Genomic DNA, 57,671 nt, shown 5'->3' with positions numbered 1-57,671 from the left:
TTGTTCTAAAATTAACAATGCAAGCTCTCATACAATACTTCTCATCAATAATAGCATTAGATAAAAACAACTCACCTCCCGCTTGTAGTCCATTCACTAAAGCTTCATTTAATGTATTTAAATATTCGGCTCGTTTTTCACCCTTTACTTCAAGATTTTGAGGAATGTATCTTAAGGTTGCAATACTTAGATTATGTGTCACAGGTTCTAATTCTGAATGCTGTTCTGCTAATTCAGCAAAATATTTTGATAAGGATATATCTTCTCTAATTAACTTCACATAACCATCACGGCCTATTTGTTGCAAGGCCAACCAAACTTTTAAAGCTCTAAATCCTCTTGAATTTTGAAGTCCATATTCAAAGAAATTCAAAGCACCTCCTTCTTCTGTTAAACTAAAATTGTAATATTCGGGATGCGAACTATAGGTATCAATTAAGTGTTTTGGATTTTTAACCAACGTACAACCGGCTTCTAAAGGGCTGTATAACCATTTATGAGGATCGAGTGCTATGGAATCTGCTTCCTCTACTCCATTAAATAAATCTTTTAACTCAGGAATAACTGCGGCTGGAATACCATAAGCTCCATCAATATGAAACCATAAATCATGAGTTTTACAAACAGCTGCAACAGCTTTAAGGTTATCTACAACACCTGTGCTTACATCACCAGCGGTCCCAACAACCATAAAGGGCTGATGACCTTGTGTAATATCTTCTTTAATGCTTTGCTCTAAAGCTTTAATATTCATTTTATTTGAAGCGTCAGTTGGAATCCAACGAATAGAATTGCTACCATGACCAAACAGAATCGCGGCTTTATCTATCCATGTATGTGTAGATTTTGAACAGTATGAAATGAGCTGTTTAGAAGTATTTGAAAGTCCGTTTTCTTTTATACTTTTTGGTGCCTTAGCTGTTCTTGCTGCTAAAAACGCTGTAAAATTAGCCATATTACCTCCGCTAACTAAAACGCCTCCATAACTTGGAGACACTCCTATAAATTCGGCTAACCACGTAATGGTTTGTTTTTCTATTTCGGTGGCTATCGGACTTAGAATTTGCCCACCAACATTAGGATTAACCGAAGCGGCTAGCAAATCGGCTAGAGCTCCAATTGGTGCAGCTGACGATGTTATAAATCCAAAAAATTTAGGATGACCGTTTAATAACGAATTATCAAATAATAATTTTGAAGTTGATATTAAAAGCTCATCTGCAGAAACACCTTTATTGGGTAAAGATGAATTACCTAATAACTGTTGTAATTCTTTTGTTGACTTAGTTGTTGTGACGGGTTGATTTGAAATATCATCGAGAAAATCAGAAATGGTATCGATGAGCTGATAACCCATTTTTCGAAATTCAGTTTTACTGATCTCTATTGAATTTTCTCGCTTATCCATATTCTGATTATTTAATTAATTTTTATTCGGAAATCACAAAACCATCCCTAAGTTCATCTTCTGAGGGTCTTTCAAACCAGGTTTCCATAAAATCGAAGTTCTCTTTTGTCACTTCAAACTCAAACGTATCTCCTTTTTCTGTATTCCGCTTCATTACGCGCTCTAATCTTGTGGCTTTAGAAACATCTAGAAAATGTAGTTTTATTTGATAGTTATTCATTTCTGCGAATTTTCTAAACTTTTCGCGATGTCCAAATTTAGACAATCCTAAATCTAAAATGGCATCTATTTTTAAACTCTCTAACTGATGAATTAACTCTAGCATCATACGTTCAGAACGTTCAATGCGTTCTAAAAACCAATGTAAACCATCTGTTTCTTTTTTGTCTGGAAGAAACAAGACATTGTTCCAAGTATCTATTGAAAACACCACACCTTTAATGTTTCTTTTGAGTTCGTTAGCGTAAGTGGTTTTTCCGGAACCTGTATTTCCGACTATGAGGTGAATCATTTTTCATTCAATTTTTATTCAACTATTTCGTAATCTATATCAAGCTTTCGTAAGGCTCTTAAGGCTGAGCCTGAATTTTTATCTGCCACCTCTATATCTACAACGTCTCCTTCTAAAAGAATCTCTGTAAGCTCATTAGATAGCAATGCATTTCCATTCGTAGACATCTCAGTAATACAGTTAGCTATGGCCCTTTTGTCTGGTCTATGAGCGTCGCATGATAATAGATTTAATTTCATAATAATGGATTCAGAATGTTGTTCAGAATAGCCTGAAGTCTTTGTTAGGAATTCATTCTAGACTTTAAGAGCCTGGATAGAATGAGCTACCTGACATTGCACGAATTTAATCATTAAAAATCTAATCGTTATGAGCATAGAAAAACAACATGTAATTCGGTACTATTCTCATAAAAGACTTTTCTCCCTTAATTAATGTGATACAGTGTTAGCACTTGCTTTTTTTATCTTATTATCCTTTTTATAAAAATAATACGTTATACAAGAAAACGCTAGTATAAATAATGCAAATAAAGATTTATAGATTTCTATATTCAACTGCAAAAGACCAAAATTTATCATTCTACTTTTACTATTCGGTTTGGATGGATAAATTAATCGTTTAATTCTGCATTAAGTTCACGATTTTCAATTCAAACCTTTACACTTAATTTCTGAATTTTCTTTCAGAGTATTGTCCTAAAAAATACGCAATCAAGATAGGAACTATTGAAAAAGCAATATATTTTTCTAGAATTCCGTATTCCGATAACAAGATCAATAGTGCAGTTGCTAATATTATAAAAACGATATCAAATGTTCTTTTTCTCATCTTAATATTTTTTTTAATTGAGTTTCACAATGAATGCCAGCGTGTTTGTTAATGTTTAGTTATTTTATTTAGCTAAAGTATATTTTATTAATTCATTTTTTTCATGGTCAACTAAAGATAAACTTCCGTTATTTCCATAAATGTATGTCCAACCAAAAGGTTCATTTTCTATCCTATAAATTTTTGATTCTTCTTTAGTTTCAATCAATTCGAGTTTTTCTATTCGTTTGTACTTTTTTATGTATAGATTATTATCTGACATTTTTACAAATGAAAATTCTCCTTTATCCTTTTGATTTTTGAACGATTGAAGATACCAACTATTTAAAACGGCAACTTCATTTAATTTACGCAATTTATTTTGATTTTGATATGACTTTAAAAGTTCATCAACAATATGGTCTCTTTTTATTTTGCTCAATTTATTTAAGAGCTCTGAATACTTTAGTTCTTGATTGATTAATGAATAGTTATAAAATGTAAGCGATACACTTTCTAGTTGATATGCGGGATATTTTCCACCAAAACTATCAATAGCACCTCCAATTTCCGCGCATTTTTCAATTATTGGCCAATATGCAATTTGGCATTGTCCTATATAATTATGAGAAAGATTAAGTACTGTTAACAAACCACTATAACCATTTGGTTTATATTCATTTAATCTATGAATATCAAACATTAAAGCCGTTTTAATCATATTTGAAATAGATATACTATCTGCGATTCTTAAATCGGTTGTATTGACCAAAACTTCTTGATCAATGTGATAAAGTTTATTCCAATATGCTTCTAATTCATTTGCCGACTTTAAATTTTCAACCTCTGTTCGGTATTCTTCAATTGGAATTTGAGAAAAACTCAACCCCACTGAAAACAATAGTATTAACAGGATCGTAATATTTTTTTTCATAATAAATGCAAATTATTTATGTCTGGTTAATGCATGGTTAAGTACCCCATTTAGCAACTACAAAGCCAATAGAAAAAGTGTTTTAAAGTTACTATTGGTTCTTGATAATTATTTGTAACGTGTTTATTAGTTGCGTGATTTTGCAACTAATGTAATAAACAAAAATGAGCACGAGAAAATTCGGATATACTAACTCGTGAATACACTAAATTCTTACATGAGAAATTATTGTATATAGGCTTCCTTTTTTTCAATTTAACATTATTCTAAATACAAGTCTTGTAAATATAAAAAAAAGCACCTACAAAACTGTAAGTGCTTTTTTTATAATATAATAGTAATCTATTAATTTACATCTGGAAGATGACTATAGATTTTTCCATATTTTAACATTTGCTCTGCGAATGTTTTTGGTTGCGTAATTTTAATCGCTGTAATTTCACCGTCTTTGTCCATTACTGGCTCTAAAACAGGGTTAACAAAACCACTGTAAGGAGGCGAAGGAAACTGCTTGTTACGCTCAATAACTTCTTTATGAATATTTTGATCTACTTTTACTCCGTAACCTTCAACTAAAGCTTCAACAGCCTCGTAATCGCCTTCAGATTTAATACGTTGAGTTTCTCTTAATAATTGTCCAAAAAGATCATGTAATTTTTCATAATCATTAATATTAAAATAGGTTTTTCCATCTCTTGTAATTTTCTCAATCACATTATCTGCTTTTCCTTTTTCGTAAGCCCAAGCAGAAACCCACTGTCTGTTTCTCATGTGTGCTTCTTCTACATCATCACCGAGATTTAAACGAATTAACTGCGTCATTAATCCATTTCTAATATAACCATCAAAGGCAGCCTTACCTACTTTTTCCCAATCGTCAACTAAACCAAGTTCTTGTAATTTAGAATCGTATAAATAGTACAAACCAACTAAATCTGCACGTCCTTCTTCTAAAGTAGATGCATATGTTTTTAGTGTTTCTTTAGTTTCACCTACACCAGGATTTAATTGTCCAGAAGCATGACCAATTACTTCGTGCAATGCCGTGTGTAATTTATCTGCTAATTGTCCGTATTCTTCTTCTAATTGAATCTCTTCTTCATCGTTTGCAAATTCTCTCAATCGTCCAGAACCACCTGCGTTATTATAGGCATGAATAATATTTCCAAGAGATACTGATTTACTTCCTACAGCAGCTCTAATCCAATTGGCATTTGGTAAATTAACTCCAATTGGAGTACTTGGCGATGCATCTCCAGCTTCACCAGCTACGTTAACAACTTTATAAGTTACACCAACAACATTATCTTTTTTATGAGCATCCATTAAAGGTGAGTTATCTTCAAACCACTGTGCATTTTCAGAAAGCACAGCCATTTTTTTAGACATATCAAAATCATTAATCTGAACAATACTCTCATAAGACCCTCTGTAACCTATTGGATCGTTATAGACTTCAATAAAACTATTGATGTAATCAATATTACCTTTAGTTGCTTTTGTCCATGCAACGTTATAATCGTCCCAAGTTTGTAAATCACCTGTCATATAATACTTTATTAATAAATCTAAAGCATGACCTTGTTCTTCATTTTCTGCAACTTCTCTTGCTTTTCCTAACCAGTTAATTATTTGAGCAATAGCAGAGCCATATAAACCATCTAAATGATACACACGCTCTTTTAAGACTCCGTCTTCCTTTACCAATTGAGAATTTAAACCATAAGATAATGGCTTATCAGGATCAGGTGATGTTTTGTCTTTGTAGAAATTAAGAACATCCGCGTTTGTAACATCTGGACCATAAAAATTTACTGCAGATGCCAATACATTATCAACGCCTTTTGCTTGATTCACTTTCTTAGCATCCTTATCGTTAAAAATGACATCAAACACGTCTTCAGCAAGCTCTGTTTTTGTTGCTTTAAACAATTCTCTTAAATCTTCTCTAGAGAAATCTGGCTTTATTTTATCGTTAGAATAGTGATGGTGAATTCCATTACTAAACCATACACGCTTTAAATAAATAGTAAAATTTTTCCATGTATCAGATGTTTTATCACCTGAATATTTGGTATAAACATTTTCTAAAGCACGTCTAATTTTAAGGTTGTGTCTGTAATTCTGATCCCACATTATATCTCTACCAGCAAGACCTGCTTCTGTTAAATAGTAAACTAACTTTTGCTCCTTTAAACTCAAGTTATCCCAACCTGGTATTTGGTAACGTAATATTTTAATATCGGCAAACTCTTCTACATTAAAACTGAAGTCTGTTTTAGCTGTTTCTACAGTTTCAGTTGGTTCTTCCTTTACATCATTCTTACATGCCACAATTAATAAGGCAAAAAGACAAATTTTAAATAGTGATTTTAAATTCATATTTGTTAGTTTTTAGTTCTACACAAATGTAACATATATATCACATATCATAAAATGACTATCTTTGAAAAACAACACCATTTAATCCCTAAAAATGAAAATCTTAAAATACATACTATTACTACTATTAATACTTATCATCGGGTTATCAATTTATGTTGCTGTACAACCAAATTCCTTTGAAGTTACACGAAGTAGAACCATAAATGCACCACAATCTGTAGTGTATGATAATGTTATTGATTTTAAAAATTGGGAATCTTGGTCTGCTTGGGTTGAAGCAAAACCTGATATTATAATTACATTAGGAGAAAAGACTAAAGGTATTGGCGGTACTTTCCAATGGAATGATGACAATGACATAGGAAACATGACTACAACTGATACAAAACCCAATACAACGATTACACAAGAAATGCAATTTGGCGAATTTCCAAAATCTGATGTTACTTGGAAATTTGAACCTAACGAAGATGGCTCAACAGAGGTAACCTGGACTATTTCTGGAAAAGATTTACCTTTTGGTTTTAAAATGTTTTCTGCATTTACAGGTGGTATGGAAAAACAAATTGGTCCTGATTATGAAAGAGGTTTAGAAAAACTAGACAGTGTAATACAGGCCGAAATGAAAGTATATAGCATAAAGGTTGAAGGCATTACACAACACAGTGGAGGTTACTATTTATATAACACAACATCTTGTAAGTTTGGTGATTTTAAAAAAAACATGACAACTATGCTACCAAAAGTTGGTGCCTATGCTATAACGCACAATATCACTATGGCTGGTCCTCCTTTTGTTTTATATCATAAATGGGATGAAGAGAATGATGCTGTTATTTTTTCTTGTGCTGTACCTACCAATTCTAAAATTGTTTCTGATGATCCTGATATTTTAACAGGAAAACTAGAATCTTTTAGAACTGTAAAAACCGTTTTAAAGGGTAATTATTCTAACCTAAAAGAAGCATGGGAAACGACCATGACTTATATTGCCGATAATAATTTAGAAATGGTTGATGGCGGATCGATGCTTGAAACCTATATCACAGATCCAATGTATGAACTAAACCCTTCAAAATGGATTACTGAAATCTATATAGAAATTAAGTAGATTGATTTAAAAATGAAAAAAAAAACTAACAACTAACGATTAAACTAAAATTTGAAACAGCTAATTCTCGTATTTCTAGGTGGTGGTTTTGGTAGCGTCCTCCGTTTTATTATTGGTAAATGGCTTAATAACTCTAATACAGGAATTCCTTATGGCACATTTGCAGCTAATATTATAGGGAGTTTATTAATAGGAATTATTCTTGGTATGGCCGCTAAAAACGAAACCTTATCTCAAAGCCAGACCTTACTTTTAGCTACTGGTTTTTGTGGTGGTTTTACAACCTTTTCTACCTTTGCATATGAAAACCATGTGTTTTTAAAATCTGGTGATTTTATGAGTTTTGCTATTTATACGGTTGCTAGTTTTGTTATAGGCTTTTTAGCTGTTTTTTTAGGACTCTTTTTAGTAAAATAAACCTCTTAAAAGTTACTGAGATTGATAGAGGTCTTTTTAGAATTACACAACCAAATATTTTAACCCCCTAAAACCATAACAATAAAAAAACGGATATTAATTTTTTCGATAAAATCCCTTTTCCTTAAAACTCTCCACTTCTTTTAATATTGAAATAAAAACAGCATCATCAATATCTTCTAGCGTTTTATAACGTAATGATTTTACAACTTTTCGCTTTTCTGTTATCAGATAAGCATCCCATTTTTTAGATAAGTGTGCAGAGTGCCAAAACCCAACATCTACATAATCTTTACTTCTATTTAGATAACACATTGGTCGTTTTTCAATGTAATAACACGGCATTCTCCATTTGTATAATAAATCTGCTTCTGGCAAAGTGTGTGCTATTAAAACCTGTAAATGCAAAAAAATAGATTTGTATGGTTCTGGTTGTTTAAGGATGTGCACTTCTGCTGGATTCATTTATTGTTAATTTAAGTTATTAATCATTATTCTATTAAAAAAGTCGCGTTCACCATCCCACTTATCTAACGTTGCTAATCCTAACAAAAATCCACCAGAAATATTGGCTATCGCTAAAAGTAATTCAATCATATTGCTTTAATATTTTAACTGATAAGTCATAAATTTAGTCAAATCTCTAAAATAAATTTGTTGAAATCGAATATTTCACTTTACTTTGTATTTCAAAGTACTTTAATTATGAGTGACAAAGATTATTTAAAAGATATCAGTGAAATTAAAAATTTGATGAATAAATCATCTCGTTTTATTTCATTAAGTGGCTTGTCTGGAATCTTAGCTGGCATTTACGCGCTCATTGGTGCTGCACTCACCTATTATATAGTAACAACTTATAGTTACGGAACACTTATATTAGATGGTTGGGTTTTTAGAACTGTGATGCTCATCTTATTCTTAGTTGCATTTTTTAGTGTCACAACAGGAATTTTTCTAACAACAAGAAAAGCAAAAAAGAATGACGAGAAAATATGGGATAACTCTTCTAAGCGATTACTCTTTAACTTTTTAATTCCATTAGTTGCTGGCGGACTTTATATACTCATTATTTTAAGTCAAGGAAAATATGGCCAAACAGGTGGCTTAATGCTTATTTTTTATGGTTTAGCTTTAATAAATGCTTCAAAATATAGCATTGGTGATATTAAATACTTAGGATTTATTCAAATAATTTTAGGTCTTATTGCAGCGCTGTATCCAGGATTTGGATTTTGGTTATGGGTTATTGGTTTTGGTATTATGCACATTATTTATGGCACTTGGATGCATTTTAAATATGACGTAAAATGAAACTAAAAAACGTTTGGGTTTACATCTTAAGCATTTTACTTTTGTTTTCGTGCCGTTCTAATGAAGGAAAATTTATGATTACAAATAAGAGTAACTTTAATATAGATTCCTTAAGTATTTTACCCGATTCTAAACAGCAGTTAATCCGTTTAGGCAAAAGCAAAACGATTGATTTTTTCACAAAAATGAATAAGGTAACTTCTGATGGTAGTTATGTCATATCATTTAAAAATTCTGAAAACAACACCATCATTTCTAAACGTTTTGGATACTATACAAATGGGTATCAAATTGAAGACGTTATTAATATTACAGTTTTAAATGACACTATTATGATTAATAGTAAATTTGACACCCCTTATGAAATTAAATAAATTCCTGTTTTTACAGGAAACAAGATGAGTATAATAACAAACATAAATAAACTTTTTGATCATAGGATAAGACTTGGTATTATGTCTGTTCTTATGGTAAACGAGTTTGCCGATTTTAATATGCTGAAAGAATTGCTTGGTGCTACAGATGGTAATTTGGCAAGCCATACCAAAGCTTTAGAAAAAGCAGACTATATTTTAGTAGAAAAACAATTTATTGGCCGAAAACCAAACACAAGATATAGTGTTACTAAACTCGGAAAAGCAGAATTTAAAAAACATATTGAAGCCCTAGAAAAATTAATACACAAAACATAATATATAGACTACGCTCAGTATGTCTCCTTTTTTTTAACTATTCACTTTGAAAAACAAAGTACTTTATAATATAACAAATTAAATACACACAACATGGAAAATCCTGAACACCCAAACACTGAGAATCAAAAACCCATACACCAACCTAACAAGTTTGGTCAATGGTTAAAAACCTCAATCACAGCAAGAATGCTAATGGTTGGTACTTTAATTCTCGTATTGCTTATTCCCTTAACCTACGTTAATTTACTCATTGAAGAACGCTCTTACAGACAACAAGATGTTGTACAAGAGATTAATCAAAAATGGGGAAATGAGGTGATGATGTATGGTCCTATTTTAAAACTACCCTATAAAACCTATTCAGAAACTTCAACCTTTAACGAAAAAACAAAGACCTATTTAAAGGAAACCAAAACACACATTAATTACGCTTATATATTTCCAGAAAAACTAGATATTGATGCTTCAGTGAAATCAAAAACCTTGCATTTAGGTAATTTTGAATCTGCTGTTTTTACTTCTAACATGATAATAGAAGGCAATTACAAGCAACCAAGCCTTAAAGATAAAGGCATTAAAAATGAGGATGTCATTTGGGAAAAAGCTTCAATTTTATTTAGAACAACCAACTTAAAAGGTATTAAAAATGAAATGGCAATAAACATAGACGGCACTCCTTATCTTTTTGAAACTAACTATAATGACAATACATCAGGCAACCAATTAGATGAATTAGAAACAGGATTTATAAACGAAGCGCTATTAAAAACCAATTTTAAGTTTAACATGAAAGTAACTTATGATGGTAGTGAACAAATACAAGCCATTCCTGTTGGGAAAACAACAACTATGCAAATGACATCAAACTGGGCAGATCCTGGATTTATAGGCAACTATTCTCCTAATGATGAAACCAGAAGCATAACAAAAGAAGGCTTTAAAGTAGACTGGAAAGTGTTATCTATAAACAGAGCGTTTTCACAAAAATACTTAAAGAAAGTTCCTAGTTTAAAACCGTTTGCTTTTGGTACTAAATTCGTGGTTTTAGTAGATGAATATCAAAAAAGTGAGCGTTCTGCTAAATATGGATTCTTAGTTATTGGGCTCACATTCTTAATATTTTTCTTAATTCAAACCATGAGTAAAATCCATATTCATCCATTTCAATATTTAATGATTGGTTTGGCTTTGGTAATGTTTTACACCTTATTAGTTTCAATCTCAGAACATAGTAATTTCTTAAAAGCATATTTAATAGCTGGTGTATCTGTGGTATTACTTATAACACTTTATTCTAAATCTATACTTAGAAATTTTAAATTTTCGGCATTAATTGGCTTATCACTGACTGCTTTGTATTCATTTATTTACGTCATTATTCAACTTGAAAACTACGCCTTATTAGTTGGCAGTATTGGATTGTTCTTAATCTTAGCAACGGTAATGTTTGTCTCTCGTAAAATTGATTGGAATAACGGATAATTAGTTAGTGTGATGATCCTCGCTCCGCTTCTATCCCAAAGGAATGAGCGAGGTTTTTTAAGAGAAAATGTATGAAAACTTTATATCATATTATTAATACAGCCAAACTCATTGGTTTAATCAGTTTTGTGCTTGGCACTTGTTTATTGGTTTCGTTTTTACTATTTCCAAATACAAACTCAATAGTTATTACCGGCTTGTATTATGTTGGCTATGCCACAATAACCAATGCTATTATGTTTCTGATATTAATAATTACAGCATTTGTGTACTGGACTTACAGAAGCCTAGTTTTTAGAACGTGTGGTTTGTTACTCTTAAATATTCCTATTGCCATTTGTTATTTTTTTATAGTCATTAAATAAACATTTAATATGTACCTACAATTCAATAAAAACTATTTAGTATTAGCACACAGTCTTTTTCTCGTAGAATTAGCTATTGCCTTTATCGTTAAAACCGGATTTATTCGCTATACATTTGGCGATTATCTATGTGTTATTTTATTATATGCAATTATTAGAGGATGTACCAATCTGAAAATTTGGGTTTCGGCATTAGTCGTCCTCTTAATTGCTTATCTCGTAGAATTCCTTCAGCTTACCCCATTCTTAACCTACTTTAATTTACAAGACAGTTTTACAGCTAAACTTATTTTTGGAAGCACATTTCAGGTCACAGATTTGGTCGCTTATACTCTAGGAATCATTACTGTTTTAATATTTGAAATTTACATTTCAAAAGGAGGTATAGAAAAAAAAGACAAAATTAATTATTAGCATGTTAATTTAGAAGATAACAACCTAATAATGAATACTTAAAATCCTATAAATAACCATTAACAATCTCTATTCTTATCCTGAATTTTCCTTACAATTTTAGTCGTTCTATTTCGAGTTAAAACTCGTGGCAGAAAAGATAAAAACTTATTAAACACACCAGGAATTGCTATGACCTTACCTTTTTGCATTGCTTTGTAGCCATAAAGAGCAACTTCTTTTGCGCAGGCCATATTAAAAGCTATTTTATTTTCTGCAGCATCTTCAGATACAGTACTTTGAAATGCTGTTTTTGTTGGACCAGGACATAATGCTGTCACTGTCACTCCTGTGCCCTTTAATTCGTTAGAAATAGCTTCAGAAAAAGATAAAATATAAGCTTTTGAAGCATAGTATAAAGCCATTAATGGACCAGGTTGAAATGCGGCTAAAGACGATAAGTTTAAAATTTTACCCGAACCACGTTCAACCATGCCTGGTAAAATTAACTTTATTAAATGCGTTGTTGTTAAAATATGAAGATGCAGCATTTGCGATCCTCGCTCCCAATCTGTCTCGTAAAAAGTACCAAACAAACCAAAACCTGCATTGTTTATAATAACATCTATGTTAAGCGTATTGAGATCGTCATAAATCTCTTGAGCAATATTTATAACACTCAAATCCTTTACCATTACGATAATTTGAGTTGGATACTCTTTTAAAATATTAGCTTTTGCCGCTTCTAATTTTGCTGAATCTATATCAATTAAAACCAGATGGTAACCATCCTTAGCTAACAAAAGTGCTAACTCAAACCCTAAACCTGAAGCTGCTCCTGTTACTAAAGCTGTTTTAATATTATTGTTTCCCATCAATATAATCCTGTAGATAGCTAAAACGTTTTGTTAACTTACCGTTTTCTGTGATTTTTGCGCGTTTTAAAACTTCGTTTTTATCATTATTAAAAAATGCAGGAATCACATGTTCTAAAAAGGTAGTACCAAAACCTTCACTGGCATCTTTTGGTAATTCGCAAGGTAAATTATCTACAGCCATAACTGTAATGGCATCTTTTGCATCAAAATCTACTTCGACTTCTTTTTGAGGATCGTAACCATAAAAAGGGTCTGCTATTGTTGATGGTCTAATAGTACTTGCTACAGGGCCATCAATATCACAAGATATATCTGCCACTAAATTTATTCTAAAATCAGGATGTTTGGCGTCTTCTCTTGTAAATAAATAAGGTGCATTATTACCATAAAAATGACCTGCTATAAAAAAGTCAGTTTCCTTAGCATAAGGCATAAAATTACTCTCGTAACCTAAAGGGTCTTTATAAAACTTGTACTTATCTCCTACTTTACCATCTTTTCGTTTGGCATACTCCATAACATCGGCCATAACATAAACAGGCTCTGTAAACTGAGACGTTAAATACAAGGCGTCGCTAACTTCTTTAATACCTAAATGATCTAAAATCTCTTTTGCTCCGTAAGCCACTTTCCCTGTTCCTGTAAGTAATATTTTGATATTAGGAAGTGTAATTTTATCTAACTCTGCTTTTACAGCATCTAAATCGGCAAGTGTTTCTACTTTTGGTAAATTGAATAAATTATCTCTCAATCCTAAAGCTCTAAAACCATTGTAAGCTCCAACTAAACCTGCATAGCGACCAAAACCTATAAGTCTTGCTCCACTCTTCTTCACTATAGTTTCATGATCAAACATTTCAATATTCTTCTCTAGCATAGCAACTAGAAGCTTTCTATTGTAAGGTTGTTTTTTTATGGTATGTGAAAAATAAAAGTATTTCTTATTTGGAATTAGATCTTCTATTGGCACTTCTTTTACACCAATCATTACATCGGCATGCGACACATCTTCTAATACTTCAAAACCTAACTTTCTGTATGCCTCATCAGGAAAAACACGAATATCTGAAGATTCTATTATAAAATTAGCTTCAGGAAATTGAGTTCTAGCTTCGGCTAAAGTTTCAGGAGAAAAGACAACTCGTCTGTCTGGTGGATTTTTACGTTCTTTTATGATAGCAAATGTCATAGATAAATTTTAAAATTGAGATAGTTCTACATTAAATATTGCCAGTATTTATATTACAAATACATTATTAATTTCTTTAAATAGACTCAAAGAAATTCAATAATTCCAGCATTTAATTTTGAAAATATTTTCACGAAAATAAGCGGATTTGCATGTTTTCGCAAACATTCTTTGGTTAAAAATATTTACATGCCTTAAGGTCCGCAACAGCATTCATTAAATATTACAGGCTTCTGGTTTACGGTACTTTAATTATTGTTTTTTTACAAACGCTGTTCAAATAACTTATTACCAGAACTATCGTTGTAAATAAAACCACGATTAATACAGTTAAGCTTTAGTTTTAAGCAACGCTTTTTCATAAAATGTAAGTCTAATTCCAAAGAGTAATACAATACCTCCAATTACCATTTGTAAGGACACTTGTTCATCTAGTAGCCACCAAGCTAAAATGGAAGCCAATACAGCTTGTCCTAACAAACTTACAGAAACTCTTGTTGCGCGCATGTGCTTTGTTGCAAAACTAATAAGTAGCCATGCTAACAACTGACACACCACGCCTTGAACCACTAATACCAACCACCCAGCATCTGAGAATCCCGTAAACGGTTCATTAAAAACATAACTAAGTACACCTAAGGCTATAGTAGAAGATAATAGGCTAATCATCATAAAGGTCATGACCTCCATTTCTTCTAAAATAGTTTTACTTAATAGCATATAAACAGCATAGAGCATTCCTGACAAGACACCAAAAATAAAAGCGATATTAAAATCAAAATTGAGAAACAAATCAAATCCTACTAAAAGCACCATACCTATAATGGCCACAACGGTACCCATCCAAAAATTCTGTTTTGGTTTATCTTTTAGAAATAAAAAAGCTCCAACACCTACCCAGACTGGAGACAAATTAGTCAGCAAAGTTGCTTGTGTGGCTGTTGATTGCTGAATCGCAATATTCCAAACACCAACATCTAAACCAAATACAACTCCACAAATCATAGAAAACCCTAATGCTTTTTTAGACGTTACCTTAAACTGTTTTGTTATAAGAACGTAAGGCACAATAAAAAGAGAGGCTATGGCCATTCTATAAAATGCTGAAACAAGTCCTGGTGTAAGATTTAGCTTCACCAATATTGGAAATATTGAAATACAAATAATGCCAATCGCAAGTGCTATTCTTGGTTTTGTCATGTGTTGTTGAATTAGTAAATTGAAGTCGGCAAAAATAAGCTTTAAAACAACTATTTCTTAAGATTCTATACCCAATTTATAATGTTAAAACACCTATAGAATTTAGAGAGGTAAACGTAATAAATTTTATTGATGGATTATGTGACTAAAATTCTTTTTTCACTTTAGAAAAACACTTCCTTCTGATACCTAAAGATTAAAATATATATACTGACACTATTTCTGCAAATACATATAAAACAAGATTGGTATAGCTTTTGCATTAGTATTTTTAGTAATTTTGCAGCCCTTGAACTTATACTATAGGTTTCTTGGATTAGTGCGTTAGGGATGGAAGCGGCATCCTTTTGCTTTTTTGAGCAAAAGATATAGCGGACAGCCCGACCTGAAAAGGTAACGCCCAAAATATTATTATCATTTATGGATGGATGAGTTCCTGAAGCAAGTTTAGGATTAATTCAATGACGTAAATTAAAAATTTACTATTTCATTATGGGGTCGACTGGTTTTGACAGCGAGATTAATTAGATGGTAAGCACGTGGTGTAATGGCATTGAAACACCTAAAAGGCTAGACCAAATTTTAAACGGCGAGAATAACTACGCTTTAGCTGCATAATCTGAATTATAGTAAGATTCGTGCTCATTCCTACTAGGTAGGAAGGCTAAATGTCTCCAGAAAGCCTTGGTTAATGGCGTTCTTTTTTGAGGCATCGTAAAAATTAACTAAGATTAGGTAGCGCTTTGATGCCTTTTCGAGATTAAAAAGCTAAGTTGTAAGTGGGTTGTCTTTAACCAGCTTGCAATCGAAAACCCAAGAAAAGAATAAACGTGTAGAAAGCCCTTTGGTTACTTGTTTGGACGAGAGTTCGATTCTCTCCGACTCCACAATTTAAAAGCCTTAATCATTTAACCCAAATGATTTAAGGCTTTTTTTTGGTTTTAGTATCTTTAAAAACCATAAAAAAAAGGAATACCTATTTCGTTACATCACAAAAGTGAGGTGATTAAAAACAAATCGTATTATCCTTCATTTATAAAAAATGATAGTAAAGATCACTTTATTCGACTATTAAAACAATGTAAATTTGTAATATGAAAGAAAAGCTGTTACTCGATGTAGAAATATATGTTGCAGAGCTGTTAAATAAACAGCTAGCTTCAACAAACTATTACCACAACGCTATTCATACTAGAAACGTTGTCACTAGTATTACAGAATTAACCAACAGAGAACAATGCACAGAACAAGAGACTTTAGCCTTATTATTGGCGGGTTGGTTTCATGATACGGGTTATATTTATACAGATATTGGTCATGAAGAAGAAAGCGTTAAGATTGCACGTTCTTATCTAAAGGAACAAGATGTTCCTGAAGAACTGCTAGACCAAGTTGAACAGTTAATTCTAGCAACAAAAACGGATCTTAATCCTAACAACAAACTCGAATCTATTATTAAAGATGCCGATTGTGGGCATATTGCTTCTGATGACTATTTAGATATTTCGGAAAATTTACTAAAAGAGATAAATGCTAAAAATGACCATACACTTTCTGATATAGAATGGATGGAACAGAACATCGCCTTTCTTAAAAACCATTCGTTTTATTCCGATTCTGCTAAACAAATTTGGCAACCTAAAAAGGAGCTTAATGTATTAGAAATTCAAAAAAAGTTACATAAACTAACTGCTAAGGAGAATAAAAAAGATAAAAACACAAGGTTTGGAAGAGGTGTTGAAACGATGTATCGTGTGCAATTAAAAAATCATATAGAATTAAGTGCTATTGCAGATACCAAAGCCAACATACTACTATCTGTAAACGCAATAATTATTTCTGTAGCCTTATCTAACTTAATTCCTAAACTAGACAATCCTTCCAATTTATTTTTAGTGTATCCTACCTTAATCTTAATGCTTTTTAGTGTTGCCTCTGTAGTCTTATCTGTATTGTCTACACGTCCTAAAATATCTAATGTAGCCATTACAAAAGCGATGATTAAGGAGAAAAAAACCAATATTCTATTTTTTGGAAATTTTCATAAAATGAATTTGCAAGATTTTGAATGGGGAATCGACTATTTAATGGATAATGAAGAAACGTTATACAATTCACTTACAAAAGATTTGTATTATTTAGGCTTGGTGCTAAATAGAAAATATAAATTATTACGTATCACCTATACCGTTTTCATGTTCGGAATTATTATCTCGGCAGCAGCATTTATTTATAGTTATTATATAAACATGCCTGTATAATATTAATTTAAACGCTATGAAAAACAAAACTACAGGACCTTTTAAAGTAAATATATCTTTACGCTTATTAAGGGATAAATTTATAGACTTATTAGACTCTAATAATGTTTCGGTGCAAATACAAGCGAAGCAAGCTTTAAAATTATTTGATAAACATCCTATTTTATCTACTGGAACAAATACTACAGAAGATTTTCTGAAGCATAAGCCTATCATAGACCAGTTGATGTCTTATATTTTCCCCTCAGCCTTAACGGATAATGAGATTAAAGCAGCGGTTACTCCGTATGCTAGTGATGTTTTTTACTGTAGTTCAAGATTAGAAAGCATTATTAAAAATGCAGAAGCAAGCGAAAATGTATTTAATGAACTGTATAAGGATTATGAAGACTCTTTCGATTTGCTTACTTATGCTATTATATTGAATATCCATTACAAATTCAATGTCGATTTTGAACGACCAAAAACCTTATCTATTACAGACAAAAATGGTGACAGAAAGCGTTATCGTGTGGCTTTTAATGCCGACTTCCTAGACATCTACCCTAACGAAAATGCCATTGAAATTACAGAAGAAATTTTAGATGAATTATTAAGCAACGCTAGTGATATTGAGATTTGGAAAAAATACTTCCCAAAAGATTCATGGACTATTGAAGGCTTTGGCATAGTAAACCTTATAGACACCTCGTTAGACGAACGCATTGATGATTTTAAAACCCATTTAATACAACCTAATAACGAAAGTTTTCAATATTTAATTGAAGACATTAGACGCATATTTAACAATCCAGATTTGCAACTTGGAAGCTACAGTGTAGAGCACGACAAGATTATCTCTCCTTTTGATAGGAATTTTAATATGCTAACACTAGTACCAGATGAAGATGTAAGCATTAATGAATACGCCTGCGAACATGTTAACTGTCATCTATTTAAAGATTGTAAACCAATTATTATTTCCAACGTAGAAACATATCATAAAAGAACTAAAGGCAATAGGCTAAGTAGTACGTTATTAAAAAAAGGTTTAAAAAGTGTAGCCCTCATTCCTGTTCCTATTAATGGTGAATTAGGTTTTATTATAGAGTTAGCAGCATTTAAGCCCAACCAGCTTAATGCCATTAATATGGTAAAGTTAGATACCATTTTACCTTTTATTTTAAGTTACTCTAAACGTACGTTTTCAGAACATCAAAATGAAATCAGTGCCATTATACAACAAGAATGTACAGCTATCCATCCCTCTGTACAATGGCGTTTTGAAGAAGAAGCTAACAAATACATACAAGAACGAAACTTTGGAGAGAATCCGGTTTTTCAAGAAATTGTATTTAAAGATGTCATTCCTCTTTTTGGACAAATAGACGTGGTTGGTTCATCAAATGCACGAAACGAAGCCATTAGAATAGACCTAACAAGACAATTAGAAAAAAGTAAAGACATCCTTAAAAATAGGATTAAAATAAATTTACCATTTTACGAACAGTTAATTTTTCAAATTGACAATTATTTAGCGGAATTAAAAGACAATTTTCACACCAATTCAGAACAAGAAATTAATATCTTTTTCGAAAAACAACTCTTTCCTTTATTCGAACATTTTCAGAAAAATTCTAAAGGCATTGAAGATGTCGAAGAATTTCTTAAAACAATTGACAAAACAACAAGTAGTTTATATGACGCTAGAAAAGCCTATGATATTACTATTGAAAAAGGAAACAAAACCCTGTCTTCATTTTTAGACCAACAACAACTAAAAGCTCAAGAGATATTTCCACATTATTTTGAAAAATTCAAAACAGATGGCATTGAGCATAATTTATATATCGGACAATCTATCTCTAAGCATTTAAACTATCATCCCACTGTATTGTACAACTTACGTTTATGGCAATTACAAGTGACTTGCGAAATGGAAGCGATGTACTACGAAAAACAAAAAGAATTCCCTTTACAATTAGAAGTGGCATCCTTAATTCTTGCTTATGATATCCCGATTACTATTCGCTATCGCATAGATGAAAAACAATTTGATGTTGATGGAGCGTATAATGTACGTTACGAAATGATTAAAAAGCGTATAGACAAAGCCCACATTAAAAATACAAACGAGCGTTTAACACAACCACATAAACTTTCTGTTGTGTATTCTAGTAATGCCATGGAGAAAGAATATTTAGCTTATTTCCAATTTCTACAAGCCAAAAATTATATTGGAACTAATATTGAAATTGTAGAATTAGAAGAGCTTCAAGGAGCTAGTGGCATAAAAGCAATTAGAGTAGACATTAACAGAAAGCTAAAAAAAGTATCGGATATTTTTACAATAGAAGATTTACAGGCCGTATAAGAAGAAATCACAGAATGAAAACAAAACTATTAATTGGTTTAATTAGTATGGGACTTATTATAAGTAGTTGTGCTACTTATAATTCCCACAATGTTAATGTTAGCGCTAAAGAGCTTAAACAAATAGATAAGAATACCACTAATGTTTTTTTAATAGGAGATGTAGGAAAGCCTGAAGAGGATGGCACAGCTCCAAAAACATTATTAAAACTACAACATCAATTTGCTAAAGCAGACAAAGATGATTTCCTATTATTTCTTGGAGATAACATCTATCCTCGCGGTATACCTTTAAAAAATGACAAAGCCATTAAAGCGGCAGAACACGCATTAAAACTTCAATTAGACGTTGCCAAAACATTTCCTGGAAATGTTTATTTTATTCCAGGAAATCATGATTGGTATAGTGGTTTAAAAGGTCTAAAAGCACAAGAAAAAATGGTTGAAGATGCCTTAGGAAAAAACACCTTTCAACCAGAAAACGGCTGTCCAATTGAGAAAATTAAAATTAGCGATGATATTGTTATGCTAATTGTAGATTCGCATTGGTACATTACCAATTGGAATAATCATCCCACAATTAATGATGATTGTGACATAAAAACTAGAGCCGATTTTTTAGATGAATTTAGAAGTGAAATAAAAAAAGCAAGAGGAAAAATTACCTTAGTTGCCATACATCATCCTATGTATAGTAACGGACCACATAATGGCCGTTATGGTGTAAAAGAAAACATGAAACCTATACCTGTACTTGGCACCTTAAAAAATATTTTAAGAACCTCTACTGGTATTGTAAATGCAGATTTGTCTAATCCATTTTACAATGAATTAAGAAAAAACCTTATTGCTGTGGCCCAACAAAACGAGAATGTTATTTTTCTATCAGGACATGAGCATAATTTACAATACTTAGAGTTTGATAATGTAGCTCAAATCATCAGTGGCTCTGGTTCTAAAACTACACCTGTAAGAATGCGTAATCCTAATAATTATGGCCATGCTATTCCTGGCTATGCGCTACTTAACATAGGAAACAATAAGGCTGTAGATGTACAATTTTTTAATTCAAATTCTGAAGAAGTCGAATTTTTCAAACAAATAAAACAGCCAGAACAAGTTTCTGAAACAGAATATGCTAAAATAATTACAGATTCTATAAGTGCATCAATCTACTCAAAAGAAGACACTAATAAATCTGGCTTTTATAAGTTCTTATGGGGAAACAGATACAGAGACGACTATAGTACAAACGTTAAAGCAAAGGTTGTTAACCTAGATACCTTAATGGGTGGCTTAACACCTTTTAGAAAAGGAGGAGGTACACAATCTAAGACGCTTCACTTAAAAGCTTCAGATGGGAAACGCTATGTTATGCGTGCTATGAAAAAGCAAGCAGATCAATTTATGCAAGCCGCTATTTTTAAAGACCAGTATGTCGAAGGACAATTTACTAATACAGCTTCAGAACATTTATTAGAAGATATTTTTTCTGGCGCCTATCCGTATGCACCTTTTGTTATAGGAACCTTATCTGATGCAATAAACCTATCTCATTTAAATCCTAACTTATATTATGTGCCCAAACAAAATGCCTTAGGCTTATATAATAAAGATTTTGGTAATGAACTATACCTTTTTGAAGAACACCCTTCTGATGGTCATGTTGAGTTAGCAACTGGGAATTTTACAGGGGAGATTGTAAGCACAGTAGATATGTTAAAAGACGTATTAAGTGACGAATCTAAAATTATAGATGAAAAAGAATTTATTAAAGCGCGATTGTTTGATATGCTAATTGGAGATGCAGATAGGCATCAAGACCAATGGCGTTGGTTGGTATTTGAAAACAAAGGAAAAACAATTTACAAACCCTTACCAAGAGATAGAGATCTTGCCTTTTCTAAAATGTCTGATGGTTTTTTGTTTGGAACAGGTGTAAAGCTGATTCCTGCAGCAAGAAAATTTAGAAAATATGAAGCCGATTTAAAAGATGTTAAAGGGTTTAATGTCTCTGGATTTCCATTAGATGTTGCATTTATTACAGATTCTAACAAATTGGCTTGGGATGAACAAGTACAATTTATTCAATCTCAAATAACAGATGCTGTTATAGACAAAGCGTTTAACAATATTCCAAAAGAAGTAAATCCGCAATCTATTATAGAAATTAAAAAGCTTCTAAAAGAAAGACGAACGCACCTTCAACAAATTTCAGATAGATATGTAAAATTAATAAGTAAACATGCAATTCTAACAGGAACGAATAAAGACGACTACATTCATGTTAAAGCTTTAGAAAATGATGACGTAGAAGTATCCATATACCGTAAAAAAGATGATACTATTAAGGATCGTTTTCATCATAAAATCTATCACCCCAAAACAACTAAAGAAATATGGATTTATGGTTTAGATGATGATGATAGCTTTGTGGTTGAAGGAAAAATTTCTAAAATCAAAGTGCGTTTTATTGGTGGACAAAACAATGATGATTATAAGGTCGCATCTGGCAAAAACGTTATTATCTACGATTACAAATCGAAGAAAAACGATTTATCACAGGCTAAAAAAGCTAGAATTAAATTAACAGACGACTATAACACAAACGTCTATGATTATAGAAAAATAAAGAATAATGTCAATCAAATCATTCCTACTCTAGGTGCCAACCCAGACGATGGTTTAAAATTAGGTTTTACAAACACCTATACGGTTTATGGCTTTGAACGCAACCCATTTACATCTCAACATGAAGTAAAAGCGGCTTATTATTTTGCAACCGATGGTTATGAATTAAACTATAAAGGTGAGTTTGCAAATATTATTGGAAGCTTAAATTTTGGATTTCAAGCGCATTTTCAAAGTCCTAATTACAGTGTCAATTTCTTTGGTTATGGTAATGAAACTGAAAATAATGATGACGACTTTGGTTTAGATTATAACCGCGTAAAAACTAGAATTTTTCGTTTAAGTCCTCAACTGGTCTGGAATTCTAAACGCGGAAGTCTTATCCATTTTGGTGTTAGTTATGAAGTCAATGAAATTCACAATAGTGATAATCGTTTTGTATCAGACTATAGTTTATTACCAAATAATGTGTTTGATGAAGAGCATTTTGGTGGTATAAATGCAACGTATAACTACTCTAACTACGATAATAATGCCTACCCAACCAATGGAATGAATTTCTCAATTGTAACAGGTTATAAAGACAATTTAGAAGTCAGCAATCGTGATTTCGGATATCTGATTACTGATATTGGCTTTGCAAGAAAACTAAATCCTTCAGGGCGATTAGTACTGGCTACTAAATTAAAAAGTCATGTAAATTTTGGCGATGGTTTTGAATTCTATCAAGCAGCTTCAATAGGAGGTATTGATGGTTTAAGAGGCTACAGAAACCAACGTTTTACAGGAAAAAGTGCCTTTTATCAAAATACCGATTTGAGGTATAGTTTTAACCGCATGAAAACAAGATTAATTCCAATAAAATTAGGGATCTATGGCGGCTTTGATTATGGGCGTGTTTGGATTGAAAATGAAACCTCAGAAAAATGGCATAATGCGTATGGTGGAGGATTTTTTATTAATGCTGTAGATTTATTGTCTGCTAATTTGGGTGTATTTAATTCTTCTGATGGTGTTAGAGTAGCCTTTGGAATGGGCTTTGATTTTTAAAAGACACCAATGTGTTACAATTTTTTAATAGGAAGTAAATTGCTATAATAGTAGTAACTTTTAGTTTCTACTATTTGTGATAACTAATTATTAATGGGTTATCATTAATCGTAATACCATTACTTAAAGGTTACAAGGATATCTGCCACCTTTTGTAAATCAGACTCATTGATTTCTGTTTGCAGTGCTAATGGAAATAATTGTTGACCAGGTCTAGCGACAAATGCAGCTCTCCAGCCAGCCCAAAGCGCTCCTGCAACATCCCAACCATGTGCCGCAATAAGCATACACGCTTCTGGTTTCACACCCATTTTACGAGCTCCCCAATTATAGACATCTGTAAATGGTTTAAATTTCCCAATACCTTCTACACTTAAACATTCATCAAAATAGTCTGTTAGTCCTGCACTTTCAAATTGTTTTTTTACACCTTCATTAGATGAATTAGTAAACGATACCAATTTGTAACCGTCTTTTTTTAGTTGAGCCAATGCGGCTTTAACTTCTGGATGTGCTGGCAGTCCTCTTAAAGCATTAATAACGACATTTCTAGCCTCTTCTTCTGACATCGAAATACCATTATTTGCAGCAACCATTTGTAAGGCTGCTGCACCTATATGACCAAAATGTTCGTATTGTCCACTAGCAGTAGTTACTAATGAGTATTGTAACATCGTAGTAAACCATAGTGATAATAATTCTTCTCTACCATTTAGGGCTTCACCAACTTGCTTTTTCATTTTAGTGAGATCTAAAAGCGTTTCGTTAACATCAAAAAATAATACTTTTGGTCTTGTTTCCTTCGTCATAGTTGTTGTTTATGTCCTAGTCTTTTAATGGATATATATCTAATTACTCTGCTGCAATTAATTCAGAAAGCACTTGTTTAAAAGTATCTACAGGTTGCGCTCCAGTAACGGCACTTTTTCTATTAAATACAATTGTAGGCACAGAGTTTACTCCTAAACTTTTCCAATAATTCTGTTTGTTTCTAATGTCTAAACGCGCCTCTTCATTATCTAATTTTGCTAAAGCGTCTTCTGCATTTAAACCCACTTCTAAAAGCGCTTCTTTTAAGATTTCTTTTTTAGAAACATCTTTACGGTCACTAAAAAATGCTTTTGTTAGCTGCATTTTTAATTCGGTTTGCTTGTTAAAGTCTTTGGCATATTCTAATAAAATATGAGCATCAAAGGTGTTTACCATGCGCATGTCATCAAAATAATCGAATTTAAAACCCAACTCATCACCTGCAGCTTTCATATGCTGTTGTGATGCTTTTTGTTGTTCTAAAGTAGCGCCGTATTTTTCTGTAATATGCTCTATTACATTCTGACCTTCGGCTGGCATATTCGGATTCAATTCAAAGGGTTGCCATTCTATGTCTATTTGATTTTCTATTCCTAATTCTGAAATCGCTTTTTCTAGACGTTTATAACCAATGGTACACCATGGACACACGACATCTGAAACGATATCTATTTTTAATTTCTCTTTCATATTAAAAGGGGATTAATTCACTAATTTGAAGTTCTGCTTGTACATTACTGTAGTTTTTTACATCGGCAGCAAAAGTCGCTGCATGAGGACCAAAAGCCTCTTGAAAGGAAGCAATATCATCAAATAATAGATGTGCAATAGCTACATAAGGAGCAGATTCACCTGGAACTCTACTTGCTATACCTAAATCTAATTCTAATCGTTTTAAAGCATTCCCTACTAATTTTGTTACCATTGGTAAGTGTTTCTTTTGGTAATAATCTGCATCAAACTGAACATTTTCGCTGTTTGGGTACATTACAGAAACTTTTATCATAATTGTATTTTTTAAAGATTAATAAACCTTCCGAATACACGGAAGGTTTATAGCTATCAATCAATCTGTGGCTTTAGGGTTTAGGATACCACATTGTCTTTAGACCACTCAAACTTTTTAAAACCAGCATCTACAGGTGTATTTGCAATATGGTTTACATAATTACTTATTGTTTTTTGAGATAATCCTAAAATAATTTCTAATACTTGTGCTTCACCATAACCAGCAGCATAAAAAGCATCTAAATCTGCTTGCGTTACATGCCCGCGATTTCTAACAATGGTTAATGTCATTGTTCTTAAGGCTTCCAATTTTTCGTTTTCTAAAGGAGTTTCGTTACGTAAAGCCTCGGTAATGGCATCGTCGACTTTCATCATTTTTGCGATTCCTGTATGTGCAGGAACACAGTAATGACAAGCGTGTTCTACATTAATTGTTTGCCACACGACTGTTAACTCCGCTTCATTAAAAGAAGTTTCCGTAAATAACTGGTGTAAGTTTTGGTAAGCTTCTAAAATTTTTGGAGCGCCGGCTAAAACACCATGTAAACCAGGAATCATTCCGTAGGCTTTTTGAGAGTTTTCTAATAGTCCTTTACTTCCTTCTGGAGCTGTTTCAATATTGTGAACTTTTAATGTTGTCATAATTTTTCTTTTTTCAGTTTATTATTAATTTTATCTAAACGTACGTTTAGTTATTTTTCAAAAAAAATGTTTATATATTTTTGAAGGTCATTTCAATATAATCTTCAATTTCTGCTTTAGTGTTAACTCTTGCTGCAGCTGCTAAACCATGCTTTGCTAACAATAAATAGTTGGCTTGTTTTTTTATTGTTTCTTCATCTTTTGAAGCATCCATTTGTAACTTTTCTGTAATTAGAGCTTTTAAATTATCCATAAAAAAATGCATCTGTTCTTGAATTAATTCATCATCTTTTTCTGAAAACTCATTATACGTATTTGTTACTAAACAACCTTTTAAGTTGTCGTCTTTAAAATTAGAACTTACAGAATCGTAAAAAAACTGTTTAATGTCTTCTACTCCATTAGTTCCTTTTTTTAATTTATCTAGAATAGCATGTACTTTTGATTTGTAATGCTTTAGACTTTCAAGAAATAAGCCTTGTTTACTACCAAAACTAGCATATATAGAAAATTTATTAATGCCCATTTCTTTTTCGAGCATTTGCATAGAAGTGGTTTCATAACCATTTTTCCAGAAAAGCCGCATTGCTTTTTCTAGGACTTCTGTTTCATTATATTGTTTTTTTCTAGCCACTAATTCTAATTACACTACAAAACTAAACAATCGGTTAGTTATAAAAAAGGTTTTAACACTAGTTTATGTATTTGAAACCATCAATACAGTATTACCTTTTCAACACCTGCTGCTTTAAACACTACTATTCAAACAGATATACAAACCAAACTACCAACTACAACACACATTGTTTAAAAATCTCTTCTAAGGTTTTATTTGGGTCGCCACATAAACCTGGATGCGTTTTAGAGCTTTGGATAATGGTACTTCGGCAAGCGGTTAACCATCTAAACCTATCTGACAACTCCATTTTTCCAATTCTTCCACCTTGAGGCTCACCTTTACATACCTGTTGCCAAGCATCTAAATAGTTTTCTAGCATTTGAACCTCAATGTCAGTTGAAAACGCCTTCAATTTATCTTGATTGATGTGATATTTTATTCCTAGGAATTTTTTTTGTTTAGAGAATAGAATGACTCCTACATTAAAGAATTCTTCACGTTCTACTTTAGGAACAAACCTAATTATGGCATATTCAAATGTATATCTATCTTGCATCTTCGGCTTCTTTAACTAATACATCAATTTTTGCAAATCTTGTATTTATAAACTTAATATATGCATCTCTCATTTCTGTTGCTGTCATCGTATCTGCTTCACTTAACAACCAATCTTCTGGTATATTTGAAACAATTTCAGCTATTTTATCACGATTGAGCAATTGTTGGATTTCTTTTGAAGCTTCATTTAATTTAGTGGCGTTTTGTAAAAGCACATGATCTTTTACAAGTGGAAACGTTCTGGTAAGATGATTCTCCCAATTTTTCCAATCGTGATGAAAGTAAAAACTCGCACCATTATCTATAATCCAAAGTTCTTTGTGCCAATGCAGTAAATTTGTGTTTTTAGCGGTTCTATCAATATTACTAATTATGCTATCTAATAGTACCACTTTTGATGCTGTTAATGCATCTACTGTACTAACTAATGGATCATAAGTAATAGCTTCAGATAAAAAATGTAATCCAAGATTTAAACCAACACTAAACTTAAGTAAGTCTTGAATTTCTTCATCTGGTTCTGTTTTACTAAACGAATCATCAAGATTCATAAACACCAATTCTGGTACTTTTAAATTAATTGCACGTGCAATTTCACCTCCAATAAACTCTGCGATTAATGCTTTTTTACCTTGTCCTGCACCTCTAAACTTAAGCACATACAAAAAACCATCATCTGCCTTAACTATAGCAGGAAGTGAACCACCTTCTCGCAAAGGCTGTACATATTGAGTAACATTTACTGTACGGATATCGATTTTACTCATAATTACTAATAATGTAATGCACTAAATTAAATATGATACATATCTAAATTTAATAAGATTATATACGGAATGACTCTTAACGTTTATTAAAATGACTAACTTATTAAGTTAAAGGAAATTTTAATTCCCTGAATAATCATACCTGTTCCAATAATTGCAATAATTAATCCCATTATTTTTCCAATCACAGAAATTACATTATTACCAACTATTCTCACGATTAAATCACTTAGCCTAAAGGTAAAATAAGTTAACAAACTCATTGATCCAAATATAAGAATTACTAACATGATATGTATTGTTTCAACATTAGCTACAAAGTTCATCGCTGTAACAATGGTTCCTGGTCCGGCTAAAATTGGAATAGCTAAAGGTGAAACAGCAATATCTTCATCAATATTTACATTGTCAATACTTTTAACATTAGACCTTTTAGATTGTAGCATATCAAAACCAATAAAAAAGATTAAAATACCACCTGTAATCTTAAATGCAGGAATGCTGATATTAAATAATTCAAAAATATATTTCCCTAAAAGAACAAATACGGTTACAATTACAAATGCAATAATATTTGATCGTTTATTTATATCTCTTTTTGTTTTTGCATCTGCTCCTTGGGTTAAGGATAAGAAAACAGTCATATTTGATATCGGATTCGTTATGGCAAAAAAGGCCGTAAAGACCGTTATTGAAAATGTAATTAAATTATCCATAGGTACATAAAATTGAATCTTGAAAGAAATTGAATTAGTTCTATTTTACCAAAGATTTTTATTTGTTTTTTTTTATGAAATCGATTCTGACAATAAAAAAACCTGTAAAGAGAACTTTACAGGTTTTTCATTTCTATAGTAACTAGTTCTATTTAATCTCTACTAACTCTAAATCAAAAACTAATTCTTGACCAGCTAATGGATGATTTCCATCTAAAATAACATGATCTTCATTTACCTCAACTATTCTAAATTGGTGCTCATTTCCTTGTGCATCTCTAGATGCTAATCCTAAACCAACTGCAGGCTCCATTTCTGGTGGCAATTGTGTTTTTTCGACTTTATGAAATAATTCTTTAATGATATCTCCATAAGCTTCTGCTACTGGAATATCAACCGTTTTTTTGTCATTCACCTTCATATCGATAACTGCTTTTTCAAAACCAGGAATCAACATACCTTGTCCTAATGTGAATTCTAATGGCTCACGCTCTAAAGAACTATCGAATATTTGTCCGCTTTTTAATTTTCCTGTGTAATGAACTTTTACAGTATCATTTTCTTTTACTTGACTCATAAATTTTAATTTCATATTAAATAAGATGCAAAACTATTATTTATAATAGAGAATAAAGAATGATACTTAAGGTTTTGTATGGTTTTTAAGAAAAACTTAACGTGACCATTGAAAACCTACGAGAATTAACCATTTACCTTGAACTCACATCGAAGCTAATTAATTAACCATTCCTCTGTAATAATCTAGAACTTTTACACGTAACAAGTATTCATATTTTGCATTGGCGAGGTTCACTTTGGCATTATCTAAATTATTCTTACTGGTAATATAATTTAAGAAATTAGACACTCCATTTTTAAATCGGATATCATTAATACGATAAGACTCTTGGTAAGCCTCCACTTGTTTTTCTAAACTTTGATGACGGTTATAAGCGGCTTCCATATCAAAATAAACCTGAGCAATGGCATTTTTTATATCTACATGTGTACGCTCTAATTCTAGGATGGACTCCTCTACTCTAATTTTTTCTAAAGCCACATTGTTTTTTGCTCTAAACCCATTAAACAATGGTACATTAACAGCAACACCAACCACAGTATTTAAGTTATTATCTAATTGATCTTTGTAACTTATAGCTTTTGATGTAAAGTTGGTTTGCTCTGTCATAATTGGTAAGTCTTGACCATCAACCGTAACGAAATCACCAGTTTCCACAACGTTTGTCCCTGTTGCGGTAAACAGTTCTGCGACACTAGAGTAATTGGTATTGACACCACCAAAAAGCGAAATTTCTGGTGTGAATTGAGACTTTGCAACACTGACACCTTTTTTAGCAGCTTCAATACGTAATTCCTTAGCTTTAAATGTGGCTAAATTTTGAATAGCCTCTTCAAAAACAGCATCCGAACTTAAATTGTATTTTTCAAAATCTAGGATTAATCCATCTGTCGCTAGATTGACGTTTTCTTTTAAATTCATTAATTGTGCTAAGTTCAGTTTGGCATTATTTAAGCTACTTTCAGAAGACAAAACACTAGTTTCATCGCTTGCCACTTGTCCTAAAATATCTGCATAATCTGCTGGATTTCCAGATTCGTTGTCATAAAAATCTTGTTGAATTTTAAGTTGTTGTTTGGTTGTTTCTAGTCGTGCTTTAGTTAATTCTAAAACATCTCTAGCATTTAAAACTTGAAGATATGCTAAGGTTACATTTAATATTAAATCTTGTTGCGCGGCTTCAATTTCTAACTCAGACGCCTTTTTATTCAATCGCTCTTGTTTGGCCGAATTTAATAATCGAAAGCCATTAAAGATTGTCATATCTAAACTCAATCCTAAGTTTGAAAAGGTTAATTCTTGATTGATATAAGCGTTGGTAAATGGATCGATACTTCTTCCATCATTAACACCCAAACTAAAGTTTCCATTAAGACTTGGCAGCAAATTAGCTTTAGACTGCTGATAATTTACTTTTGCTGAATTGGCTTGTAAATTGGTTGATTTTAAATCGAGATTATGCTCTAAAGCGACTGCAATGCATTCGTCTAAAGTATAACTTTTGTTCGGTTTATTTTGAGCAAAACCAGCCCAGCTCATCAGTACAATGATGATTAGTATTACAAGTTTATGTATCATGATTTGTTTCTTTTAGAACACCCCTAAAGTCCCCTCAAGGGGACAATTTTAAGATGTTATTATATACCTATACTATTTTTCCGTCCAAAAGATTAATAATTCGAGAGCCATAAGCGGCATTACTTTCTGAATGTGTAGCTTGAATTATGGTCACACCTTCTTTATTTAACTGTGCAAAGAGTTCCATAATTTCTTCGCTTTGTTTTGAGTTTAGATTCCCTGTGGGTTCATCCGCTAAAATTAATTTAGGTGTTCCTATTAATGCTCTCGCAATACCCACTAATTGCTGTTGCCCTCCACTTAATTGCATAGGGAATAAATCTTTTTTACCAACAATATTAAAACGATCTAACATATCAGCTACCATGGCTTTGCGTTCAGAAGATTTTACATTTTTATAAAGCAAAGGGGTTTCAATATTTTCGTAAACGGTGAGTTCATCAATAAGATGATACGCTTGAAATACAAATCCGATGTATTCTTTATACAATTTGGATCTGTTCTTTTCTTTCATGCTATGCACAGGCTCTCCTAAAAACGTATAGCCTCCATCTGTAAAATGATCTAACATGCCAATGCAATTCAACAAGGTTGATTTCCCAGAACCAGAAGGTCCCATTAGTGATATGAATTCTCCCTCCTTTACATTCAAATTGATATTATCTAATAATGAGACCTTATTACTACCTGAGTTTACCGTTCTAGTGGCTTCGTTTAGACTTAATAATGTGTTTTTCATTTTTATTGATGTGTTAACTATTGTATTCTTTGTTTTTTTATTATAATTCTCTCTAAAAAAAACACCCCTAAAATCCCCTCAAGGGGACAATCTAACTAAGACTATTCTAGGAAAATCTTATAGTGTTTCTAATTTAATCAATCCGTCTAATTTCTGAATCTCCAAAACTCAGTCCTTTATTGACCTCAGCATCGCCTTTATATCGTAATGTCGCTTCTCCATAGGCTGTAAATTTGATACTTTTTGAAGCTTGAATTTTAAACACCGCTTCTCCATAAGCTTTAAGTTTCGACGATTTATTATCCACATCTACTAGGTTAAGGATTCCTGCTCCATAGGCTGTAATATTCTGCTTAACTGTAGCTCCTTTTTTAATTATCAATTCACTTTCTCCGTAAATATCTACGTTAAATGTGTCGAAATCCACATGATTAAAAGTTACTTGAGATTCACCATAAAGATTAAGTGTAAACTTTTTTTCATCTATTAAACTCTTACACAGTGTGCGTTGTTCTCCTCTTAAAGACAATGCATTAATATTTTTGTAGGTAACTAGAATAGTTAGCACTTTTCCTTTATAGATTGGCACTTTCATCTTCATACCATCTTTTGTAATACTTTCGTTTTTAGTAGTTTCTTTCGCATCATCTAAGTACACGCGAAGTGTTCCCCCTTTAACTTCAATGTTTATTTTGTCTTTTGGTTCTGAGCTCTCTAATATGGTAACAGATTCTTCATCTCCTTGAATAAATGTGGTTTCAATATGTGGACTTATAATAACCTTATTAAAAGATTCAACAGGCTTCTTTGTTTGCGCTAGTGCAATTTGGCTCATACAAACCAATAGTAGGACTAAGCTATATTTTAAATTTTTCATGATATTGTTTTTTCTATATTGATGAATTTGGTACAATTAATATTATTCCGTTTTTAAACTATCCACAGGATTTGCTAATGCTGCCTTAATTGCCTGAAAGCTTACCGTTACCATCGCAATTACAATAGCTACGGCACCAGCTATGACAAAAATCCACCAATTGATTTCTATACGATATGCATAATTTCCTAGCCAATTATCCATAACATACCAAGCCATAGGAATGGCAATTACAATGGCAAGACCAACGAGTTTTAAAAAGTCTTTAGATAATAATTTCACGATGCCTGCAACACTTGCTCCTAAAACTTTACGAACTCCAATTTCTTTACTGCGCTGCTCTGCGGTATAAGCCGCCAATCCAAAAAGTCCCAAACACGAAATAAGAATGGCTAATAAAGCAAAGAGTTGAGATAGCTTTCCAACGAGCTGTTCACTTTTAAATTTGGCATTAAAAGCATCATCTACAAAGCTGTATTCAAAAGGAAACGCTGGATTGTGTTTTTTCATTACCGCTTCAATTTTAGACAACACATCGCTAGTTCCTATTTTAGGATTTGTTTTTAAATACATATAACTCGCTTCACCATGATAGTTAAAAAACATCACAGGGTCACTTTGTCCATACATGTCATCAAATAGGTAATCTTTTACAACGCCAACAACTGTATACACATCTCCTCGATCTATCTTTTTACCAATTGCACTGCCTTGTCCCATCAGTTTAGCAAACGATTCTGTAATTAAAACACTCGCACTGTCTTTTGCCATATTTTCATAAAATCCACGACCTTCAACGATTTCCATACCTGCAGTTTCCAAGAAATCGGAACTGACATATCTAAAGAAAATCAATACATCTTCAGTATTTGTGCCTCCTGTCCACGTTAAGTTAGAACCATTATTACCTCCATTTAGAATCCCAGAATTATTTAAACCAACGCTTGAAACCGCTCCTGTATGTATTAAATCTTGTTTGATGACATCAAATTTTTCAATCATCGTCCCATTGACATTCAATGAAATCAATTGGTCTTTATCAAAACCTAAGTCTCTATTTTTTATATGCTGAAGTTGTTGATACACGAGAATCGTACAAATGATAAAAACGATTGAAATTGTAAACTGCCCAACAACGAGCCCTTTCCGGATATAATTTGCAGAACCTTGTGTAACTTTTAATCCTTTTAAAACCTCAACAGGCTTAAATGAGGATAGATAAAAAGCCGGATATAATCCTGCGAAGATGCCACACACCAATGTAATTCCTAATAAAAAGACCATATGTAACGGCTTAGCCAATCCTAAAACTAAATCTTTCTCTATGAGTAAATTGAATTGTGGCAATAAAATAAAGAGCAATAATACACTCACTATAGTTGCCATAAACGCGAGAATTAAAGCTTCTGAAATAAATTGAAAAATTAATCGTGTGCGACCAGAGCCCATGGCTTTTCTAACTCCAACTTCGTTGGCACGTTTTTCACTTCGTGCTGTAGATAAATTCATAAAATTGATACAGGCAATGAGTAAAATGATTAAGGCGATGACAGTAAATAGTCTTACGGAATCTATGCGTCCACCAACTTGCTTTCCATTTTCAAAATGATCTCGCAAGTGCCAATCTTTTATGGAATGTAAAAATGCTTTTGAATCACTATCTCCTGTTTTTTTCTCTAATAAATGTCTTACTTGTACATCAACAGTATTAAAATCAGCTTCTGGTGATAATTCGACAAAGGTATCTGCGAAAAAACTACCATAGCCATTGGTCCATTCTTTATCTCCACTCCATCGTTCAAATGGTGCAATCCAGTTGATAGGAAACGTCACGTTTTTCGGCAAATTCTCAATCACTCCAGTAATGAGGTATTGATCTTTATTATCTATAGTTAAGACTTTGCCTAATACTTTGATGTTTTCGCCATAAAGCTGTTCTGCGGTTTCTTTAGTAATAACGATAGCTTCCGGATTCTTAAAGGCGTCTTTAGCATTTCCTTCTACAAACTTTAAACTAAAAATTTCAATAAAATCTTCATCTACAAAACGTCCACCGCTATTAATGGCATTGTCATTAACCGCAAATAAAAAGTCTCTATGCTTGGTACGCGATGCCTTAACAATTCCCGGAATTTCAGTTTTCATAGCTTCCGCAAATGGTCCTGGTGTAGAATTGAACGTTCGCCATTCTCCATCATATTCTTGATGCGTTGGCACGTAATACACTTGATCTTGTTTATCAAATTCCGAATTAAAACTCAACTCATCTTCAACCCATAGAAAGATTAAACTGGCACACGTAATTCCTATGGCTAATCCGAAAATATTCAGAAAGCTATACCCTTTATTTTTACGTAACGTCCGGAATGCTATTTTTATATAATTTAAAATCATACTATTTTTCAACTGAATTAATTATTGCTACTCACTATATAGTGAAGATGATGCCAAAACTACAAAACACTAAAAATCAATTAATTAATTTTTATTTTAAAATCCATAGTGTTCGATTTTGATACACTTTTTGTTCGTTAACGGACAGTTTAGAACTAAATTTAAAAACACCCCTAAAGTCCCCTCAAGGGGACAATCTCAAATTGATTTATTCTGAACGTAAAGAATCTACTGGATTAGCGTTGGCAGCCTGAAGCGTCTTTACACTAATAACTAGTAAAGCAAAGAAAATCATAGCCAATCCGCTTACCAAGAATATCCAAAAACTAATACTCGTTTTATAGGCAAAATCTTGCAACCAATTATTAATCCCATACCAAGCAATTGGTGCCGCAATTACAAAAGCAATCGCAACCAAGATTAAGAATTCTTTACATAGGATTGTGTTAATTTGAAATAATGACGCACCTAAAACCTTACGCACGCCTATTTCTTTTACACGTCGGTTTGTGGTATAAATGACAAGACCCAATAAGCCTAAACAGCTAATGAGAATAGATAAGCCCGTAGCCCAATTTAATAGTTTAGACATTTTACGTTCGCGATTATAGAAATTTTGAATGCTTTCGTCTAAAAACTCTACGCGGTAATCATCTATTTCTGTATAGACGGATTTATAAGCATTTTCAATTTTAGACAATGTTGTTTTTAAGCCTTCGGAAGATTCATTTTGCAACGCTAAATGTAGACCCTGAAATTGACTCCAATCTGTACGGTTCCAATCTCCACGAAATGCCATAGGCTTAATATTGCTTTTCAATGAACGTTGAAAAAAATCGTCCATGACACCCACAATCGGAACATTCTCTCCACCTAACAAAACGATCTTACCAACGGCTTCCTCTGGACTTTTAAATCCTAGTTTTTTTCTACAGGTTTCGTTTATGACTAACTCTTTAACCGTATCATTTCTTATACTTCTTCCGGCTAAAAGATCTAACTCAAATACTTTGGCATAATTAGTATCTCCAAAAATAAACTGCAAGTCGGTGTTAACCTCATTTTCACCATTATTATAGGAAAGAGACGTACTATTTGTGGATATCGATGCAGGAGGTGTACCACCAATACTAATTTCTTTTATTTCTGGAATGGCTCTTAATTTTTCAGCATAAAGCTCTTTTTTGGAAACTTCACGTTCACCTCTTGGACTATAAACAGAAATAATAGCATCCGTTTTAAAACCCATATCTGTAGTGAGCAGAAAATTAATTTGTTTACCGACCAATAATGTGGCAATTATGAATATCTGAGCAATGGTGAACTGAAAAATGGTTAAAAACTTTCTTAGTTTCACCTTTTTGTCGCCAACAGCTAAATGATTTTTTAATACGGAAACGGTATTAAATTTTGATAAAATTAGGGCTGGATAAAATCCTGATAAAAAGGTTACGATGACTAATAAAAGAATAACACAAACAACAATTAAAGGCGATTTAAAAAGCTCAAAATTTAGACCATCTGGCACAAAATCTGAAAACACATTTATTAACCATTTAGAAAGTAAAACAGACAATAGAGCAGATATAAGCACCAATAAAAAGGTCTCTCCCATAAACTGACTAATCAATTGCTTCCTAGAACTCCCTAAGGTTTTACGAATACCAATCTCTTTGGCGCGTTGAGATGCTTGTGCTGTATTGAGGTTAATAAAATTGATACAGCCTAACAATAACAAGAATACAGCCACTAAAGCTAAGTTTGTCAGAAGTGATTTATTGGCTTGCCCTTTTGTCCAATCATAGATGCCATATTTTTCATTAAAATGAATATCTGATAGCGGTTGTAATCCAAACTTTTGCTCATCACCATATTTTTTTGAATCTTCATCTTGGTGCTCTGCAGCTAAATTATCAAGACGATTTTGTATGGCTGATACATCGGCATTAGAAGCTACTTTTACAAAGAGTTGTGAAGCATCATTTGTATTATTCCAATTTAAATTGAGGAAATTTTCTCGTAATCGGGTTTGCAAAAGAAGAGGTTTTGCTATAAATTCTTCGAACACAAAATCGGTTCTTTCTTTAAAATTTTCAACAATACCTGTTACAGTAACATTAAGAGAATCGTTATAGACTAAGGTCTTTCCTATAATATCTGAAGGTACCGTATTTGGAAAGTAATCTGCTGCTCTATTTTCAGTTAGTATAACACTATTTGGATGTGATAAGATGTTAGTTTCATCTCCTGCTAAAAACGTGTAATTGAAAATCTTAAAATAATTAGCATCTGTAAAAATGACAAAGTTTGGCCACTTAAATTCCGAACCTAATTCTCTATTTTCAACTTTAAAAGGGCGTTCTATATAAAAACTACCAACCGTTTCAAAATTGGAATCATCCTTTATTTCATCCTCTAAGGCTAAAGTGACTCCAGAAATAGAAAAGGTATCTTCTGGACTAATTAAATCGGTAACCACTCTATAAATTCGGTCACCATCTTTATGAAAGTCATCAAAGGTAGCATCATAATACACCATTAAACCAATTACAAACGACGCACTTAATCCAATGGTAAGACCTATGATATTGATTAGAGAAAACACCTTATGCTTCATAAGGTTCCTCCACGCTATTTTGAAATAATTTTTAATCATGATGTGTATGATTTAATGGATTAGTTATTCCGTTCTTAAAGATTCTACAGGATTAGATGTTGCGGCTTTTATTGTCTTTACAGCTATGGTTAGCATGGCTATTAACACGGCAATTCCACCAGCTGCAAGGAAAATCCAAATATTAAGATCAATACGATACGGATAGTTCTGTAACCATTTATTCATGGTCCACCACGCAATAGGTGTAGCCATAAGAAATGCAATAACAACTAATTTCAGAAAGTCTTTGGTAAGCAATACCGTAATTGCAGAGACACTCGCACCAACAATTTTACGTACACCAATTTCCTTTCGTCGTTGTGCCACAATAAGCAATGACATGGCAAACAAACCGATACAGCTTAAGATAATCGCTAGTATTGATCCACTACCAATCATGGTAATCATAGTGCGTTCGTTGCGTAAGGTCCGTTCTATATTTTCATTTAAAAATGAGCCTTGAAACTCCACATTAGGCTCTATGGTATTCCAAGCTGTTTTTACATCATCATAAGCCTGTTCTAAATTTTGAGATGTGACTTTAACATAGACATTTCTTAGATTCCAATTAGGAAGTGCAAATAAGGTCATAGGTGCAATATGCTGATCTAATTCCTGAAAGTTAAAATCCTCAATTACTCCAACGATATTGTATGAAGCATCATCTAGTGTGATTTGAGATGCTAAAATATCGTCTTCATTCATCTGTTTGGCCATCGCTTCATTGATAATAACCGATAGACTATCGCTCACTAAATTCTTTCGAAATGAACGGCCTTCAATAATATTCAAATCTAAAGTTTCAACATAATCGGCATCAACAACTAACATATGCGTATCCACTCCACGTCCTTTATGCTCAAAACCTAAGACACTCGTCGTTCGATTACCATCTTTACCAATACCCAAAATATTATTGGATGCTGTGATGCTCACAATATTCGGCTTATCCTGAAGCGTATTTCGAAGTAATTCTATAGCCTTTTGGTCGTTGAGTTTTCCATTAAGCGGAAAAGCAATGACCTGATCTTTATTAAACCCTAAGTCTTTAGTTCGCATAAATTCGACCTGATCCCAAAGTACAAGCGTACCACTGATCAATAAAATAGCAATCCCAAATTGTAAAACCATTAAACTGTTACGTAAACGATTTTTACCATTCACCTGTAGCTTTCCTTTTAAACTTTGTAAAGTCCCTAGACGACTCATAAGTAATGCAGGATAACCACCTGCAATTAATGTAATAAGCAAAACACTAAAAATTAGCAAAATCAGTAATGATGGATTTAGTAATGTTGCCAATGAAGCTTGCGTCCTAAAGAGTGTTTGAAAATAAGGCAATAACACCACAGCTAATAAAATTCCTAAACCTATAGCCATTAAAAACACTAAAATGCTCTCTCCCCAAAACTGAAAGAAGAGCTGTTTTTTATTGGCTCCAAGTGTTTTTCGCATACCGATTTCACGCAAACGTTGTGAACTTTTGGCAATACTCATATTTATAAAATTCACACAAGCGATAAACAGAATTAAAAAAGAAATTCCCAAAACTAAATACGGCATGGTACGATTGACACTAACCACTCCTTGATTAAAATTCGCAAAGCGAACATCTGCCAACGGCAATACTTTTATTTGTCTGTAAAGGCCATCTGCATTAGGCTCAAAACCATCACGCTTGGCATTATCAATCTCATTTTTATAGTGTAATTGGGTAAAATCTGCTGTGCTTTTCTCAAATTGCTCAGGTTTTAAACCTTCAGAAAGTTGCATATACACCTCATGATTCTCCATGTCCCAACGTCCTACAGTTCTGGCATAGGCATGTTCATTTTGGCTTTTAAAATTGAGCACGATATCAAAACCTATAGAACTTGTATCGGGAAAATCTTCAATAATCGCGGTGACATTAAAAGGCACTTCTTCTTCATCTCGTAAAATAGTAACCGTTTGCCCTATAGGATTCTCATCTCCAAATATGCGTTTTGCAGCCTGCTCTGTCATTGCAACTGAAGACTCTGACGTTATTGGATTTTTCGTATCACCTTTTACAATGGGAAAACTGAACATATCAAAAAAGTCGGGATCTACATAAGCAGTCCCCATACCAAGTTGCTTGTCTTGATACGTTAATAAAACTCCAGATCCACTATAACGTGTAATTTTCTCTACTCCTGTAACCTCATCTCGAAGTGCTGCCGCAAAAGGTTCAGATTTTGAGGTATTGGCTTCAATACCGTATGGTCCACTATCTTCTGAATACACTTTATAAATCGTATCTCCATGGTCATGAAAGCGATCAAAAGACAATTGAAAAACCGCAAACATACCTAATAATAGAGCTACTCCGAATGCCACTGTAAGACCTACAACATTGAGTGCTGTGAATATTCTGTTCTTCCAGAGGTTTCTGAGTGCTATTTTGAAATAATTTTTAAACATAGTTTCTAAGAATTACTGTTCGTTTTTTGATTGATTGATTGATTGATTGATTGATTGATTGATTGATTTATTGATTTATTCTGTTCTAAGTGATTTCACAGGATTTGACGTAGCTGCTTTTACGGCTTGGAAGCTTACAGTGATTAGTGTAATGATTAATGCTCCAAAACAAGCAATCGCAAAGACATCCCAACTTACGGTTGTGCGGTAACTAAATTTCTGCAACCATTGTCCCATAATATAATAAGCTAACGGAGATGCAATTAACAATGCTATGATTACAAGCGTGATGAAATCTTTTGAAAGCAATAACCACAATTGACTGATTGATGCTCCTAATACTTTTCGGACTCCAATTTCTTTTGTGCGTTGTTCTGCAACAAACGATGCCAATCCAAAAAGTCCTAAGCAACTTATAAAAATCGCTAACACTGTAAAGACTCTTGCTAAACTGGCAACACGTTCTTCCGACTTAAACTTTGCTCCATATTCTTCATCCACAAACTGATAATCGAAAGGTGTGTTTGGGAAGTTCTTTTTAAAGACAGTTTCAATAAGCGCTAAATTTTCACTGGTGCTTTTTTCAGGATTAAGCCTTACATTATAAAACGCCGTATTATCTTCGCTATCAAAAACATACATCGCTTGTTTTACTGGACTGTAAGGCGATTGAATAATCATATCTTCAACAACGCCTACAATTTTTAAAGGTGGACTTGGATCTTCAGTATCAGAATCCCTTATATACTTCCCAATAGGATTTTTGATATTCATATATTTTACAGCGGTTTCATTAAGAAGTACCGCATTAGAGTCTGAAGCAAATGCTCTCGAAAACCCTCGCCCTTCTAGTACTTTTAAACCTAAAGTTTCAACAAATTCATAAGACACAGAAGTGTATGCTAAATCTTCTTGAAACCCCTCAGGCTTACCATCCCAAGTATAGCCAGATCGGTTGGACCACACATTAGTCATTGGTCCACTTGTACCCGTCATTTCTAAAGCACCTCCAGAAGCTATAAACTGATTCCTCATGATATCTTTTTTTCCGATAAACTCGTTACTCATTACAGGAATTTGAATCAATCCTTCTTTATTATACCCAACAGGGCGATCTTTAGAAAATTGAATTTGATTCATTACCACCAATGTTCCTATAATTAATGCTACTGAAACGGTAAACTGTGCTACAACTAAAATTTTTCGAGGTAAGGATGAATAGCGACCAGATTTAAAAGTGCCTTTTAATACCGCAACAGGATTGAAAGATGACAAATACAATGCAGGATAACTTCCTGCTAAAAATGCCGTAACAACTACAAATACCAATGCTATCAACCAGAATTGAAGACTTGTCCACGGAAAAACAATGGCTTTACTCGCTAGGTTATTAAATCCATTTAAGAATAACAACACTAAACCAAGTGCAACAATAAATGAGAGAAAAACTATTAAAAACGATTCACTTAAAAATTGAAAAATAAGCTGACTACGTTGTGAGCCAATCGATTTTCTAATACCAACTTCGGTCGCTCGTTTTTCGGAACGTGCGGTACTTAAATTCACAAAATTGATACAAGCTAATAACAGAATAAACAAACCTATAATACCAAACAACCAAACGTTTTCAATACGTCCTCCAGATTGCACACCGTTTTCAAACTCACTTCGTAAATACCAATCTTTCATTGGTAATAAAAATAGTTGCGGATTAAATTGAGCTGTTTCGGATGAGGCATTTTTCTTTACATCACTAATTTTAGAATTGACCACATCCATAGTGGTATTCGCATTGATTTGCACAAACAACTGAAAAGAATTGTTTCCCCATGATTCTTTAGACCATTCAATCCAATCTTGCGTGGTGACATAATGTTTCCATGGAATGATATATTTCATGTCGCTAAACGAATTGTTAGCTGGTATATCTTTATAAATTGCAGTGACAACTAAATCATCTTCGTTATTTACTTTTACGATTTTACCAAGTGCCGTATCATTCCCAAATAAAGCATTGGCAGCAGATTCAGAGAGCATGATTGAATACTTCTCTTTAAGGCCATCCTTAACACCTGCAATAATATCCAAGTCCAACATATCGGTTGCACCTTCTTGCATCGCGTTTCCTGTTCTGTAAATGTTGGTTTCACCAAATTTTAGGTATCGTGGTTGCTCCCAAGATGACATCACAATATGTTTAAAGTTATCGGTATAATCTTGACGCAAAGCAAACTCTAATGGTCTCGGAATTGCTGGACCTGTTCCAATGGTATTATTTATAGTCTGACTTTGAAATATTTGAGCTATAGTCTCTTTATTTTTAAAATGATTATTAAAATTTAATTCATCAGTAACCCATAAACCAATCATAATCGTCGCTGCCATGCCAACCGCTAAACCTGAAATATTGATAAATGAATACACCTTATTTTTAATAAGATTCCTAAACGCTATTTTGAAATAATTTTTTAGCATGATTTCTATAAATTACTGTTCGTTTCTTGATTGATTTGGCTTTGACACTTCAGTACATTTAAGTGATTGGTTGGTTGATGCTATACTGAAGTGCTTCCACCTGATTGATTGATTGATTGATTGATTGATGAAAGTCGATTTATGCTAATATATTTTCAGTTACTTTTTGTCCGTCTAACATTCTTATAATTCTATGACTGTATTTAGCATCATGCTCACTGTGTGTTACCATTATAATGGTTGTTCCGGCTTCATTAAGATCGATTAATAAATCCATAACCTCGTTACCATTAGTACTATCTAAATTTCCTGTTGGCTCATCGGCAAGAATTAGTTTCGGTTTGTTTACAACGGCTCTTGCGACAGCCACACGCTGTTGTTGACCACCTGAAAGTTGTTGAGGAAAATGATTACGACGATGCATAATTTGCATTTTTTCTAAAACCGCTTCCACTTGCTTTTTACGTTCTGCAGGTTTTACACCTGTGTAGATTAATGGTAATTCTACATTTTCAAAAACGGTAAGCTCATCGATAAGGTTAAAGCTCTGAAATACAAAACCGATATTATGTTTACGTAATTCTGAACGCTTACGCTCATTATAACCAGCGACTTCAGTACCATTAAACATAAAGCTGCCTCCATCTGGATCATCCAATAACCCTAAAATGTTTAATAAGGTCGATTTCCCACATCCTGAAGGCCCCATGATTGCCACAAACTCACCTTCTTTTACATTAAAAGACAGTTTATTTAAAGCGATGGTTTGCACTTCTTCTGTTTTATAAAATTTCTCTAAGTCCGTAATTTGTATCATTGTATTTGTTTTTACTATTCCTGCGAAGGCAGGAATCTTTATTATTTATCTATATTGTATTTACTTTATTAACCCCCCCCCCTCAAGTCCCCTCAAGGGTACAATCCACATAATGATTATTAGAGCAATAATGTGTTATTTTTTATCAATTTCAATTTTATATTATCTTTTATCTCTACTCTTAACTCTATTTCAAAATCAACTCTTCTGTATCACCAAAAGCATCATAACTCGATGTCACTACTTTATCACCAGGATTTAATCCCTCAAGCACTTCGTAGTATTCTGTATTCTGACTTCCTAATCTGATATTTACTTTATAGGCCGTGTTACCATCTTCACTCACTTTAAACACCCAATTACCTCCTGTTTTTTGAAAGAACCCACCTTTAGCAACTAACAGAGCTTCTTTCTCTGCACTTAACGCAACACGTATCTGTAAATTCTGCCCTCTTCTTATACCTTCTGGCACCTCTCCTTCAAATTTCATATCCACTTGAAAACGACCATTCGTTACTTGTGTAAATACTTTTTTAATGACTAACGAGTAGGTTTTATTATTCAACGTAAAAGTTCCGATTTGACCATTATAGATTCTAGAAATATAATGCTCATCGATATCAACTCTTACCTTGTAACCACTAGTGACATCAACTTGTCCTAATCGTGTTCCTTTATTTATAGATTGTCCGATTTCAGCATCAAGAGATGTTAATTGCCCATCAATTGGTGCTCTAACCACTAAATCACCTACTTTTTTTCGCATTAATTCTAAAGCACTTTGGGTTCTGGCATAAGAGTTTTTTGCTTGGCTTACTTCTAATTTAGACGAAATAGTATCTTCAGTTAAGACTTGTTTAGCCAGTTTCATACGTTCTTTTTGGTACTCATAATTATTCTGAGACGACTCGTAGTCCATTCGTCCTATGGCTCCTTTTTCATATAAGCGTTTATTCAAATTATAAACACGTTCCGCTTCAATCAGATTATTTTCAACATCAGTAAATTGATTTTGTCTGTTAATGGTATTTTGACGCGCTGCATTTTGAGAGATTTGCATTTGCGTTAACAAGTTATATACGGATGTTTCTTGGTTCACTAAACTCAATTCCAAATCAGTGTTCGATAATCTTAAAATAGGTTCGCCTTTCTTTAACATAGCTCCATCTTCAACAAACTTCTCCTCTACTCGGCCGCCTTCTAACGCATCTAAATAAATAGTGGTGATAGGCAATACAATACCATTAACAGGAATATTCTCTTGAAACACTCCTTTTGAAACGGTATTGATTGAAATGCGTTCTTTTTCAACATTCAATTTTGAACCACCTGAGGTTTGAAAAATAACATACACGATTAAAGCCACTATGGCTAAAATCCCTAAAGCTAATCCTAGTTTTTGATTTGAAAATTTCTTCTTCTGAATTGGAACGTCCATTATATCTCTTTTATTTATACAGTTTATATAGTGAAGATGATGCCAAAACCACAAAAACCTTATTTACAGCTAATTATGTTTAAATCTAAAACTAAAAGTGTCCGTTTTTGATACACTTTATGTTCGAAAACGCACACTTTTGAAGGCTCTAAAAATTTAGGTTTTGTAATTTTTATAAGCCCAAGATAAAATCGTAATATTGTAAACACAACCTTAGAATGAGCTCCATACGTTATTTCCGAAGAATGACGTTGGGCTTTGAAAGGACTTCCTAATAAATAAACCTCGATTATCGAGTGATGGTATTAAAAAACGCTACAATATTAGTTATAGACGATGATGTTGATGTATTAACAGCATTACGCCTGCTTTTAAAACCACTGGTTAAGGAAGTGGTTACCGAAAAAAATCCGAGTAATATTGCGTCTCAAATTGAGCGTACCTCCTACGACATTATCATTTTAGACATGAACTTTAATGGTTTGGTCAATACAGGTAACGAAGGTATTTTTTGGTTGAATAAAATTAGAAAGCAAAAACCTGAAACCTCTGTTATTTTAATGACCGCTTATGCTGATATTGATTTGGCGATAAGAGGATTAAAAGAAGGAGCTTCTGACTTTTTGATGAAACCTTGGAAGAATGAAAAAATCGTAGAAACGATTACAACGATTCTAAGTCAAAAGAAATCCCAAAACACTCAGAAGAAACAACTTAATAGCAATACAGTTGAAATCATTGGCGACAGTGATGTTATGACGGATGTCTTTACCAAACTTAAAAAAGTGGCACCAACAGATGCCAACGTTTTAATCCTTGGTGAAAACGGCACAGGTAAAGATTTAATTGCTCGTGCGCTTCATGATAACTCCAATAGAAAACACCAACCTTTTGTAAAGGTAGATGTTGGTGCTTTAACCGAATCATTATTTGAAAGTGAATTATTCGGGTATAAAAAAGGTGCGTTTACAGACGCTAGAGAAGACAGAAAAGGCCGTTTTGAAGCTGCCCATGGTGGTACATTATTTTTAGATGAGATTGGTAATATTAGTTTAGCCCAACAAGCAAGATTGCTCACCGTTTTACAGAATAGATATGTGACGCCTTTAGGTTCTAATACTTCAATTCCTATTGACATTCGCTTAGTTTGCGCGACGAATATTGACCCACAAATTTTAGCGGACGAAAAGAAATTTCGAAAAGATTTAATTTACAGAATAAATACGGTGGACATTATTGCGCCACCACTTAGAGATCGTGGCACAGATATTACCGAATTAGCACATCATTTTGTCACCTTATATGCCGAAAAATATAATAAAAGTCCGTTTTCATTTGATTCCGGATTTATTTCAAAATTAAAAAATCACGATTTCCCAGGTAATGTTAGAGAATTACAATACGTTTTAGAACGTGCTGTGATAATGACCGATGGTTCCGTTTTAAAACCTGAAGACTTAGTGTTTTCATCAATAGAACGTCCGTCCTCAGCAACCAGTATTACCACGAAAAGTTTAAACTTAGACGATTTAGAAAAAAATGCGATTTTAAATGTCCTTGAAAAAAATAAGGGCAACGTGTCTAAATCGGCTAAAGAACTGGGCATTACAAGAGCTGCTTTATACAGAAGATTAGAAAAGTATGAACTATAGAAGTTACATCTTTTGGCTCTTTTTTAGAATTCTACTTTTAGTGAGTACCATACTTGCATTAGCCTATACCATATACAAGGAACAGACGGCTTACATTGTAGTAATTAGCATTGCACTACTTTACTTATGTATTAATACCTACACATTTGTAAAACGACGATTTGTGGTGATGGATGATTTTTTTGAAGCAGTTAAGTATCGTGACTTTTCGAGATGGTTTCCAGAAGATAGAGGGCCAAAAGATATTCGTTTTTTATACACAGGCTTTAATGAAATTAATAGAACGATTAAAGAAATCAACTCTCAAAACGAAGCGCAATACGTTTACCTTCAAAAGATTTTAGAGATGGTAGACATTGGTATTATTGCGTATAATCTGGAATCGGGTGACGTGCTTTGGAGTAATGATTCTTTTGGGGAAACGCTAGATATGCCGTCGTTTAAAAATATTCGATTTGTAGAAAACAGAAAACCAGAATTATTCAATACTATTTTTGAAACCTACCATAGAGAACCGAATTCCATTTCGATTGCGCTTCAAAATGAAAGTATTAAAATATTAATTTCAGATACTGTATTTCAGGTTAAAGAGGATGCTTTCAAATTAATTGTGATTCAGAATATTGATGATACTTTAAATAAAAATGAATCGGAATCTTGGAAGAAACTTTTAAGTGTGATGACACACGAGATTATGAATTCTATTGCTCCGATTTCATCCTTAGCAGATACACTTCAAAAGAACTTACAATTAGCTATAGAACAACCTGAAGAAACACGCCTTGAGTTAGACGATTTAAATGCAGGAGTTAAAACCATTAAAAACCGTAGTGAAGGTCTTTTAAAATTTGCGAAGACCTATAGAAGTTTGAGTAAAGTAACCCACCTCAACCTACAACGTGTTAAAATTGACGACTTATTTAATAATCTTCAGTTGTTAATGGAACCTTCAATAAAGGCTAAAAATATAAGCATAGCATTTAATGTTACCTCTCCTAAACTAGAATTGGATATTGACACCCATCTTATAGAACAAGTCTTAATCAACCTTATTTTAAATGCTGTTGATGCTTGTAAAGACGGAGACCATCCCGAAATTAAAGTCCTTGCTTCTGAAAACCCAAATAGAGATATTGTGATTAAGGTTTTAGACAATGGCTCTGGAATTCCTAAAGACATTTTAGAAAATATCTTTGTACCGTTCTTTACTAGTAAAACCACAGGAAGCGGCATTGGATTAAGCCTTTGTAAGCAAATTATGTTGCTTCATAAAGGTAGAATTATTGTTAAAAGTGTAGAAGGCGAAGGTTCTGTATTTAGTTTGGTGTTTTAAAAACAATTGGTTTTACGTCACAACATACACTATAATTTAAAATCTAAGTATCTATAAAATTCTTATTTATCAAAAAAAATTACTCTTTAGATAATTTATCTAAGAACATCTTAATTGACATTTCTGACGGTATATCTAATCTCTTTTTTAATCGGCTTCTAGCAACTTTTACAGTATCAGGAGTTACATTTAAGATCGTAGCCGTTTCTTTAATAGAGAGATTCATTTTTGTTAATAAGCAATAGCGTATTTGGGTATCTGATAGATTAGGATACCTGTTTAATAATTTAGCAGACATTGTTGGGTATTCTGACTCTATCCTCTTAGTAATAATAGACATATCTGAAGCAGATCTTATAAGATTATCTATTTTACGCTTAGCCTCTTCTAACTTTGGAATTAGTGGTTTTTTTATTTCGTCTAGTTCGTTCTTTATTAACGTAAGTGTTTCTATACGTTGTGATAACGCTATAGCAGAAGCTTCTAGTTCATTTTCACGAAGCATAATTTTTTCTTCGAGTAGCTTTTTCTCATTACTCTTTAAGACTTCTATAACCTTTTCTCCTTTTTTATATTTTCTAAATAATAGAACACTTCCTAATAAAAGAATGATACTTACAAGTATGGCACTAATACTTAGATAATAAAGTTCTTGCTTTTTGTTTTTTATTTCAAGTAACTCCATGTCAAAAAGTATTTGCTGACTTTTTTGTTTTTCTTTAAGAAGTTTTATGTTAGAATCAATATAACTAGAAAGGGCTTTTTTCTCATTTGACCTTAAACTATCAACTAGCTCATCTTTCTTTTTATATACTTCTATGGCATTTAAGTATTGTTTTTTCTCGGTATAGTACTCGGCAAGCCTATCGTAAGTATCTTTCTTATATTCTGACCCAGATGCTAACTGAAGAGCTTCTTTTCTATAAGCAATTGCTTTATCTAAATTTCCTGCAGCATGATAGAATGTGCTTAAATAAGCTGTGTTATTAAAAATGAGTTGATGAGTATTATTTTCTATACAATATTTTCTCACAGCTAAGGCAGAATCAATAGCTTTTTGAACATCACCTAACCTAAAATAGTCATTTGCCAATCTGTTTTTAGTCCACCATATTCCATCAATATCATTATCTTTTATCGCTAAATCTAATAATGCTTTATGCATGGTATAGCTTTTTTCAGGCATGTCTTTATGAACATAATTTGCTGAAATATTTTTTAATAATCTCTTTTTTGTAAAAGACCCAATACCAACAGTATCTTTTAATAGAGGCGTGAGCACTTCGAGTGCTTTATCGTATTGGAATTTATGATAGTAAATTTCAGAAATCGAAATGTTGTAAGCTATAGATAACTTAATATTCCCTTTGGGGATTAATGGATAAACTTTAAAATAGCTTTCTAACCCTTGTTCAGGCAAACCAAAGCCATTAGCTAATATTTGACCTTTATTTAAGTAATATTCGGGAAGCTTTAACTCTTTAATTAACGAGGTGTCTGCTTGAATACTTTTTGTTGCGATTTTAGTTTCAAAAAGGTCTGCGTAATGTAAAACACTATCTAAATTTGCTCTTGAACTCACACCATGTTGCCACATTAGTGATTTATAAGCTGAAAGTATACCTTTAGTATAAGACAGTTTTTTTGATTGCCTTAAAAGTTTGTTATGTATAATATATGATTCTTCAGAAGCTTGTCCATAAAATTCATCATGCAAACTATCTAAGTCACTAATCTTAATTAGGCGTTCCTTATCTTGAGCATATAGCGAATTACAAAAGGCAAGCGATATAATGAGTAAAATTATTTTTTTTAAGACATTTAAAAACATAGTTGCTTTATAATTTTTATCAATTTGAGACGGTAATTCTTCTCAAAAAAAGAGTTATTATTCTTGTTTTGAAATTCAATAATTCTTTAAAGCCTTTAATGATAATGAAAGTTTACAATATAATTAAGGCAATTAAATTTATTTCAGATTTTTTATGATAATCATGATTTTTTAGTATGTTTTTTGTCAAAAATGAATGCTAATCTTAAGATAATATTAAACTCAAATTTTTTCTTTACAAATAATTTTAGCACTAATAACCTCCTTCAATATTATTGCTTTTTTTATTCATAGATATTTTAATTAACGCTGTTTTTATTAATACAAATTCAATTAAAATTCAATAACCCTACTTAATTCTCATTTTTTTAATACTGTTACTGATTTTTTTCTTGCAAATCTGCGTTTTTATTAACATACTGATTAACAGTAAATTAAAAACAATCATCTTTATTAATTTTAGCATGATTACCTTTTGATAACCTTTAAAATTCAAAAATAAGGAAGATAATGTTCAACTTTAGCTTCATAAGTTTTAAATATTTAAAAGAGCTAAATTTTAAAACTATTAAAACACTAACTTTTTAATCCAAACTTTATGAAAAAAATTACTTTTCTATTTATCGTAATGATTGCTTTTTGTTGGCGATCTAATGCACAATTTACAGAGAGCTTCGAAACCGAAATACCTGCAACTTGGACTATTTTAGATCTTTCAAGTACAAATTCTTGGGTGTGGGATGACACACCAGAAGGAGATGGTGCACAAGATGGCTCTGCTATTGCAAGGATAGAGTCTGGATATGATAATCCTAATGATGACTACTTAGTTACACCTCAAATTACGGTAACTTCTGGCTTAAACGACAGAATAACGTTCTATGTAAAATCAAGAAGTGGTACATTTCTAGAGCCTTATGAAGTACTATTATCCACTACAGCTGCTACTGCTGCCGATTTTACTGTAGTCTTACAAGAAGAAAGTAACGCGCCTGGAGAATGGACTAAGGTAACTTTAGATTTATCAGCTTATGATAGCCAATCCGTTTATGTTGCTATTAGATCAACATCACAAGATGAATGGGAATTGTATGTAGATAATTTTGTAAATGACACATTTCCTGCATGTATGGAGCCTACTGATTTAATAGTAGAAAACATATCTAATGCCACTGTTGATTTTGCATGGACAGAGAATGGTACAGCTACATCTTGGAATATAGAAATTGTAGATATTACTGCAGGTGAAACTGTAACTGGTACACCAACAGTTAGTGGGGCTACAAATCCTTATACAATAACCGGTTTAACGTCTAACAACGAATATGAAATATACGTACAAGCAGATTGTGGCACAGAAGGTCCATCTATTTGGGTAGGTCCTATCGCATTTACAACTGCTTGTGATGCTTTTACAGCACCTTATATACAAGATTTTGATAACGCAGGTGATATTCCAGATTGCTGGTCAATGTATAGCGATTCCGGACAAGAAGACTGGTTTTTCAATGAATCAGGCCCTAGCCATGTAGGTGACGGAGGTGACATAACAGGAACAACATTATCAAGTGGTTATTATGCTGTTTGTGATGCATCTAGTAATCATGGTCCTAGATATTTATTGAGTCCTCTTGTAGATGTAAGTACATTAACAACACCTGAATTACGTTTTTACGAAATAAGTGATGCTGAAGACTCAGATAACGCACAATTAGATGTTGAAATTTGGGATGGAGCAGCATGGAATCTTATGGCTACATATAATACGAATACAGTAGGTTGGGAATTAAAAACAATAGATATCAGTGGCTTAACATTTACAGGGCCAGCACAAGCGCGTTTTACGTTCTCTGAACCTAACGGAGGGAGTGATGATGATATCGCTATTGATGATGTCATTTTTGACAATCCTATAGCTTGTATCTTTCCTGCAGATTTAACAGTTGCAAATGTTACTGCCACAACAGCAGACTTAGCATGGACAGAAACGGGATCTGCTACAGCTTGGAATATTGAAATTGTAAATATAACTGCAGGTGAAACGGCAACAGGTGTAGCAACATTATCTGAAATTACCAATCCATATACTGTAACAGCTTTATTACCAGACACCAATTATGAATTTTATGTACAATCTAATTGTGGTGCAACCGATGGTAATTCATTTTGGGTAGGACCAGTATCATTTCAAACAGATTGTAATCCGCTTATGGCACCATATACAGAAGGTTTTGATAATGGTGGTGCAATACCAGATTGCTGGAGAATGTATAGCGATTCAGGAGAAGAAGATTGGATTTTTGAAGCATCAGGATTAAGCCATGTTGGAAACGACGGTGTAATAACAGGAAGTACAACATCAGGTGGTTTCTATGCAGCAGCAGATGCTTCTCAAGAACATGGGCCTAGATATTTATTGAGTCCTTTTGTAGACGTAAGTACACTGACAACACCTGCATTGAGTTTTTATGAAATAAGTAATTCTGAAGATTCAGCAAATGCTCAATTAGATGTAGAAGTTTGGGATGGTGCTGCTTGGAACCTTATGGCAACATACAATACAAACACATCCGGATGGGAATTAAAAACTTTAGATCTTAGTGGCTTGACTTTTACAGGACCAGCACAAGCAAGATTCACATATTCTGAAGTGATTGAACCAGGTGATTTTGATGATGATATCGCTATTGATGATGTTACTTTTGATGAAGCTCCTTTATGTATGTCTCCAACAGCATTAACGGTATCAAACATTACAACTACTTCAGCTGATTTAGCATGGACCGCTAACGGCACTGCTACAACTTGGAACATTGAAGTTATTAATATAACTGCAGGTGAAACGGCAACAGGTGTAGCAACAATATCTGGAGTTACAAATCCATATACACTTACAGATTTAACAGATGATACCCATTACGAGTTTTATGTACAATCTGAGTGTGATGCAAATGGAGTTTCTCTTTGGACTGGCCCTTACACATTTGCAACGGCAATTGTCCCTCCTGCATGTGGCGGTATCTTTGTAGATGGTGGCGGAAGCAACGGTAATTATTCAGATTCTGAATTTTCATCTACAACTATTCTTCCAGATTCTGCTGGACAAGCAGTAACTATTACGTTTACATACGTTGATATAGAAGTAGACACCTTTGGTCCTGGTGAACAAGATGGATGTTACGATTACTTAACCATATATAACGGTCCAGATAACACATACCCAGTTTTAGCTCAAACACTATGTGGACAAGACAGTGGTAATGGAGACAATACTATAGTTGCAAGTAGCGAACTTCATGTAGGAGACTTTTACACTTCTACAGATCCATCTGGAGCCTTAACTATTGAGTTTACATCTGACCCTTATACTAGCTTAACAGGATGGGAAGCAACAGTAACTTGTACTGCTTTAAGTGTTGATGATGTAGTTAATGAATCTGCATTTACCTATTTCCCTAATCCAGTAAAAAACACATTAACATTGAATGCTAAAAAAAGCATTGAAAATATAACTGTGTATAATATGCTAGGTCAAGAAGTATTAAGAACGACGCCTAATAACATTGCTAGTGAGTTAGACATGTCTAACTTAAATATAGGAACATATTTTGTTAAAGTAACTATAGCAAATGTTACAGAAACGATACGAGTACTTAAACAATAAATTTGTTTGTAAAAAACAAAAGCCACTTAATTTCACTTTGTGGCTTTTGTTTTTTTAAAACATACCTGAACAGGTCACCTGTTTATAAATTGACTGATTTTTTTAGCGAATTAAATAAAAACTGAAATGAATAAGAATATCTTCAAACTGACCTTTTTAGCATTCTGCATGCTTGGAAGTTCAATAGCCTTATGTCAAACAATATCTCCTCCAGTTGGAGTCTCTTGCCCGTCTAACAACTCTACGTTTGTATTTACAGCCGAATTTGATGATTCTGATGGATGGATAGGAGATATCACAAACAATAATATTGGGGGAAACTGGGAAATACCAGGAAATTCAGATAGTGGCTCAACAGGACCAAGTTCACCATATAGTGGCTCTAATTATATGAATTTTGAAGCTTCTGGTAATGTTAACCAAGAATCGGCATCAATAATTAGTCCTGTTATTGATCTTACTACAGCTACAGATAGCGCAGAACTATCTTTTTATATGCATGCCTATGGTGACAATATGGGAGAATTAGAAGTTGGAGTTTCTAATTCAATTTCTGGCCCATTTACTAATGTATTTACATGGACTGGTCAATTACAGACATCTAGTTCTGAAGCTTGGGTACCAGTAGGTGTAAACCTAGATGCTTATCTCGGGCAATCTATATATCTTGAGTTTAAAAATACTCGAGCAACTTTTAGCAGTAGAGCAGATATGTCTATTGATTTGGTACGTGTAGAAACTTGTGGAACATTTTGTATTTCGCCAACACTATCTCTTAATTACGTGAATTCTAATGACACATATGCTTTTGCCAGCTTTGCTTGGGAAGCTAATGATAGTGAATCGTCATGGGAGTATGTTGTTATCCCTTCGGGATCTAGCATTCCTTCATCGGGTACATTCTCTTCTGTTACAAGTATTATAGAAAACAACCTATTATTTGATACAGAGTATGATGTATATGTAAGAGCAAATTGTACAAATGGCAATAGTATTTGGGCAGGCCCTCTTACTTTTACAACACCAGTACAAACAGACTTTATCATTGATTGTAATGACGGCCCATTAGTGGAGTCTATGTGTTATGGAGATGATGGAGTGGTTAATCCCGAAGTCTTTACTTTTACGAGTACAGATGGCACCCCTTTAACTTTAACTTTTCAGTCTGGTTATATTCAAGAAGGATGGGATCCATTGGTAGTTATTGATACTGATGGCTCTCCTATCGTGGCTTACACTGATTATTTCTTTGGCAATGAAGGCAATCTAGCAGGCGTTTCTTATACATCTAGCGGTAATAGAATATCATTTTATATCGCTTCAGATGATTTTTTACCATCAAGTTGTGCTAGTGGAGACTTACCTATGAAAGACGGTATTAACTATACTGTTTCTTGTGCTACATGTACAAATTCAGAGTCAACCTTCGCATTTGTGGATGATTGTGACAATGGTGATCAATATTTATTGGATGTTAATGTTACATCATTAGGTAGCGCAACATCATTAACCTTATCTAACAATATAGACCCAAATACCACTACTATTACATCAACAGGCATTTACCAAATAGGACCTTTTCCTTTTAATGTGGATGTCATATACACTTTAAATAACGATCAAGATTTCAATTGTGTATTCAACAGTTTACCAATACAACTAACAGGCTGTATTCCTGACAACAATGATTGCTCAAACGCTACAATCGCAGTTGTAAATACAGATAACAGTTGTGACCAGTTAAATTTTGGTACGATTTTATCGGCAACCCCATCTGGTACACCTGATTCTTCTTGTTCAGGCGACCCTGATGATGATGTATGGTTTCAGTTTACAGCTTTACATAACAACCAAATAATATCATTTGAAAACATAGTTGTTAATGGTAATTCGTCAGGTATTAATCATGCTGTTTACGAAGGTAGTTGCGGCAACCTTAGTGAATTGTATTGTATGGATAGTACCACGAGCACTACTCCGCAATTAGTCATTGGTAATACTTATTATATAAGAGTATTTTCAGAAGGCTCTGAAGCTGAGGATGTAACTTTTGATTTATGTATTAAACCTGGTTTTAATAGCATAGAAGTAACTGATGATTCTCATACTATTGAAGAATTGATACAAGACGTATTATTTGGAAGTGATTGTGCTAATGTTTCAAATATTACATTTTCAACAGGTACGAGCTTTAGTAGCGATCAACCAAACGGGATAGGTTATTTTACAATGGACGGAGATGAATTCCCTTTTAGTGAAGGAGTTTTAATGAGTACAGGACATGCCATAGAAGCAGCCGGAACAAACGACAATCTAATGAGTGCAGGTGGAAGCGCATGGCCAGGAGATTATGACTTAGACAATAATTTTGGTATAAATTCTAGAAATGCAACTATAATAGAGTTTGACTTTGTACCCTATGTACCAGAAATTAGCTTTGATTTCCTAATGGCTTCAGAGGAATACACCGGAGCTATTGGTGGTACTGATGAATGTAATTTCTCAGATGCCTTTGCCTTTTTCTTAACAGATTCCAGCGATAACACAATTAATCTGGCAGTTATTCCATTTTCCGATACACCAATTTTAACAACTAATGTTCATCCGCAAAATTCTGAATGCCCTGCTATTAATGAAGAATATTTTGGAGAATATATCACAGAAAATTTACCACCAATGAATTATAATGGTAGAACAACTGTGTTTACGGCTCAAGCATCTGTAAATATTGGAGAAACTTACCGTATTAAGCTCATTGTTGCAGACGATAGAGATTCGCAATACGATACTGGAGTTTTCCTTAAAGCAGGTAGTTTTGATATTGGAGAATTAAGTTTAGGTGATGATATTACTATTGATGCAGGTACAGCAACTTGTTTAAATGAACCTGTAATTATAAACACACATGCACCTGAATTTCCACATGTTTGGTATAAAGACGGATTTGTTATTCCTGGTGAAACATCTTCTACGTTAACAATTACTGAATCTAATTATTATGACGTTCAAGTTATCTTCTCAGAAGACTGTATGATAACAGATGGTATTCTTGTTGAATTTCTACCAGAACCAATAGCGAATCCTGCTCCTGATTTATTTGAATGTTCTACAACAAACCAGGCATTCTTTCATCTTACCGAAAATGATGATGCTATTTTAGGGACTCAAGATTCATCAGACTATACTGTAACTTATCATATATCTGAACAAGATGCTATAGATAACTTAAGTGAATTGACGTCTCCTTACAATAACACATCAAACCCTCAGACAATTTATGTTAGAGTAGAAGATAATGCTACAGGTTGTTTTGCTACAACAACATTTGCTATAGCTACCTCTACTCCAACACATACAGCTGCAAGTGTAGACTTTATTGGATGTGATTTTGATAACGATGGCATTGTTAGTTTTGATTTATCAGAACACGATTCAGCCATCCTTAATGGTCAAGATGCTTCATTGTATAACGTTACTTATTACACATCTCAAGCAGATGCTATATTAGCTACAGGAGCAATTTCAGGAAATTATGATAGCTCAGGTGAAACTTTATTTGTGAGAGTAGAATCTAGTAATTATATAAATTGTTATGTAACTAATAGCTTCAATTTGGTAATTGGAAGTGAACCAGTTACAAATTTCTCTACAGATTTTGACTATGAAGTATGTCCTAATGCTTCAACTCCAATAATTATTGAGGCAATGCCAGAAAACTATTCACCTTCAGATGTATCTATTGTTTGGTATCGTGATGGTGGTGTTATAGATAACGAAAATAGCTTAAGCTTAGAGGTATTAGATGCTGGGTTATATGAAATTGAAGTCATATTTAATGATACAGGATGTAATCAATTTACAGAAGTTACAGTTATAGAATTAGACAACTGTGTTATTCCTCAAGGAATTTCACCAGGAGTCTCTCCTGGACAAAATGATTATTTCGATTTAAGCAGTTTTAATGTTACCAAACTAGAAATTTTTAATAGAAATGGAACCCTTGTATATTCTAAAACCAATTATACAAACGAATGGGAAGGCCAAACTAATGATGGAGAAGAACTTCCAGTAGGCACTTATTTCTACACTATGGAATATGAAGGAGGAAACAAAACAAGAAGTTCTTGGGTATACATTAACAGATAATCAACTAACAGAATCAACTTTATATAATGAAAAAACTCTCTATTATAGCGGTTTTGCTTTTAGCATTTCAAATGCATGGGCAACAAGACCCTCAGTACACACAGTACATGTATAATATGAATATAGTAAACCCTGCTTATGCAGGTTCAAGAGAAAATCTTTCTTTTGGACTACTATACAGAAACCAATGGACTAAAATTGAAGGTGGCCCTGAAACAGGTACATTCTTTGGTCATGCGCCAGTTGGAAATAATCTTGGAATAGGATTATCTATTATTGCAGATCATATTGGTCCTGTTAAAGAAACTAATGCTTATGTAGATGTCTCATATACCTTAAACTTAGGCAGCGAACACCGTTTAGCTTTTGGTGTAAAAGCAGGAGCTACATTCCATGACATTGATTTATCAAATGGAAACGTTGCTGTGATAGACACTAACGATCCTTTCTTTGGATTTGGTATTAATGAAACAACACCAAACATTGGTGCTGGTTTCTTTTACTACACTGAAAAATATTATTTATCATTATCTGTACCTAACT

45 protein-coding genes and 1 other RNA gene (1 of these 46 running past the window's edge) are annotated in these 57,671 nt (G+C 33.0%); 17 read left to right on the top strand and 29 right to left on the bottom strand.

Annotation, left to right across the window (positions count from 1 at the left end; genetic code table 11):
- From ABD730_RS06080 to ABD730_RS06060, 5 genes are all read right to left on the bottom strand, one after another.
- On the bottom strand, nt 1–1,408 hold the 5' portion of the coding sequence (locus ABD730_RS06080; RefSeq protein ID WP_344713304.1) for a pyridoxal phosphate-dependent decarboxylase family protein. It extends 80 nt beyond the left edge of the window; 1,408 of the gene's 1,488 nt are visible here — the first part of the coding sequence; the start codon lies at nt 1,406–1,408; the stop codon falls past the left edge of the window.
- 22 nt (nt 1,409–1,430) lie between these two features.
- Nucleotides 1,431–1,919, bottom strand: coding sequence for a P-loop nucleotide/nucleoside kinase family protein (locus ABD730_RS06075; protein WP_344713302.1), 489 nt, complete (start codon nt 1,917–1,919; stop codon nt 1,431–1,433).
- A 14-nt stretch (nt 1,920–1,933) separates the two neighbouring features.
- The gene (locus tag ABD730_RS06070) at nt 1,934–2,158 is read right to left on the bottom strand and encodes a hypothetical protein (protein ID WP_334466975.1); all 225 of its coding nucleotides are present in this window, start codon (nt 2,156–2,158) and stop codon (nt 1,934–1,936) included.
- Between the two features lie 656 nt (nt 2,159–2,814).
- On the bottom strand, nt 2,815–3,663 hold the full coding sequence (locus tag ABD730_RS06065) for a hypothetical protein (RefSeq protein WP_344713300.1): 849 nt from the start codon (nt 3,661–3,663) through the stop codon (nt 2,815–2,817).
- Between the two features lie 345 nt (nt 3,664–4,008).
- Nucleotides 4,009–6,045, bottom strand: a complete 2,037-nt coding sequence (locus ABD730_RS06060; protein ID WP_334466971.1) for a dipeptidyl-peptidase 3 family protein — start codon at nt 6,043–6,045, stop codon at nt 4,009–4,011.
- Nucleotides 6,046–6,139: 94 nt separating this feature from the next.
- On the opposite strand from ABD730_RS06060, the gene ABD730_RS06055 reads away from it, so the two are divergent.
- Both ABD730_RS06055 and crcB read left to right on the top strand, forming a co-directional pair.
- Nucleotides 6,140–7,159, top strand: a complete 1,020-nt coding sequence (locus tag ABD730_RS06055) for an SRPBCC family protein (RefSeq protein ID WP_344713298.1) — start codon at nt 6,140–6,142, stop codon at nt 7,157–7,159.
- Nucleotides 7,160–7,210: 51 nt separating this feature from the next.
- Nucleotides 7,211–7,576, top strand: coding sequence for a fluoride efflux transporter CrcB (crcB, locus tag ABD730_RS06050; RefSeq protein WP_334466969.1), 366 nt, complete (start codon nt 7,211–7,213; stop codon nt 7,574–7,576).
- A gap of 96 nt (nt 7,577–7,672) precedes the next feature.
- On the opposite strand, the gene ABD730_RS06045 is transcribed toward crcB, so the two are convergent.
- Together ABD730_RS06045 and ABD730_RS06040 are read right to left on the bottom strand one after the other, a co-directional pair.
- Nucleotides 7,673–8,041: a DUF1801 domain-containing protein gene (locus ABD730_RS06045; protein ID WP_334466968.1), complete on the bottom strand. Its 369-nt coding sequence runs from the start codon at nt 8,039–8,041 to the stop codon at nt 7,673–7,675.
- Between the two features lie 6 nt (nt 8,042–8,047).
- Complete coding sequence (locus ABD730_RS06040; protein ID WP_334466967.1) at nt 8,048–8,173, bottom strand: hypothetical protein; 126 nt, start codon at nt 8,171–8,173, stop codon at nt 8,048–8,050.
- A gap of 108 nt (nt 8,174–8,281) precedes the next feature.
- On the opposite strand from ABD730_RS06040, the gene ABD730_RS06035 reads away from it, so the two are divergent.
- The 6 genes from ABD730_RS06035 to ABD730_RS06010 all read left to right on the top strand — a co-directional run bounded on the left by ABD730_RS06035 (nt 8,282) and on the right by ABD730_RS06010 (nt 11,846).
- On the top strand, nt 8,282–8,890 hold the full coding sequence (locus ABD730_RS06035; protein WP_344713295.1) for a hypothetical protein: 609 nt from the start codon (nt 8,282–8,284) through the stop codon (nt 8,888–8,890).
- Nucleotides 8,887–9,264, top strand: a complete 378-nt coding sequence (locus ABD730_RS06030) for a hypothetical protein (RefSeq protein WP_334466963.1) — start codon at nt 8,887–8,889, stop codon at nt 9,262–9,264. The genes ABD730_RS06035 and ABD730_RS06030 overlap by 4 nt, the downstream gene beginning before the upstream one ends.
- Before the next feature lie 24 nt (nt 9,265–9,288).
- Nucleotides 9,289–9,582 (top strand): winged helix-turn-helix domain-containing protein, encoded by a 294-nt coding sequence (locus tag ABD730_RS06025; RefSeq protein ID WP_215925491.1) that lies wholly within the window; start codon nt 9,289–9,291, stop codon nt 9,580–9,582.
- A gap of 93 nt (nt 9,583–9,675) precedes the next feature.
- Nucleotides 9,676–11,067, top strand: a complete 1,392-nt coding sequence (creD, locus tag ABD730_RS06020; protein WP_334466961.1) for a cell envelope integrity protein CreD — start codon at nt 9,676–9,678, stop codon at nt 11,065–11,067.
- A 71-nt stretch (nt 11,068–11,138) separates the two neighbouring features.
- Entirely contained in the window at nt 11,139–11,432 is a 294-nt protein-coding gene (locus ABD730_RS06015; RefSeq protein WP_334466960.1) for a hypothetical protein, read from the top strand.
- A 9-nt stretch (nt 11,433–11,441) separates the two neighbouring features.
- On the top strand, nt 11,442–11,846 hold the full coding sequence (locus ABD730_RS06010) for a ribosomal maturation YjgA family protein (RefSeq protein ID WP_344713292.1): 405 nt from the start codon (nt 11,442–11,444) through the stop codon (nt 11,844–11,846).
- Between the two features lie 59 nt (nt 11,847–11,905).
- On the opposite strand, the gene ABD730_RS06005 is transcribed toward ABD730_RS06010, so the two are convergent.
- The 3 genes from ABD730_RS06005 to ABD730_RS05995 form a co-directional block, all read right to left on the bottom strand.
- Nucleotides 11,906–12,700: an SDR family NAD(P)-dependent oxidoreductase gene (locus ABD730_RS06005; protein ID WP_344713290.1), complete on the bottom strand. Its 795-nt coding sequence runs from the start codon at nt 12,698–12,700 to the stop codon at nt 11,906–11,908.
- A complete protein-coding gene (locus ABD730_RS06000; RefSeq protein ID WP_344713288.1) occupies nt 12,687–13,892 on the bottom strand; it encodes an NAD(P)-dependent oxidoreductase in 1,206 nt (401 codons plus the stop codon). The genes ABD730_RS06005 and ABD730_RS06000 overlap by 14 nt, the downstream gene beginning before the upstream one ends.
- Nucleotides 13,893–14,222: 330 nt before the next feature.
- Nucleotides 14,223–15,092, bottom strand: coding sequence for a DMT family transporter (locus ABD730_RS05995; RefSeq protein WP_334466950.1), 870 nt, complete (start codon nt 15,090–15,092; stop codon nt 14,223–14,225).
- 494 nt (nt 15,093–15,586) lie between these two features.
- Here ABD730_RS05995 and ssrA point away from each other — a divergent pair.
- The 4 genes from ssrA (at nt 15,587) to ABD730_RS05975 (ending at nt 23,386) form a co-directional block, all read left to right on the top strand.
- Nucleotides 15,587–15,982, top strand: a transfer-messenger RNA (tmRNA) gene (gene ssrA, locus ABD730_RS05990).
- A 204-nt stretch (nt 15,983–16,186) separates the two neighbouring features.
- The gene (locus ABD730_RS05985) at nt 16,187–17,353 is read left to right on the top strand and encodes a Pycsar system effector family protein (protein ID WP_334466948.1); all 1,167 of its coding nucleotides are present in this window, start codon (nt 16,187–16,189) and stop codon (nt 17,351–17,353) included.
- A 16-nt stretch (nt 17,354–17,369) separates the two neighbouring features.
- The gene (locus ABD730_RS05980) at nt 17,370–19,706 is read left to right on the top strand and encodes a hypothetical protein (RefSeq protein ID WP_344713285.1); all 2,337 of its coding nucleotides are present in this window, start codon (nt 17,370–17,372) and stop codon (nt 19,704–19,706) included.
- 14 nt (nt 19,707–19,720) lie between these two features.
- Complete coding sequence (locus tag ABD730_RS05975) at nt 19,721–23,386, top strand: metallophosphoesterase (RefSeq protein WP_344713283.1); 3,666 nt, start codon at nt 19,721–19,723, stop codon at nt 23,384–23,386.
- 119 nt (nt 23,387–23,505) lie between these two features.
- Here ABD730_RS05975 and ABD730_RS05970 read toward each other — a convergent pair whose 3' ends face one another.
- The 18 genes from ABD730_RS05970 to ABD730_RS05885 all read right to left on the bottom strand — a co-directional run bounded on the left by ABD730_RS05970 (nt 23,506) and on the right by ABD730_RS05885 (nt 44,502).
- On the bottom strand, nt 23,506–24,195 hold the full coding sequence (locus ABD730_RS05970) for a haloacid dehalogenase type II (RefSeq protein ID WP_344713281.1): 690 nt from the start codon (nt 24,193–24,195) through the stop codon (nt 23,506–23,508).
- Nucleotides 24,196–24,238: 43 nt separating this feature from the next.
- Entirely contained in the window at nt 24,239–24,886 is a 648-nt protein-coding gene (locus tag ABD730_RS05965; RefSeq protein WP_334466939.1) for a DsbA family oxidoreductase, read from the bottom strand.
- Nucleotide 24,887: 1 nt separating this feature from the next.
- Nucleotides 24,888–25,202 carry an EthD family reductase gene (locus tag ABD730_RS05960; RefSeq protein ID WP_344713279.1) on the bottom strand — a complete coding sequence of 105 codons (315 nt, stop codon included), beginning with the start codon at nt 25,200–25,202 and terminating at the stop codon, nt 24,888–24,890.
- Between the two features lie 80 nt (nt 25,203–25,282).
- On the bottom strand, nt 25,283–25,846 hold the full coding sequence (locus ABD730_RS05955; protein ID WP_344713278.1) for a carboxymuconolactone decarboxylase family protein: 564 nt from the start codon (nt 25,844–25,846) through the stop codon (nt 25,283–25,285).
- Between the two features lie 70 nt (nt 25,847–25,916).
- Nucleotides 25,917–26,480 carry a TetR/AcrR family transcriptional regulator gene (locus ABD730_RS05950; RefSeq protein WP_344713277.1) on the bottom strand — a complete coding sequence of 188 codons (564 nt, stop codon included), beginning with the start codon at nt 26,478–26,480 and terminating at the stop codon, nt 25,917–25,919.
- A gap of 157 nt (nt 26,481–26,637) precedes the next feature.
- Nucleotides 26,638–27,021, bottom strand: a complete 384-nt coding sequence (locus ABD730_RS05945; protein ID WP_334466927.1) for a DUF3037 domain-containing protein — start codon at nt 27,019–27,021, stop codon at nt 26,638–26,640.
- The gene (locus tag ABD730_RS05940; protein ID WP_215925505.1) at nt 27,011–27,790 is read right to left on the bottom strand and encodes a HipA family kinase; all 780 of its coding nucleotides are present in this window, start codon (nt 27,788–27,790) and stop codon (nt 27,011–27,013) included. Before ABD730_RS05940 ends, ABD730_RS05945 begins: the two co-directional genes overlap by 11 nt.
- 95 nt (nt 27,791–27,885) lie before the next feature.
- Nucleotides 27,886–28,506, bottom strand: a complete 621-nt coding sequence (locus tag ABD730_RS05935) for a MarC family protein (protein ID WP_334466920.1) — start codon at nt 28,504–28,506, stop codon at nt 27,886–27,888.
- Nucleotides 28,507–28,654: 148 nt separating this feature from the next.
- A complete protein-coding gene (locus tag ABD730_RS05930; protein WP_215925507.1) occupies nt 28,655–29,083 on the bottom strand; it encodes an FKBP-type peptidyl-prolyl cis-trans isomerase in 429 nt (142 codons plus the stop codon).
- Nucleotides 29,084–29,242: 159 nt separating this feature from the next.
- A complete protein-coding gene (locus tag ABD730_RS05925; protein WP_344713269.1) occupies nt 29,243–30,664 on the bottom strand; it encodes a TolC family protein in 1,422 nt (473 codons plus the stop codon).
- Between the two features lie 67 nt (nt 30,665–30,731).
- Complete coding sequence (locus tag ABD730_RS05920; RefSeq protein ID WP_344713267.1) at nt 30,732–31,403, bottom strand: ABC transporter ATP-binding protein; 672 nt, start codon at nt 31,401–31,403, stop codon at nt 30,732–30,734.
- A gap of 133 nt (nt 31,404–31,536) precedes the next feature.
- Nucleotides 31,537–32,280 (bottom strand): head GIN domain-containing protein, encoded by a 744-nt coding sequence (locus ABD730_RS05915; protein ID WP_344713265.1) that lies wholly within the window; start codon nt 32,278–32,280, stop codon nt 31,537–31,539.
- Nucleotides 32,281–32,322: 42 nt separating this feature from the next.
- Nucleotides 32,323–34,674, bottom strand: coding sequence for an ABC transporter permease (locus tag ABD730_RS05910; protein ID WP_344713263.1), 2,352 nt, complete (start codon nt 34,672–34,674; stop codon nt 32,323–32,325).
- A gap of 208 nt (nt 34,675–34,882) precedes the next feature.
- Nucleotides 34,883–37,330, bottom strand: a complete 2,448-nt coding sequence (locus ABD730_RS05905; protein WP_344713261.1) for an ABC transporter permease — start codon at nt 37,328–37,330, stop codon at nt 34,883–34,885.
- Between the two features lie 24 nt (nt 37,331–37,354).
- Nucleotides 37,355–39,772 carry an FtsX-like permease family protein gene (locus ABD730_RS05900; protein ID WP_344713259.1) on the bottom strand — a complete coding sequence of 806 codons (2,418 nt, stop codon included), beginning with the start codon at nt 39,770–39,772 and terminating at the stop codon, nt 37,355–37,357.
- 75 nt (nt 39,773–39,847) lie between these two features.
- Entirely contained in the window at nt 39,848–42,247 is a 2,400-nt protein-coding gene (locus ABD730_RS05895) for an ABC transporter permease (protein ID WP_344713257.1), read from the bottom strand.
- Between the two features lie 139 nt (nt 42,248–42,386).
- Complete coding sequence (locus ABD730_RS05890) at nt 42,387–43,064, bottom strand: ABC transporter ATP-binding protein (RefSeq protein WP_020895462.1); 678 nt, start codon at nt 43,062–43,064, stop codon at nt 42,387–42,389.
- A gap of 187 nt (nt 43,065–43,251) precedes the next feature.
- Nucleotides 43,252–44,502: an efflux RND transporter periplasmic adaptor subunit gene (locus ABD730_RS05885; RefSeq protein WP_344713253.1), complete on the bottom strand. Its 1,251-nt coding sequence runs from the start codon at nt 44,500–44,502 to the stop codon at nt 43,252–43,254.
- A gap of 299 nt (nt 44,503–44,801) precedes the next feature.
- Between ABD730_RS05885 and ABD730_RS05880 the strand changes: the two genes are divergently transcribed.
- Complete coding sequence (locus tag ABD730_RS05880; RefSeq protein ID WP_344713775.1) at nt 44,802–46,154, top strand: sigma-54-dependent transcriptional regulator; 1,353 nt, start codon at nt 44,802–44,804, stop codon at nt 46,152–46,154.
- On the top strand, nt 46,144–47,487 hold the full coding sequence (locus tag ABD730_RS05875) for a sensor histidine kinase (protein WP_344713251.1): 1,344 nt from the start codon (nt 46,144–46,146) through the stop codon (nt 47,485–47,487). The genes ABD730_RS05880 and ABD730_RS05875 overlap by 11 nt, the downstream gene beginning before the upstream one ends.
- A 79-nt stretch (nt 47,488–47,566) precedes the next feature.
- Here ABD730_RS05875 and ABD730_RS05870 read toward each other — a convergent pair whose 3' ends face one another.
- Nucleotides 47,567–49,318 carry a hypothetical protein gene (locus ABD730_RS05870; RefSeq protein ID WP_344713249.1) on the bottom strand — a complete coding sequence of 584 codons (1,752 nt, stop codon included), beginning with the start codon at nt 49,316–49,318 and terminating at the stop codon, nt 47,567–47,569.
- A 598-nt stretch (nt 49,319–49,916) separates the two neighbouring features.
- Between ABD730_RS05870 and ABD730_RS05865 the strand changes: the two genes are divergently transcribed.
- The 3 genes from ABD730_RS05865 to ABD730_RS05855 all read left to right on the top strand — a co-directional run.
- The gene (locus tag ABD730_RS05865; protein WP_344713247.1) at nt 49,917–52,982 is read left to right on the top strand and encodes a T9SS-dependent choice-of-anchor J family protein; all 3,066 of its coding nucleotides are present in this window, start codon (nt 49,917–49,919) and stop codon (nt 52,980–52,982) included.
- Nucleotides 52,983–53,108: 126 nt separating this feature from the next.
- Entirely contained in the window at nt 53,109–57,128 is a 4,020-nt protein-coding gene (locus ABD730_RS05860) for a choice-of-anchor L domain-containing protein (protein WP_344713245.1), read from the top strand.
- 26 nt (nt 57,129–57,154) lie between these two features.
- On the top strand, nt 57,155–57,671 hold a 517-nt coding region (locus ABD730_RS05855; protein ID WP_344713243.1), incomplete at its 3' end, for a PorP/SprF family type IX secretion system membrane protein.

Source organism: Winogradskyella damuponensis, from assembly GCF_039538385.1.
In the GTDB taxonomy this organism is placed as follows: Bacteria; Bacteroidota; Bacteroidia; order Flavobacteriales; family Flavobacteriaceae; genus Winogradskyella; species Winogradskyella damuponensis.
This window is presented reverse-complemented; position numbering and strand designations above follow the sequence as displayed.

What these genes read in the sequence shown, in the direction of transcription:
- ABD730_RS05960 (WP_344713279.1), bottom strand. Translation starts at nt 25,202, where the DNA reads ATGATAAAAGTTTCTGTAATGTACCCAAACAGCGAAAATGTTCAGTTT.
- ABD730_RS05920 (WP_344713267.1), bottom strand. Translation starts at nt 31,403, where the DNA reads ATGAAAAACACATTATTAAGTCTAAACGAAGCCACTAGAACGGTAAAC.
- ABD730_RS06035 (WP_344713295.1), top strand. Translation starts at nt 8,282, where the DNA reads ATGAGTGACAAAGATTATTTAAAAGATATCAGTGAAATTAAAAATTTG.
- ABD730_RS05915 (WP_344713265.1), bottom strand. Translation starts at nt 32,280, where the DNA reads ATGAAAAATTTAAAATATAGCTTAGTCCTACTATTGGTTTGTATGAGC.
- ABD730_RS05900 (WP_344713259.1), bottom strand. Translation starts at nt 39,772, where the DNA reads ATGTTTAAAAATTATTTCAAAATAGCACTCAGAAACCTCTGGAAGAAC.
- ABD730_RS06045 (WP_334466968.1), bottom strand. Translation starts at nt 8,041, where the DNA reads ATGAATCCAGCAGAAGTGCACATCCTTAAACAACCAGAACCATACAAA.
- ABD730_RS05905 (WP_344713261.1), bottom strand. Translation starts at nt 37,330, where the DNA reads ATGATTAAAAATTATTTCAAAATAGCGTGGAGGAACCTTATGAAGCAT.
- ABD730_RS06010 (WP_344713292.1), top strand. Translation starts at nt 11,442, where the DNA reads ATGTACCTACAATTCAATAAAAACTATTTAGTATTAGCACACAGTCTT.
- ABD730_RS05890 (WP_020895462.1), bottom strand. Translation starts at nt 43,064, where the DNA reads ATGATACAAATTACGGACTTAGAGAAATTTTATAAAACAGAAGAAGTG.
- ABD730_RS05865 (WP_344713247.1), top strand. Translation starts at nt 49,917, where the DNA reads ATGAAAAAAATTACTTTTCTATTTATCGTAATGATTGCTTTTTGTTGG.
- ABD730_RS05880 (WP_344713775.1), top strand. Translation starts at nt 44,802, where the DNA reads ATGGTATTAAAAAACGCTACAATATTAGTTATAGACGATGATGTTGAT.
- ABD730_RS06055 (WP_344713298.1), top strand. Translation starts at nt 6,140, where the DNA reads ATGAAAATCTTAAAATACATACTATTACTACTATTAATACTTATCATC.
- ABD730_RS06060 (WP_334466971.1), bottom strand. Translation starts at nt 6,045, where the DNA reads ATGAATTTAAAATCACTATTTAAAATTTGTCTTTTTGCCTTATTAATT.
- ABD730_RS06065 (WP_344713300.1), bottom strand. Translation starts at nt 3,663, where the DNA reads ATGAAAAAAAATATTACGATCCTGTTAATACTATTGTTTTCAGTGGGG.
- ABD730_RS06030 (WP_334466963.1), top strand. Translation starts at nt 8,887, where the DNA reads ATGAAACTAAAAAACGTTTGGGTTTACATCTTAAGCATTTTACTTTTG.
- ABD730_RS05860 (WP_344713245.1), top strand. Translation starts at nt 53,109, where the DNA reads ATGAATAAGAATATCTTCAAACTGACCTTTTTAGCATTCTGCATGCTT.
- ABD730_RS05985 (WP_334466948.1), top strand. Translation starts at nt 16,187, where the DNA reads ATGAAAGAAAAGCTGTTACTCGATGTAGAAATATATGTTGCAGAGCTG.
- ABD730_RS05895 (WP_344713257.1), bottom strand. Translation starts at nt 42,247, where the DNA reads ATGCTAAAAAATTATTTCAAAATAGCGTTTAGGAATCTTATTAAAAAT.
- ABD730_RS05870 (WP_344713249.1), bottom strand. Translation starts at nt 49,318, where the DNA reads ATGTTTTTAAATGTCTTAAAAAAAATAATTTTACTCATTATATCGCTT.
- ABD730_RS06005 (WP_344713290.1), bottom strand. Translation starts at nt 12,700, where the DNA reads ATGGGAAACAATAATATTAAAACAGCTTTAGTAACAGGAGCAGCTTCA.
- ABD730_RS05955 (WP_344713278.1), bottom strand. Translation starts at nt 25,846, where the DNA reads ATGACAACATTAAAAGTTCACAATATTGAAACAGCTCCAGAAGGAAGT.
- ABD730_RS05965 (WP_334466939.1), bottom strand. Translation starts at nt 24,886, where the DNA reads ATGAAAGAGAAATTAAAAATAGATATCGTTTCAGATGTCGTGTGTCCA.
- creD (WP_334466961.1), top strand. Translation starts at nt 9,676, where the DNA reads ATGGAAAATCCTGAACACCCAAACACTGAGAATCAAAAACCCATACAC.
- ABD730_RS05980 (WP_344713285.1), top strand. Translation starts at nt 17,370, where the DNA reads ATGAAAAACAAAACTACAGGACCTTTTAAAGTAAATATATCTTTACGC.
- ABD730_RS05925 (WP_344713269.1), bottom strand. Translation starts at nt 30,664, where the DNA reads ATGATACATAAACTTGTAATACTAATCATCATTGTACTGATGAGCTGG.
- ABD730_RS06015 (WP_334466960.1), top strand. Translation starts at nt 11,139, where the DNA reads ATGAAAACTTTATATCATATTATTAATACAGCCAAACTCATTGGTTTA.
- ABD730_RS05940 (WP_215925505.1), bottom strand. Translation starts at nt 27,790, where the DNA reads ATGAGTAAAATCGATATCCGTACAGTAAATGTTACTCAATATGTACAG.
- ABD730_RS06025 (WP_215925491.1), top strand. Translation starts at nt 9,289, where the DNA reads ATGAGTATAATAACAAACATAAATAAACTTTTTGATCATAGGATAAGA.
- ABD730_RS05970 (WP_344713281.1), bottom strand. Translation starts at nt 24,195, where the DNA reads ATGACGAAGGAAACAAGACCAAAAGTATTATTTTTTGATGTTAACGAA.
- ABD730_RS05930 (WP_215925507.1), bottom strand. Translation starts at nt 29,083, where the DNA reads ATGAGTCAAGTAAAAGAAAATGATACTGTAAAAGTTCATTACACAGGA.
- ABD730_RS06040 (WP_334466967.1), bottom strand. Translation starts at nt 8,173, where the DNA reads ATGATTGAATTACTTTTAGCGATAGCCAATATTTCTGGTGGATTTTTG.
- ABD730_RS06075 (WP_344713302.1), bottom strand. Translation starts at nt 1,919, where the DNA reads ATGATTCACCTCATAGTCGGAAATACAGGTTCCGGAAAAACCACTTAC.
- ABD730_RS06070 (WP_334466975.1), bottom strand. Translation starts at nt 2,158, where the DNA reads ATGAAATTAAATCTATTATCATGCGACGCTCATAGACCAGACAAAAGG.
- ABD730_RS05935 (WP_334466920.1), bottom strand. Translation starts at nt 28,506, where the DNA reads ATGGATAATTTAATTACATTTTCAATAACGGTCTTTACGGCCTTTTTT.
- ABD730_RS05875 (WP_344713251.1), top strand. Translation starts at nt 46,144, where the DNA reads ATGAACTATAGAAGTTACATCTTTTGGCTCTTTTTTAGAATTCTACTT.
- ABD730_RS05995 (WP_334466950.1), bottom strand. Translation starts at nt 15,092, where the DNA reads ATGACAAAACCAAGAATAGCACTTGCGATTGGCATTATTTGTATTTCA.
- ABD730_RS05945 (WP_334466927.1), bottom strand. Translation starts at nt 27,021, where the DNA reads ATGCAAGATAGATATACATTTGAATATGCCATAATTAGGTTTGTTCCT.
- ABD730_RS05910 (WP_344713263.1), bottom strand. Translation starts at nt 34,674, where the DNA reads ATGATTTTAAATTATATAAAAATAGCATTCCGGACGTTACGTAAAAAT.
- ABD730_RS05885 (WP_344713253.1), bottom strand. Translation starts at nt 44,502, where the DNA reads ATGGACGTTCCAATTCAGAAGAAGAAATTTTCAAATCAAAAACTAGGA.
- ABD730_RS06000 (WP_344713288.1), bottom strand. Translation starts at nt 13,892, where the DNA reads ATGACATTTGCTATCATAAAAGAACGTAAAAATCCACCAGACAGACGA.
- ABD730_RS05975 (WP_344713283.1), top strand. Translation starts at nt 19,721, where the DNA reads ATGAAAACAAAACTATTAATTGGTTTAATTAGTATGGGACTTATTATA.